This window comes from uncultured Friedmanniella sp., from assembly GCF_964244285.1.
Classification (GTDB): domain Bacteria; phylum Actinomycetota; class Actinomycetes; order Propionibacteriales; family Propionibacteriaceae; genus Microlunatus.
Genome location: NZ_CAXTHT010000014.1, coordinates 1 through 54,150, shown reverse-complemented (window position 1 = coordinate 54,150; position 54,150 = coordinate 1). Strand labels below are relative to the sequence as shown.

The window sequence follows — 54,150 nt, the reverse complement described above, 5'->3', positions numbered from 1 at the left end:
GTAGCGGGGACAGGATTTGAACCTGTGACCTCTGGGTTATGAGCCCAGCGAGCTACCGAGCTGCTCCACCCCGCGCTGTTGAGTTAACTGTAGGTGACGGCCCGGGGCGAGACAAATCCGCGGGCCGTCAGTCGACGTCGGGGACCAGCTCGCGGGCCTCGTCAGGCTCCAGACCCGTCAGCTCGAGCAGGTCGACCACGATGGAGCGGGTCTGCGCCAGAATCGCCACGGCGGAGAGCGAGTGCGACAGCTCCAGGTGCGCGCTGGTGCGGCCGGCGGCGACCAGCTCGTCGCGGGCCTGGACGGGCAGCCGGCCCTCGTCCAGGTCGACGGCCATCGCTCGGGCACCTCCGGCCACCCGGTCGATCAGCTCCAGGTAGCCGGGCGGGACGTGCTGACCGCGCCAGACCAGCGTCACGGTCCGCCGGGCCAGCACCCGCAGGTTGCGGCTGGCCCGGTCCAGCGGGACGAGCAGGTCCGCGTACTGCTGGACCTCCGAGAGCTGGCCACGTCGGAAGGGGGAGTGGCGGACGACGGCCAGGCCCTCGCTGTTCGCCTCCGCGAGCCGCCCCAGCTGGCCCTCGGTGGCCCGGGCCCGCTCGAGTACGCGGTCGGCCGCGGACTCGTCGTCCAGCCGTAGGGCCTCCACCGTCGCGTCCAGGGTGCCGGCCAGCTCGCGGAGCATCTGGGCCGCGAGCTTCGCCGGCTTCCGCAGCGGTGAGCTGGGCGCGATCGTGGCCACGACGAGGGCGATCGCGCAGCCGACGACGGCGTCCAGCCATCGTGCGACCCCCTGGTGAGGGTTCGGCAACACGATGGTGACCACGATCGACTGGACCGCCGCCTGGGTGATCATGAGCTGGCCCGCCCCGAGCAGGCTCGCCAGGGTCATCGCCACGGCCACCACCACCACGACCTGCCAGACGCCGGTGCCGAAGAAGGAGACGAAGAGGTCTCCGACCCCGATCCCCACCGCGACTCCGACCGCCATCTCGACGCCGCGCCGCATCCGGTGCCCGAACGTCCCGCCCAGGCAGACGATGGCCGCGATCGGAGCGAAGAACGGCTGCTGGTGGGCGAAGACGACGCTGGCCAGGAACCAGGCCAGCCCGGCGGTGACCGCGGTCTGCACGATCAGGAAGGCACGGCTGCGCAGCCGGGTGACCCGCTGCTCCAGCGAGCGCCGGCCGAGCCGCGTGGTCCGCTCGCTGACGTCGAACGCGCGCAGCTTCATCCGCTGCACCGGGGAGCTGATCTCGGCCATGAGGACATGATGGTGCCCGCCGCAGCGGAGGTCGGGCCGGGAGGGCAGACTAGGTGACCGTGAACTCACCGATCCGCGTCACCGTATGGGGCGAGAACTTCCACGAGACCAGCGAGCGGGACGGGGCCGAGATGGCCGTCCGCTATCCCGACGGCATGCACGGCGCCATCGCCACCGGCCTGCGCGAGCTGCTGGGCGAGCAGGTCGAGGTGCGCACCGCCACCCTCGACCAGCCCGAGCACGGGCTGAGCGACGAGGTGCTCGCCAGCACCGACGTCCTCACCTGGTGGGGACACATCAAGCACGGCGACGTCGACGACGCCGTGGTGGCCAAGGTCCACCAGCGGGTGCTGGGGGGAATGGGCCTGCTGGCCCTGCACTCGGCCCACTTCTCCAAGATCTTCAAGACGTTGATGGGCACCTCGTGCTCGCTGGCCTGGCGCGACTCCAACGACACCGAGCTGGTCTGGAACGTCTCGCCGTCGCACCCGATCAGCCAGGGGGTGCCCCAGCCGATCGTGATCGAGGGCCAGGAGATGTACGGGGAGTACTTCGACATCCCGGCCCCCGACGAGCAGGTCTTCCTCTCGACGTTCTCCGGCGGCGAGGTCTTCCGCTCCGGCTGCACCTGGCGTCGCGGCAAGGGCAAGGTCTTCTACTTCTCCCCGGGCGACCAGGACTACCCCGTCTACCACCACCCCGACATCAGACGGGTGCTGGCCAACGCCGTGGTGTGGGCCCGGCCCGAGGAGGTCGCCGACTTCGTGCCGCCGCCCGTGGTCAACATGGCACCACCGCAGTTCACCGGGGCTCAGTTCTCCGGACCCCAGTCCGCGGCGGCCTCGTGAGCGGGTCCACCCTGCGCGCCGGCGTGATCGGGCTCGGCTGGGCCGGCCAGCAGCACATGGCTGCGTACGCCGAGGCCCCGGACGTCGAGCTGGTCGCCCTGGCCGGTCTGGAGACCGAGGCGATGGCCCGGCTGGGTGACGGCTACGGCATCGCCGCCGACCACCGGTTCCCCGCCTGGCAGGACCTGGTCAGCTCCGGTGCCCTGGACGTGGTCAGCATCGCCACCCCGACCACGCTGCACGCCCCGATCGCGGTCACGGCACTCGACGCCGGCCTGCACGTGCTCAGCGAGAAGCCGATGGCCGAGAACGGCACCGCGGCACGCACCATGGTGGACGCGGCCAAGCGCAACGACCGGGTGCTGGACGTCTCGTTCAACCACCGCCGCCGCGGCGACGTCGCCGCGCTGAAGAAGATCATCGACGCCGGACTGCTCGGCCAGATCTACTACGCCAAGGCCGGCTGGCTGCGTCGCGAAGGCATCCCCGGGCTGGGCAGCTGGTTCACCCGCCGGGCCACCGCCGGCGGCGGGCCGATGATGGACATCGGCGTGCACATGCTGGACATGGCCCTGCACCTGCTGGGCGAGCCTGGCGTCCGCTCGGCCTCCGCCGCGACGTACGCCGAGTTCGGGCCGCGGGGCCGGGGCAACTCCTCGGGCATGGCGGGGGCCAAGACCGGCGTCGAGGCGGGGGCCTTCGACGTCGAGGACCTCTCGACCGCGTTCCTCCGGCTGGACGGCGGCGGCACGCTGCTGCTCGAGTCCAGCTGGGCCCAGTACATCCCGCGCGACCAGGCCTACGTGACGCTGTACGGCTCTGAGGGCGGGGCCAACGTCGAGTTCGGCGGCACCCCCACCGAGCCCTACCGCAGCCTGAGCATCTGGACCGAGAAGGACGGCGTGCCGGCGATCCTGCAGCCCGACATCCCGCCGGACGGTGGGCATCGCGCGGCGGTCCTGGACTTCCTGGAGATGGTCACCTCCGGCGACTTCACCTCCTACCGCGGCGAGCAGGCGCTCGCCCGGGCTGTCGTGGTGGACGCCTGCTACGCCTCGGCCGACCAGGGAAGTGAGGTCATCCTCGCCGTTCCCTGAGCCTGTCGCGAGGGTGGGACTTTGGTCCCAACCTTCCCAGCAGACACAGCAAATACTTCGCGCACCACTGGCGTGTCGTGCTTGACGTGAGGCAGTCTGTCGCTTCCGACCGACGACGAACGGAACCCGATGCCTGCCCGCACGAACCCCACCCCGCATTCCCGAAGCCGTCAGGGGCGGCTGGTCGGGGGCCTGCTGGCCCTGGGGCTGCTCACGGCCCCCGTGCTGGCTGCGCCGACTGCCTCGGCTGACTCGGCGGTCAAGCCGGACGGCGGCAGCTTCAGCGTCTCCGGCGCGGGCTTCGGCCACGGTCACGGGATGTCCCAGTACGGCGCCTACGGAGCGGCCAAGAAGGGCCTGTCCTGGAAGAAGATCCTGGCCTTCTACTACCCCGGGACCCAGCGCGCCACGCTGCCAGCCGGCCAGCGCATCCACGTCTGGCTCACTGCCGACGACGACGACAGCCTGCGGGTGCGCCCGGCCGCCGGCCTGAAGGTGAGCGACCGGGACGGCCACAGCCTGACGCTGCCCGCGGGCGGGAGCTACACCTCCTGGCGGATCAGCCGCTCCGGCTCGGGCTACCGGCTGGCCTATCGGAACGCGTCCGGCACCTGGAAGACCAGGACGACCGATCTCACCGCCAGCACCTGGACCTTCTCGACTCCGGCCAAAGCCGTCCAGGTGGTCCTTCCCGGCGGCACGAAGTCCTACCGGGGCTCGGTCAAGCTGGTGAAGCGTGGCAGCGGCGGGCGGACCGTCAACACCGTCACCCTCGAGGACTACGCCCGCTCCGTCGTCCCGTCGGAGATGCCCACCTCCTGGCTCGCGAACGCCGTGAACGCCCAGGCCGTGGCGGCGCGTTCGTACGCCGTGTACCTGCGCGACGTCTACCACTACACCGGCTACGACATCTGCGACACCACCGCCTGCCAGGTCTACGGCGGAATGGCTCGGGAGAACTCGGGTGGCGACGCGGCGGTCAAGGCCACCGCAGGGGTGGTCCTCACCTACCAGGACCAGCCGGCCCTGACCCAGTTCGCCGCCTCCGACGGCGGGGCCACCGCGAAGAGCAACCTGCCCTACCTGACCGCGCATCCCGACCCGTACGACGGCGTGATCACCTCGCAGGCGTGGCACAAGACGATCACCGCCAAGTCCGTCGCCCACGCCTGGCCCTCGGTCGGCACCGTGAAGAAGCTGCAGGTGACCAAGCGTGACGGCTCGGGCCGCTACGGTGGCCGGGTGACGAGCATCAAGATCATCGGCAGCAAGAAGTCGGTCACCGTCTCGGGCGGTACTTTCCAGTCCCGCTTCGGAATGCGCTCCTCGCTGTTCAAGATCAGCTGAGCCCTATCCTGGCCAGATGATCACCGGCTTCCGGATCGGGCACGCCACCGCCGACGGCGACGGCTGGCTGACCGGCACGACGGTGGTGCTGGCCGGATCGGGCGCCGTCGGCGGTGTCGACGTCCGCGGCGGTGGGCCGGGCACGCGTGAGACGGACCTGCTCGACCCTAGCGCTCTCGTCGAGCGGGTGCACGCCGTCGTCCTGACCGGGGGCAGCGCCTACGGCCTGGCCGCCGCGGACGGGGTGATGCAGGCCCTGGAGCAGCGGCAGGTCGGCTTCCCGGTCGGGCTGCAGCCGCACCAGGTGGTGCCGATCGTGCCGGCTGCGGTGATCTTCGACCTGGGCCGCGGTGGCCACTTCGGGCACCGGCCGACCGCGGACTTCGGGCGTCGTGCGCTGGAGGCGGCGACCGAGGATCCGGCCCGCGGCTGCGTCGGAGCGGGCACGGGCGCGACGTGCGGCGGACTCAAGGGGGGCTTCGGGTACGCCGAGCAGCGACTCCCCTCCCGTACCGCGGTCGCGGCGGCGGTGGTCGTCAACGCGGTCGGCTCGGCGGTCGACCCCGCCTCCGGGCGGCTCTGGGCCGACTCCGGCCAGATGCTGCCGCCCCCGACCGAGGCGGAGCGGGCCGAGCTGGCCGCCGCCGTGGCGAACCCTGCCCCCTCGCTGGCCACCACCATCGGCGTCGTGCTGACCGACGCGTCCCTGACCAAGGCCCAGAGCCGCAAGGTCGCCGCTGTGGCCCACGACGGCCTGGCTCGCGCCGTCCGGCCGGTGCACGGGATGTTCGACGGCGACACCATCTTCTGCCTGGCTTCGGGCGAGCGGCCAGCGCCTCCCGACCCGTACGCGGCGGTCGTCGAGCTGGACGCCCTGCTGGGCGCGGCGGCGGAGGTCTTCACCGCGGCCTGTCTCGACGCGATGCTGTCCGCCACCGGGCGGGAGTCCTGGCCGGCGTACGCCGACCTCGTGCCCGCTACCCGGTCCTGAGCCCGGTTGAGACCGGGGAGCATCGCCGGCCGGCCCTTCCTAGACTGGGCCGGTCACCCCACCCGCCCGTCTGACGAGGGACCCATGAAGGCACTGCTGCTCGAGAACATCCACCCCGAGGCCGTCCGGGTCCTCACCGAGCACGGGATCGAGATCGAGACCGCGCACGGGGCGTTGGACGAGGCCGAGCTGATCGGGGCCGTCCAGGACATCGACCTGCTGGGCATCCGCTCGAAGACCACCGTGACCCGGGCCGTGCTGGACGCCGCCCCCCGGCTGCTCGGCGTCGGCGCCTTCTGCATCGGCACCAACCAGATCGACCTGGCCGCCGCGGCGGAGCGGGGGACCGTGGTCTTCAACGCGCCGTTCTCCAACACCCGCAGCGTGGTCGAGCTCGTGGTGGCCGAGATCATCTCGATGGCCCGCCACCTCACCGACAAGAACGCCAAGATGCACGCGGGCGTCTGGGACAAGTCGGCCAAGGGCGCGCACGAGGTCCGTGGCCGCACCCTGGGCATCGTCGGCTACGGCAACATCGGCAGCCAGCTCTCGGTGGTCGCCGAGGCTCTCGGCATGCGGGTGATCTTCTACGACGTCGCCGACAAGCTGGCGCTGGGCAACGCCCGACGCTGCTCCAGCCTGGAAGAGCTGCTGCGCGAGGCCGAGACGGTCAGCCTGCACGTGGACGGTCGGGCCGGCAACGCCGGGCTGTTCGGCTCCGAGCAGTTCGCGATGATGCGCCCCCGCAGCTTGTTCCTCAACCTGTGCCGCGGCATCGTCGTCGACCACGAGGCGCTGCGCGAGCACCTGGAGTCCGGGCACATCGCCGGCGCTGCGCTCGACGTGTTCGCCGAGGAGCCGAAGGCGGCCGGTGACCCCTTCGTCAGTTCACTGCAGGGGATCCCGAACGTGATCCTCACCCCGCACGTCGGCGGCTCCACCGAGGAGGCGCAGCAAGACATCGGCCGGTTCGTCGCCGGCAAGCTGAGCGACTTCGCCCGGGCCGGCACCACGACCATGTCGGTCAACCTGCCCAGCGTCCAGGCCGACGAGACGCCGGGCCGCAGCCGCGTCCTGCACGTGCACCACAACGTCCCGGGGGTCCTCGCCACCGTGAACGGGGTGCTGGCCGACGCCCGGGTCAACATCGAGAGCCAGAGCCTCGCCACCCGCGGCCAGCTGGGCTACGTGGTCACCGACATCGGCGGCCGGTTCGACGACGCGCTGCTGGACAAGCTCCGCAGCCTGCCGGAGACCGTCCGGCTGCGCGTCATCGGCTGAGCCCCACTCGCCGGACCGACGTGTCAGCATTGAGGTGCCCTGGGGGACACCTCAGTTCTGACAGGTCGGGTGGTCGTGGTGGATGCGGCCGTCGAGCTCGCTCAGCGGCTGGCCGCCACCGCCCCAGTGCCGGCGGACGATCTCGGCGGCGATGGAGACGGCCGTCTCTTCCGGCGTCCGGGCCCCGAGGTCCAGACCGATCGGACTGGCGAGCCGAGTCAGCTCGGCGTCGGTCAGGCCGACCTCCCGCAGCCGCTGCAGCCGGTCCTCGTGGTTGCGACGCGAGCCCATGGCCCCGACGTAGCCGACCGGGAGCCGCAGCGCCACCTCCAGCAGCGGCACGTCGAACTTCGGGTCGTGGGTCAGCACGCAGACCACCGTCCGCCCGTCGAGGCGCCCGGCCGCGGCCTCGGTCGCGAGGTAGCGGTGGGGCCAGGCGACCAGCAGCTCGTCGGCGTCGGGAAAGCGGGACGGCGTGACGAAGAGCCCGCGGGCGTCGCACACCGTCACCCGGTAGCCCAGGAAGCCGCCCACCCGGGCCAACGCCGCAGCGAAGTCGCTGGCCCCGAAGACCAGCATCCGCGGGCGGGCCGCGAGGACGGCGGCGAAGACCCGCATGCCCGTCTCGAGCCGCTCGCCGTCGGGTCCGTAGGTCAGGCAGCCGCTGTGGCCGCTGGCCAGCAGCCCGCGGACGTCGTCGGTCACCGCGGCGTCGGTCCGGTCGCTGCCCAGGCTCCCGCCGGGCGGGGGCGGTCCGTCCCCTTCGACCAGCAGCCGCCGGCCGACCCGCGCGGCGTCGGGGTGCTCGACGACCGTGGCCACCGCGACCGGCCGCCCGTCCGCCACGGCGGCGGCCAGGACCTCCAGGTGAGGGTGCGTGCTGGGCGAGACCGCTTCCACGAAGACCTCGAGCTCGCCGCCGCAGGGGAGCCCGACGGCACCCGCGTCGGCGTCGCTGACCCCGTAGCGGCGCAGCTGGGGCACGCCGTCGGCCAGCACCGTCTCGGCCACGGCGTAGACGTCGGCCTCGACGCAACCCCCAGAGACCGAGCCGACCACGGTGCCGTCCGGGCCCACCAGCATCGCCGCGCCGGGCGGCCGGGGCGCGGACCGCCACGTGTCGACGACGGTGGCCACGGCGACCGTCTCCCCGGCCCGCCACCAGGCCAGCAGCCGCTCGAGCACCTCGCGCACCGGGTCAGCCTGCCAGTCCGGGCGCGTGGTCGTCGTCGTGTCCCGTGGCCAGGTCAGCGCACTCGACCTCGCGCGCGCCGGAGATCCGCAGGTAGGCCTGCCCGCCCCGGTCGCCTCCCAGCGACGCCACGAGAGGAGCCAGGTGCGCTGCGCCCACGAGGACGGGATGGCCGGGCCGACCGTCGTAGGTCGCCCGGGCCAAGGTGTCCGGCGTGAGCGGCCGGTCCAGCACCCGGGCCACGACGGCGGCGCTCACGTCCGGCAGGTCGACCAGGTGCACCAGAGCGGCTCGACCCGGTCCGGCGCCCACGCTCTGCAGTCCGACGGCGAGCGAGCTGCCCATCCCCTCGGCCCAGGACGGGTTCTCGGCGATCCCGACGGCCACCCGGACGGCCACCCGGACGGCCGGCTCGGCGAGCAGCCGGCGGGCCGCCTCGGCCTCGCAGCCCAGGACGACGAGCACGTCGTCGCAACCACCGTCGACGAGCACGGCGATGCTGCGGGCCAGCCACGACGTCCCGTCGGTGTCCCGGCGGAGCGACTTGGGACCGCCGGCGCGCCGGCCGGCCCCGGCGGCGAGCAGCACCCCCGTCACCGCAGCCACGGCGGTCGGGACCTCAGTCGGCGTCGGGGCGCAGAGCAGCGAGGACCGCCTCGTGCAGCCGACCGTTGCTGGCGTACGCGCCGGCGCCGAGCGGGCCCGGGGTCCCGTCCAGGTCGGTGAACGCGCCGCCGGCCTCGGTGACGATGATCGAGCAGGCCGCCATGTCGTGCAGGGCCAGCTCGGGCTCGCAGGCGATGTCGACGCCGCCCTCGGCGAGCAGCATGTAGGACCAGAAGTCCCCGTACGCGCGCGTCCGCCAGCAGGTCCGCAGCAGGTCGACGAACTCCTGGCCCTGGCCCGCTTCGACCCACTCCGACACCTCGGCGTAGCTGAGCGAGGCATCCTCGAGCTCGGTCACGGCCGAGACCCGGCACGGGCTCGGCGACATCAGCGACTTGCCGGCGTACGCGCCGCCACCCAGCGAGGCCCACCAGCGACGCCCGAGCGCCGGCGCACTGACCACGCCCAGCACCACCTCGTCGTTCACCATCAGCGAGATCAGGGTGGCCCAGACGGGCACGCCACGCACGAAGTTCTTGGTGCCGTCGATCGGGTCCACCACCCAGCGGCGCGGACCCCAGCCGGTGTCGGCCAGCTCCTCGCCGTGCACGGCGTCGCGGGGCCGGGCGCGCCCCAGGGTGCGCCGGATCGCCTCCTCGACCGCGGTGTCCGCGTCGGTGACCGGGGTCAGATCGGGCTTGGCGCTGACGTGCAGGTCGAGCGCCTTGAAGCGGCTCATGGTGAGTGAGTCGGCGTCGTCGGCCAGCAGGTGGGCCAGGCGGAGGTCGTCGGTGAGGTTGCGCAGCAGGACGTCGTCAGGAGCCAGCACGGTCGCCAACCTACTGGCCCGAGCCGAGCATCCGCCGGAACGACTCCAGCCGTTCCGCGCCCAGCTCGCCGCGCCCGACCGCCGCGTCCAGGGCGCACTCCGGCGCGTCCGCCTCGTGGCTGCAGCCCCGCGGGCAGGTCAGCGCGAGCGCCGCCAGGTCGGTGAACACCGCGACCAGGCTCTCGCGGGTGACGTGGCTCAGGCCGAACGAACGGACGCCCGGGGTGTCGATCACCCAGCCGGGGTCGCCCGGCAGGTCGCGCAGGGCCGGCAGCCGGAGGGCGATCGCCGAGCTCGAGGTGTGCCGGCCTCGGCCGGTGACCTCGTTGACGGCTCCGGTGCCGCGGTGGGCGTCGGGGATCAGGGCGTTGACCAGGGTGGACTTGCCCACGCCAGAGTGGCCGACGAAGACGCTGCTCCGGCCGTGCAGGGCGCTGCGGATCGCGGTCAGGTCGGCGCCGGGGGAGACCGTCTGCACCGGCACGCCGAGCGGCTCGTACTGGGCGAGCAGCTCCTCGGGGCCGGCGAGGTCGGCCTTGGTCAGGCAGAGCAGGGGCGCGATCCCGGCGTCGAAGCCGGCCACCAGGATCCGGTCGATCATCCCGGTCCGGGGCGGCGGGTCGGCCAGGGCCGTGACAATCACCAGCTGGTCGGCGTTCGCCACGATCGGGCGCTCGTACGGGTCGTCGTCGTCCGCGGTCCGCCGCAGGACGGTGCTGCGCTCCTCGACGGCGACGATCCGGGCCAGTGAGCCCTCCTCGCCGCTGGTGTCGCCGACCACCCGCACCCGGTCGCCGACGATGACGCCGGTCCGGCCGAGCTGGCGGGCCTTGGTGGCCGTCAGGTCACGGTCGCCGTCAGGCCCGGGAACCAGGACGCGGAACCGTCCCCGGTCGACGGTGATGACCAGCCCGATCTCCGCCTCGGAGTAGTCCGGCCGGTCCTTGGTCCGCGGACGGGTGTGCCGGCGCGGCCGCTCGAAGGCGTCGTTCTCGTCGGTGCGGAAGCTGCGGGAGGTCACAGCAGCGGGTCGTGCTCGGGCTCGCGGACGCTCTCGCTGCGGGCTTCGGAGTCGGCGATCATGCCGGTCCAGAGCCGGACGAACTCCGGCATCGTCTTCGCCGTGCAGCTCACGTCGTCCAGCTCGACGTTCGGCACCACCAGCCCGAGCAGCGCGCCGGCCTGGGCCATCCGGTGGTCGGCGTAGGTCCGCCACCACGACCCGCCGAGGAGCTTGGGATTGATGGTCAGCCCGTCGTCCTCCTCGACCACGCCGCTGCCGAGCGCCGAGAGCTCGGCGTTCAGCGCAGCGAGCCGGTCGGTCTCGTGGCCGCGGATGTGGCCGACGCCGTGCAGCTGGGTGGTGCTGTCGGCGAGCGCGGCCACCGCGGCGACGACCGGGGTGAGCTCGCTGGCCCGACGCAGGTCGAGCTCGACGCCGTGCAGGTGGTCGGTGCCGCGGACGGTCAGGGCGCCCTGGAACCACGTCACCTCCGCGCCGAAGGCCTGGAGGATCTCGCGGATCTCGTCCCCGGGCTGGTGGGTCTGCTCGGGCCAGCGCGGGACGGTGACCATCCCGCCCGTCACGGCCGCGGCCGCGAGGAACGGGGCCGCGTTGGACAGGTCCGGCTCCACCACCACGTCGTGCGCGGTCAGCACGCCCGGGGCGACCCGCCAGCGGTCCGGGGCGGTGTCGTCGATCACGATCCCGTGATCGCGCAGCATGGCCACCGTCATCGCGATGTGGGGCTGCGAGGGGACAGGGGGGCCGACGTGCTGCAGGTCGAGCCCCGCCGCGAGCCGAGCGCCGACCAGCAGCAGCCCCGAGACGTACTGGCTCGAGGTGGAGGCGTCGATGGTCACCGGACCGCCGCGGAGCGAGGGCGAGCCGGTGACGGTGAACGGCAGGCCCGGCCCACCCTCGGTCCGCACCTCGGCGCCGAGGTCGGTCAGCGCCTGGAGCAGCGGAGCCATCGGTCGGGACTCGGCCTGGGGGTCGCCGACGAACCTGACCGGCCCGTCGGCCAGGGCCGCGAGCGCGGGTACGAAGCGCATCACCGTCCCGGCCAGGCCGCAGTCGATGGTGACGCCGCCGGAGAACGTCGCCGGCGGAGTGACCAGCCACTGGTCCCCGGACTCGACGATGACGACCCCCAGCGCGCGCAGGGCGTCACGCATCAGCGAGGTGTCGCGCGCCTGGAGGCCGCCGGTGACCACCGAGGGCCGGTCCGCGAGGGCCGCGAGCACCAGGGCCCGGTTGGTCTCGGACTTCGAGCCGGGCACGCTCACCGTGGCGTGGATGGGTGCCGGAGCCAACGGCGCGACCCAGGGCTGGGGCTCGGACGTGGCGCTGGCGGGTGGGGTGGTCGGCACGCCGGAAGTCTACGGGCGCGCGGCAGGCTCAGTTCTCGCCGAGCTTGATGTTCTTCTTGACCTTGCCGGCCCGCTTGGCGAGGATCTTCGCCTGCTTGTCCCGCTGCTTCTTCGCGATCTCGGCCTGCTCGGCCGCCCGCTTTTTGGCGATCCCGGCCTGCTTGACGGCTTCCTTGCGGGCGACCGCCGCTTGCTTGACCGCCGCCTCCTGCGCGATCTTGAGCTGCTTGGCCGCCTCCTTCTTGGCCTTGCGCCCGCTGGCCACCGCGGCACCGACCAGCGCCACCCCGCTGGCCAGCGCGGTGTCGGTCAGCTGGCTGGTGCTCTTGCTGACGCTCTCGGCCAGGTCGCCCGCGTTCTTGCTGACGGTGTCGGCGAAGTCACCGGCGGTCTTGCTGAGCGTGCTCGACGAGCGTCCGGTCTTCTTTCCCAGCTTCTTGGTCGCCTTGCGGGTGTCCTTGGCGATGCTCGCGCCGCCCTTCTGCGCGCGCCAGACCAGGCTTGGCTTGCCCTCGGTGTCACCGGCGGCGAGCAGCACGCCGCCGAGCAGGCTGACGTTCTTGGAGAAGTGGGTCCGGTCGGCCGCCTTCTCGAGCGGGTCGGTGCGGGTCCAGAACGGGTACTTGGCCAGCGTGCTGGGCACCAGGGAGGCAGCGAGGACGAGCGCGCCGAGCCGGCGGCCCTTGCCCGTGGCCAGCGCCAGGCCGCCGAAGACCTGAGCGGCCCCGTTCACCCGGACCAGCGTCTTGGTGTCCTCGGGGACGACGCCCGCGACCTGGGCCGGCGCGTACTGCTTGATCAGGGGCAGCAGGCGGTCGGCGACCGGCTGGGCCGCCTCGACGAGGGCGTCGGGGTTCCGGACCGCCTTCACGCCGCTGGCGACGAAGTAGGAGGCGAGCATGGTCCGGGAGGCGGCGCGCAGCAACGTCATGGGTCATTCCTATCGCGCCGCCGCGCCCGAGCCAAGCCCGACCCCCGCGGTAGCGTGGCGGCATGTGCGGTCGCTACGCCTCCACCGCCTCGCCGGCGCAGCTCGCGCAGGAGTTCGAGGTGGACGACCTCTTCGACGACCTGCCGGGACCCGACTACAACGTCGCCCCGACCGTCGCCGTCCCGGCGGTCTTCGAACGGCGGCTCAAGGAGTCCGGTGAGGTCCGGCGCCGGCTGGCTCCGCTGGTCTGGGGTCTGGTGCCTTCCTGGGCCAAGGACGCCAAGGTCGGCTCCCGGATGATCAACGCGCGGGTGGAGACGGTGGCGGAGAAGTCCGCCTACGCCAAGGCTTTCCGCGCCCGCCGCTGCCTGCTGCCGGCCGCCGGTTTCTACGAGTGGTACAGCCCGCCGGCAGGCCCGAGCCCGCTCGCTGCGCCGGCTCCGGGGAAGAAGGCCGCCAAGCCGGTGAAGCAGCCGTTCTACCTGCACCGTACCGACGGCGGCCCGCTGGTGATGGCCGGGATCTACGAGATCTGGCGGGACCCCAGCAAGGAGCGCGACGACGAGTCGGCCTGGCTCCGGACCTGCTCGGTGATCACCACCACCGCGACCGACGCCGCGGGGCACATCCACGACCGGATGCCCATGGTCGTCCCGCGCGAGTCGATCGACCGCTGGCTCGACCCGGCGCTGACCGACCCCGCGCAGGTGCTGGAGCTGCTCGCGGTGACCGAGGCCGACGCTTTGGAGGCGTACGCGGTCTCGACCGCCGTGAACAGCGTGCAGAACAACGACCCGTCCCTGCTCGAGCCGCTGGCCGAGAGCGACGAGCCCGAGCCCGGCGACCAGGGCCGGCTGCTCTGAGGGACGACCCGGAGGTCTGGGAGAAGCCGACTGCGCAGGGACCCGGTCGGCTGCACGTCGACCACGCGGACGACCCACGGGCCGTGCTGCTGCTGGGCCATGGGGCGGGTGGCGGACCGCAGGCGGCCGACCTCGCCCTGCTGGCGCGTCGGCTGCCCCCGCTCGGGGTCACGGTGGTCCGGGTCGAGCAGCCCTGGCGGTTGGCCGGCCGCAAGGTCGCCGTCCGACCGCCCCTGCTGGACGAGGCGTGGTTGGAGCTGACCGCGGGGCTCGACGCGCTGACGTCGGAGACCGGACTGCGGGTGTTCGGCGGCGGGCGCAGCTCGGGTGCGCGGGTCGCCTGCCGGACGGCCGCAGTCACTGGCGTGGCCGGCGTGGTCTGCCTCGCCTTCCCGCTGCACCTGCCAGGGCAACCCGAACGCTCGCGAGTGGCCGAGCTGACCGCCCCGACGGTCCCGCGGCTGGTGCTGCAAGGCAGCCGGGACACGTTCGGCACGGTCGAGGAGGTCCGGACCGCCGTGCTCGGCGCGTCCGGCATCCGGGTGGTCGAGCTGCCCGGAGCCGACCACGGGTTCCGGCTGCTCAAGGGGTCCGCCTTCACCCCGGCCGACCTGCGCGAGCGTCTCGTGGCCGAGGTGGCGGCGTTCCTGACGACCGGCGACCCCGGGGAATAGCACCGCGGTCGGCGTGTTGTACCGCACATGGCGAACACCGCGACCCTGGCCGACCGGCCCGTCTCCTCCTCGCCGGTACTCTCGTACGTGATGAGCATCCCGACGAGTTCCCCCGCAGCCGTGGCCTTGGACCCCCGTGAGTCCGAGACGCCGGCCGAGCGCGACCTGCGGTTCGAGTCCGACGCCCTGCAGTACCTGGACCAGCTGTACGCGGCCGCGATGCGGATGACCCGCAACCCGGCCGACGCCCAGGACGTGGTCCAGGAGACGTTCGCGAAGGCGTACGCCTCGTTCCACCAGTTCACCCCGGGGACGAACCTCAAGGCGTGGTTGTACCGGATCCTCACGAACACCTACATCAACTCCTATCGCAAGAAGCAGCGCGAGCCGCAGCTCTCCGACGGGGAGAACGTGGAGGACTGGCAGCTGGCCCGCGCCGAGTCGCACACCTCGAGCGGCCTCAAGTCCGCTGAGACCGTCGCGCTGGAGAACCTGCCGGACTCCGACGTCAAGGAGGCCCTGCAGCAGCTGGCGCCGGACTTCCGGCTCGCGGTCTTCCTGGCCGACGTCGAGGGCTTCTCCTACAAGGAGATCGCCAGCATCATGGGCACCCCGATCGGCACCGTGATGTCGAGGCTGAACCGGGGCCGCAACCAGCTGCGGGTACTGCTGGCCGACTACGCGCGCGAGCGCGGACTCGTACGCCAAGGGGGGCGGAAGTGAACGACGACACTGCGCGGGGGGCCACGTCGGCGGAGTGCGAGCACATGCTCGAGCGGGTGTATGAGTTCCTCGACCATGAGCTCGACACCGCCAGCAGCGACGAGATCCGCGAGCACCTGGTGGCCTGCGAGCCCTGCCTGGACCGCTTTGACGTCGAGCAGGCTGTGAAGACGCTGGTCAACCGCTGCTGCGGCGGGGACAAGGCCCCCACCGAGCTCCGGGCCAAGGTGCTCACCCGGCTGTCCGCGGCTCGCCAGGCCGCACACGACGCGCCCTGACGACTGCTCTTCGGCAAGCTCAGGGACAGAGATGACGAAACCCCCCGCGGAGATCCGCGAGGGGTTTCGTCGTTGCTGAGTCGGTCGTCGCCTCAGGCGTTGGGGCGCTTGCCGTGGTTCGCGCCCTTCTTCCTACGGGCGCGACGCTTGCGGCCGGTCTTACCCATCTGCGTCCCTCCTTCTGGTCGAGTCGGTCGCCCATTCTGCCACACCCCCGCCTGCCCACCGACGTGTCAAACCCTCAGCGGGCCAGAGCCCTCTCCCGATCTGACCGCTCGGCCCTCAGTGGACCGGGGTGTGCGCGTTCAGCACGGGCTCGACCCGCGGGTCGTCCACGTCGGCGAAGTAGTCCGACTGGGCGGTGATGTCGGTGCCGTTGCCCACCTTGAGCGCCCGCAGGATCGCCGTGCCGACCACGAGCACCACGAGGTTCAGGGCCAGGGCGGTGAGCCCGATGTAGCCGGCCTTGCCCAGGCCGGGCACGATCGCCAGCGAGTTGCCGAACGAGCGGGTGGTGCAGGCGGTGCAGCCGCTGTAGGCGGTCAGCGTGCCGTAGAGCATCCCGACGGCCCAGCCGGCGAGCAGCGCCCAACGGTGGAACCAGCGGGTGAACAGCCCGAAGACCAGCGAGGGCAGCGTCTGCAGGATCCAGATGCCGCCGAGCAGCTGGAAGTTGAGCGCGTTCTGCTTGTCCAGCAGCAGCACGAAGAGCAGCGCCCCGACCTTGGTGACCAGGGAGACGATCTTGGAGACCTTGGCCTGCTGCTTGTCGTCGGCTCCGGGCCGCAGGTAGGCCCGGTAGATGTTGCGGGTGAACAGGTTGGCGGCCGCGATCGACATGATCGCCGCCGGCACCAGCGCGCCGACCGCGATGGCGCCGAAGGCGACCCCGGTGAACCAGCTGGGGAAGTGGTCCTCGAACAGCTGAGGGATGACGAGCTGCGGGTTCGGCTTGCCGTCCAGCCCGATCGGCTTCGTGCCCGCCTTGATCGCGATGTAGCCCAGGAGGGCCAACAACCCCAGCAGCAGCGAGTACGCGGGCAGGATCGCCGCGTTGCGGCGGCCGGTGCTGCGGTCCTTCGAGCTGAGGGCGGCGGTGACCGAGTGCGGGTACATGAACAGGGCCATCGCCGAACCGAGAGCCAGCGACGCGTACGCCCAGTGCGTCGCGGCGCCGGGGATGAAGACCCCCGTCGCCACCTTCGGGTTGGCCGCCGACGGCGCGGCCATCTTGGTCTGCGCGGCGTCGAAGATGCTGCCCCAGCCGCCGAACAGGCCCGGCAGGTGGATGATCGCGACCGCGATCACGATGTAGATGAGGAGGTCCTTGACCACCGCGATCATCGCCGGCGCCCGCAGCCCGGAGGAGTAGGTGTACGCGGCGAGCACGGCGAAGGCGATCAGCAGCGGCAGGTCCCGGGCCAGCGCGCTCGAACCGCCCAGCCCGATGACCTCCAGGATCGCCTGGATGCCCACCAGCTGGAGGGCGATGTAGGGCATCGTGGCCAGGATGCCGGTGATGGCGACGGCCAGGCTGAGGCTGCGGGTGCCGTAGCGGCCCTGCACGATGTCCGCGGTGGTGATGTAGCCGTGCCGGTGCGCGACCGACCACATCCGACCGAGGAAGAAGAAGATCACCGGGTAGAGCACGATCGTGTAGGGCACCGCGAAGAAGCCCGACACGGCACCCGTGGCCCACATCGCCGCGGGGACGGCGATGAAGGTGTACGCGGTGTAGAGGTCCCCGCCCAGCAGGAACCAGGTCGTGATGGTGCCGAAGCTCTTGCCGCCCAGGCCCCACTCGTGGAGGGACTCCAGGTTGGTCGGGCGCCGCCAGCGGGCCGCCAGGAAGCCCATCACGGTGACGGCCACGAACAAGACGATCACCACGACCAGGGTGACCCAGTTGATGTTCATCGGGACCGCCTCGGGTGGATGCCGGCCTCGCCCTGCTCCGGCTCGTCCCGGTCCGCGTCGAGACGGCGCTGGTAGTCGGCGGCCTCACGCTTGAGGAGCAGGAAGCTCAGGCCGCACAGCGCAGCAGCGATGAACACCCAGAGCAGCTGGTACCAGTAGAAGAACGGGAAGCCGAAGAGTCGGGGATCCACCTGGTCGTAGGTGGAGACCAGCAGCGGGAGGACGATCGCGACCAGCAGGATGACCGCCACGACCGCTTTGGTCGGGGTCACCCGCCAGCGCGGGTCGGGCCCGCCGGGCCCGTTGGTGCTCGGCCTGGTCGGCGACGCGTGTGCCATGCGGGGGGCCTCCTTCGAGCGGCCACCACTGCGGGGCCGGACAGCACGTTAGCGTGCGACACCGCCGGTGATCACGGGGCTGGCCGGCGCGGCGTGGCGCCGGCCGGGCCGACATAGGGTGTCTGCATGCCGTCGATGTCTGAGATCATCGCCGAGCACACCGAGCTCTCCGACGCCGACCACCGCTGGCTGAAGCTGCTCGTCTCGGAGTGGCAGCTCCTTGCAGACCTGTCCTTCTCCGACCTCGTGCTCTGGGTTCCCGACCGGGACGAGAACGTCTTCTGGGCGGTCGCCCAGATCCGGCCCAACACCGGCCCGACGGCGCTGGTGGACGACGTGGTCGGTGACCTGATCGCCTACTCACCCGAGCACCTGGTCTCCGAGGCCTTCGGCAGCGGTCTGATGACCCAGACCAGCGCGGCCAAGCTGCAGGCGGGGATGCCGGTCGACACGCACGCCATCCCGGTCAAGCTGGCCGAACGGGTGATCGCGGTCGTCGAGCAGCACACCAGCCAGCTCGGGACCCAGGCCCCCAGCTCGCTGGAGACGGCCTACTCCAGCACCGGGGCCGTGCTGGCGCGGATGGTGACCGTCGGCGCCTTCCCGCTGCCCGCCGACACCTCGAACCTCGCCTTCTCACCGCGCGTCGGCGACGGCTTCATCCGGGTCGACGTGAACGGCGACGTCGAGTACGCCAGCCCGAACGCCGTCAGCGCGTACCGCCGGCTCGGGCTGATCGGCGACCTGGTCGACGAGCACCTGCCGAGCCTGACCGCGGCGCTGGCGCCGACCGGCCCTGGACCGGTGGACGAGTCGGTGACGTCGGTGCTCGGTGGGCGGATCGCCCGCCGGACCGAGGTGGTCTCCGGCCACGCCCACCTGACCGTCCGGGTGCTGCCGCTGCTGGACGGCCGCGAGCGCGTCGGTGCGATCGTGCTCTGCCGCGACGTCAGCGACCTGCGCAGCAAGGAACGTCAGCTGGTCACCAAGGACGCGACCATCCGCGAGATCCACCATCGGGTGAAGAACAACCTGCAGACCGTCGCGGCCCTGCTGCGGATGCAGGCCCGGCGGATGGAGTCACCGGAGGCGAAGGTAGCGCTGACCGACGCGATGTCACGGGTCGCCTCGATCGCGATCGTGCACGAGACGCTGTCGCAGGCCTTCGACGAGACCGTCGAGTTCGACCGCGTGGTCGACGGACTGCTCAAGATGGTGGGCGACGTGTCCTCCACCGCGGCCGGGGTGTCGGCCGTTCGACGGGGCACCTTTGGAGTTGTCTCGGCCGACATGGCCACCGGACTGTCGATGGTGGTCACCGAGCTGTGTCAGAACGCCGTCGAGCACGGCATGGCCGGCACGTCCGGGGAGGTGCTGGTGCGCCCGAGCCGGCGTGACGGTCAGCTCCGCGTGGAGATCACCGACGACGGCCGCGGTCTGCCCGAGGGCTTCGACTGGCGGCAGTCGCGCAGCCTCGGGCTCTCCATCGTGAACACCCTGATCGAGGAGATGGAGGGCTGCTTCATCATCGGCCCGCGGACCGACGTCCCGGGCACGAGAGCAGTCTTCGAGATACCCGTCTGATGGGCCCGCTCCGCGCTGTCTGCCCTCGCTCCGCTCGGGCGCGGATCGCGCTCCGGCCCTCCGTCGACGTGCCTTCTGCCCTCGCTCCGCTCGGGCGCGGATCGCGCTCCAGCCCTCCGTCGACGTCGTCGCCGGTGAAACGAAGAACATGTTTCACCGGCTCCTCCTTTCGACGGAGGCGCGCGATCCGGCTTGGGTCCGGACGCAGAAGACGCCGGAAGCGGAGCTCCCGGCGTCTTCTGGTGGTGCTACTGCTCAGGCGGTGCGGATCCTCGCGCGAGCCGCGCGACGCTTCAGCGCCCGCCGCTCGTCCTCGCTGAGCCCGCCCCAGACCCCGTGGTCCTGACCTGCCTCGAGCGCCCACTGCAGGCACGCGTCGCGGACGTCGCAGCGCCGGCAGACTTGCTTGGCTTCTTCAATCTGGAGCAGGGCCGGACCGGTGTTCCCGATGGGGAAGAACAACTCGGGGTCCTCGTCCAGACAGGCTGCCTTGTGGCGCCAATCCATACGGTAACTCGCTCCTCTTATCGTGTGCTGGAGGTGTGATGTCCCCAGCGGCGTGGGTGCCGCAGGTCCTCTACACTGAGCGGCTCGGCACCAGGGATAACCTTTTCAACAATTCCGGATGCGCACAAGAGCCACTTCGCGTCAGGTCCCTCACATTCCGATCCTGTTACAGGACCCGCTCGGGGCCGGACCGTACGCTGGCCAGGTGCCCGACCCGACGCCGAGGACCCCGACGTCCCGCCCGCCGTCCCTGTCCGTCGCCGCGACGCTGCTGGCCCTGCAGGCCGCCGCCGCCCTGGTCTACGCCGTGCTCGAGGTCGGCCAGATCCGCGGCTCCCGGCCCGTGGTGGGCACCGGGGTCGCCCTGATCATGCTCGGCTACGCGGTGGTGCTGGCTGCGGTCGCCCGGGGCGTCCTACGGTGGCGTCGGTGGAGCCGGGGTCTCGCGGTGGTCACCCAGCTCATCCTGCTGCTGCTCGGCTGGAGCTTCCGCGAGCCGCCCACCACCGCGGTGGGGGTGGTCTTCGGCCTGGTCTCGGCCACCGCCCTGGTCTGCCTGCTGCTGCCGTCCTCGACGCGCGCCTTCCTCGGCCCCGACGCTGCGGACTGAGCGGACTCCGCACCTGACTGGGCGGGCAGCGCTACCGGATCCGGCCGGCCCCGGCCGAGGGCCGGCCCAGGAAGTGGCTCGGGGCGCCGTAGCCGGCCGCGTCGAAGGTGGTGGCGACGGCGGCGGCGACCTGGTCGGCCGTCCCGGCCGCCACCAGGGCGATGATGCAGCCGCCGAAGCCGCCGCCAGTCATCCGGGCGCCCAGGGCTCCGGCCGCCTTGGCCGTCTCGACCGCGAGGTCGACGGTCGGCACGGTGATCTCGAAGTCGTCGCGCATCGAGACGTGCGAGGCGTCGAGCAGCGGGGCGAGGTCGGTGATCCGGTCCTGCCGCAGCATCTCCGCCGCCTCGAGGACGCGGACGTCCTCGGTGACCACGTGGCGCACCCGGCGCTGCATCTCGGGGTCGGGGAGCGCGGCGAGCGCGGCGTCCAGATCGGTGACGTCCCGCAGCGCCCGCACGCCCAGCAGCCGCGCCGCCTCCTCGCAGCTGCGGCGGCGTGCGGCGTACTCGCTGTCGACCAGCGCGTGCGGGGTCCGGGTGTCCAGCACCAGCAGTTCCAGCCCTGCCTCGTCCAGCGCCAGGTGGACCTGCTCGGTCTCGAACGAGCGGCAGTCGAAGAACAGGGCGTGGCCCACCGTGCACAGGGTGGAGGCGGCCTGGTCCATCAGGCCGGTCGGAGCTCCCACGAACTCGTTCTCGCAGCGCCGCGCCAGCTTGGCCCGCTCCAGCGGCTCGATCTCGAGCTCGGACAGGTCGGCCAGCACGGCCAGGGTCGCGCACTCCAGGGCTGCGGAGGAGGACAGCCCCGCGCCGACGGGGACGTCCGAGCTCAGCACCAGGTCCGCGCCGCGCACCTTGCGGCCGGCCTCGCGCAGCGCCCAGACGACCCCGGCGACGTAGGCGTGCCAGCCGTCCATCCCCGGCACCAGGTCGTCGGGACCGAACTGGTGCGTCTCGTCCTGGTTGAGCGAGGTGACGCTCCAGCGGCCATCGGCACGCGCCTCGGCGGCGACCGTCACGGCCTGCGCGAGGGCGAACGGCATCACGAAGCCGTCGTTGTAGTCGGTGTGCTCGCCGATCAGGTTGACCCGGCCCGGGGCCGCCCATACTCCCTCGGGGTCCCGCCCGAAGCGGGAGGTGAAGGCGGAGAGGACGGCGTCGACGTCGGCGGAACTCACCTGGACGACCTTATCGGGCGGGCACCGGGTGCATCCTGGTGCGGTGGAGGGCGACACCGACCTGTGGACGACGCCGGCGCCCGCCGAGCTGCCCGCACCGCTGCGGCCGTTCGTCGGATCCGTGGCCGGCTACGGGGGAGCGGGCCTCATGCCGGGGGTCCACCGGGGTCTGCCCGGCCGCTCGCTCACCCTGGTGCTGGCTCCCGACGAGCCGCTCGGCGTGGCCGTCACCTCCGCCGACTGGGCCGCCGGCCGGGTCCAGCACCAGCACGTGACTCTCAGCGGGCTGCACACCGAGCCCGCGTTCGTGGCCCAGCCGGGGCGCTGGAGCGGCGTCCAGGTCGACGTCAGCCCGCTGGGCGCGCACCGGCTGTTCGACGTGCCGGCGGGCGCGCTGCCCACCGACGGCTTCGACGGCCGGGCCATCCTGGGGGCCGATGCCGACCGGGTCTGCGAGGAGCTGGCCGGGGCAGCGACCTGGCCCGACCGGTACGCGGTCGTGCTGGGCTGGCTGCTGGCCCGGCTGCGCGCGGGCGCTCCCGGTCGGGTGCGGACCGAGGTGGTGCGGGCCTGGCGGCTGCTGGAGGTCCGCGGCGGGTCGGCGAGCGTGGCCGAGGTCGCCGAGGCGGTCGGGGTGGGTCCGCGGCGGCTCGCCCAGCTCTTCCGGGCCGAGCTGGGCGTCACGCCCAAGGTGGCCGCGCGGCTGATGCGCTTCGAGGCGGCGCGGCGGGAGGTGGCCCTGGCGGCCCGCGCACCGGGTCCGCTCGGTCTCAGCGCCGTCGCGGTCCGTCACGGCTACTACGACCACGCCCACCTGGTGCGCGAGTTCACCGCGTTCACCGGGTTGAGCCCGACCGGCTGGGTGGCGGCCGAGGTCGCGAACGTCCAAGCGCCGTAGCCGCACCTGTGCCAACCTCGGGCCATGAGCGACGACACCCCAGCAACCCAGGCCACCCCGCACCCGCCGACCGTCTGGCCCGCCTTCCAGGCGCACGACCCGCGCGGCGTGATCGACTTCCTGGTCGCCCTCGGGTTCGTCGAGACCGTCAGCTACGCCGACGACGCGGGCGTCATCCAGCACGCCCAGCTCGACTGGCCCGAGGGCGGCGGTGTCATGCTCGGCTGCCACAAGCCGGACGGGCCCTTCACCCAACAGCCCGGCAGCTCGGCCGTGTACGTGGTCACCACCGACGTCGACGCGGTGCTGGTCCGGGCCCGTTCGGTCGGAGTCGACCTGCCCGATGCGCCCACCGAGCAGGACTACGGCAGCCGCGAGGTCGCCCTGCGCGACCCCGAAGGCAACCAGTGGACCTTCGGCACCTACCCGGGGGAGCCCTACCGTCCCTGAGCACCTCCTTCCGGCCCACGGGGGAGCTCTAGGCTGCGGTCATGCTCGCTGCCTACGCCGCCGCCGCCGACGCCGACCAGCCGCTGCGGGCGCTCCGCGTGGCCGAGATCGATCCGCCGCCCGTGCCCGAGGGCTGGGTCGAGGTCCAGGTCGCCGCCTCAGCCCTCAACCACCACGACGTCTGGTCCCTGCGGGGGGTCGGTCTGCCCGCTGACCGGCTGCCGATGATCCTGGGCTGCGACGCGGCCGGGACGACCTCCGACGGTCGACGGGTCCTGGTGTACCCCGTGCTCACCGACCCGTCCTTCGCCGGGACGGACCCCACCCACGACCCGCGCCGGTCGCTGCTGTCGGAGCGCCATCCCGGGACGATCGCGACGGCGGTCCGGGTGCCCCCGACCAACCTGGTGGAGCTGCCCGACGAGCTGTCCTTCGTGGACGCGGCCTGCCTGCCGACCGCCTGGCTCACCGCGTACCGGATGCTGTTCACCTCCTCTGGCCTCAAGCCGGGCGACACCGTGCTGGTCCAGGGGGCCGGGGGAGGAGTGGCGACGGCGCTGGTCGTGCTGGCTGCTCACGCCGGGATCCGGGTCTGGGTGACCTCGCGGAGCGAGTCCAAGCAGGCGCGCGCCCTCGACCTGGGCGCCCACGCCGCCTTCGCCAGCGGCGCGCGGCTGCCGGAGCGGGTGGACGCCGTGATGGAGACGGTGGGCGCCGCCACCTGGTCGCACTCGATCAACTCGCTGCGGCCCGGCGGGACGGTGGTGATCTCCGGCGCCACCTCCGGCGACGCGCCCGCCAAGGCGGAGCTGACCAAGATCTTCTTCAAGCCGCTCCGCGTCGTCGGGTCGACCATGGGCACCCGGGACGAGCTGGTCGCGCTGACGCGGATGCTCACCACCACAGGGATCCGGCCGGTGGTGGACCGCGTGCTGCCGCTGGCCGACGCCGCGGCTGGCTTCGAGGCCATGATCAACGGGGACGTCTTCGGCAAGATCATCTTCGAGCCGTGAACGGTGCGGTGATCATCCGCGAGGCCCTGCCCGACGACGCCGAGGGGCTCGGCCGGTGCCACCTGGCGTGCTGGCGTGAGGCCTACACCGGCCTCGTCCCGCAGGACCGGCTGGACGTCGTGCTGGCCGCGATCGATGAGCGGGTGGAGCGGTGGCGGCGGATCCTGGCGGGGTTCCCCGGCCGGCTGCTGGCGGAGGACGCCGGTGACGTGGTCGGGTTCGCCGCGGCCGGGGCGAGCCGGGACGACGACCTCGCCCTCGATCAGGAGCTGTACGCGCTCTACGTCCGGCAGGCGTACTGGGGAACCGGGCTCGGGCACCTGCTGATCACGGCCGCGATCGGCGAGGCGGCCGCGTCCCTCTGGGTGTTCCGCGACAACGCCCGCGCCCGGCGGTTCTACGCCGCCCACGGCTTCGTGCCCGACGGAAGCGAGAAGCTCGAGCCCTACTTCGAGCGGCTCGAGATCCGGATGGTCCGGTCCGCCCTCCCCTGAGGCCGCGCAAACCTCCTCGAGGCCTTCGACTAGCTCAGGGCGCGACGGTTCCCTCAGCCCGATCGGCTAGTCCTCGTCATCGTCGAGCCGGGCGAGCCAGGTGGCCAGCCGCTCGACCGGGGTCTCGAACTCCGGGTTGAGGTCGACGAAAGTCCGCAGCTGCTCGGCCAGCCAGGCGAGGGAGACCTCGTCCTCGCCCCTGCGACCGGCCAGCTCCTCGATGCCCCTGTCGGTGAAGTACACGCTCAGGCGAAGGCGGACTCGACGAGGCCGCGCTGCTGGCTCTCGTGCACCTTGCTGGAGCCGACGGCCGGGGCCGACGAGGCGTCCCGGGTGACCGGGACCAGCTCCCAGCGCTGTCCGGGCGCGGCCTCGAGCAGCGCCTGCGGCAGGTTGAGGGCCATGAAGGGCCAGGCACCCTGGTTGGCCGGCTCGTCCTGCACCCACCGCACCTCATCGACGTTCGGGAACCGGCTGAGCTCTGCGGCGATCTCGGCCGCGGGCAGCGGGTAGAGCCGTTCCACACCGATGATCGCGACCTTGCCCTCGCGGCCGGCCTTCTGCCGACCGCTCACCAGGTCCCAGCGGACCTTGCCCGAGCAGAGCAGCACCGACTCGACCTGCGCCGGGTCGGCCCCCGTCGATTCGGCCAGCGTCGGGTCGGCCAGCACCGGGCGCCAGCTGCCCGAGGTGAAGTCCTCGGGGTAGGAGACGGCCTGCTTGTTGCGCAGCATGGACTTCGGGGTGGCCACGATGAGCGGACGGTGCCGCTCACCGAGGGCCTGGGCCCGCAGCAGGTGGAAGTAGCTCGCCGGGGTGGAGGGCTGCGCCACCGCGAACGCGTCCTCAGCCGCGAGGGTGAGGAAGCGCTCGATCCGGGCCGACGAGTGGTCCGGGCCCTGGCCCTCGTAGCCGTGAGGCAGCAGCAGCACGACGCCCGACTTCTGCGTCCACTTGGCCTGGCCGGAGGCGATGTACTCGTCGATGATGATCTGCGCGCCGTTGGCGAAGTCCCCGAACTGGGCCTCCCACAGCACCAGCGCCTCGGGCCGGGCCACCGAGTAGCCGTACTCGAAGCCCATCGCCGCGTACTCACTCAGCAGCGAGTCGAAGACGTGGAACTTGCCCTGCTCGTGGTCCAGATGCTTCAGCGGCACCCAGGACTCACCACTGACCCGGTCGACGATGGCGGCGAAGCGCTGGACGAAGGTCCCGCGACGGGTGTCCTGGCCGGTCAGCCGGACCGTCCGGCCCTCCAGCAGCAGTGAGCCGAGGGCCAGGATCTCTCCTGTCGCCCAGTCGATCGGGCCCTGGGTGATGGCGGCGGCCCGGCGCTGCAGCTGCGGCATCACCTTCGGATGCACGTGGAAGGCGTCCGGGAAGGTGGTGTGAGCGTCGGAGACCTTCTTCAGGGTCTCCAGCGTCACCGCGGTGCCGTGCTTGGCCGCGGCCTTGCTCGGGTACGCCGGCACCCGACTGTAGCCGGACTCGCGCGGTGGCAGCTCGGGGTCGCGGACCTCCTTGAACACGCTCTCCAGGCGCTGCTGGAAGCGGCTCATCACCGCCTCGGCGTCCTCGACGGTGATGTCACCCCGACCGATCAGGGCCTCGGTGTAGAGCTTGCGCGTCGAACGCTTCTTCTCGATCAGGTCATACATCTTGGGCTGGGTGAAACTCGGGTCGTCGCCCTCGTTGTGACCGCGCCGGCGGTAGCAGATGATGTCGATGACGACGTCCTTGTGGAACTGCTGGCGGAACTCGAACGCCAGCCGGGCCACCCGGATGCACGCCTCGGGGTCGTCGCCGTTCACGTGGAAGATCGGGGCCGCGACCATCCGGGCCACGTCGGTGCAGTAGACCGACGAGCGCGACTCGGTGGGGGAGGTGGTGAACCCGACCTGGTTGTTCACGATGATGTGGATCGTGCCGCCGGTGCGGTAGCCGCGCAGCTGGCTGAGGTTGAGCGTCTCGGCGACCACGCCCTGGCCGGCGAACGCGGCGTCGCCGTGCATCAGCACCGGCAGGACGGGGAACTCCGTACCCCGGTCGAGGATGTCCTGCTTGGCCCGGGCGATCCCCTCGAGAACGGGGTTGACCGCCTCGAGGTGGCTCGGGTTCGCTGCGACCGAGGTCTTGATCTTCGCCCCGCTCAGCGCGGTGAACCGGCCCTCCGAGCCCAGGTGGTACTTGACGTCACCAGAGCCCTGGACGGTCCGGGGGTCGATGTTGCCCTCGAACTCGCGGAAGATCTGGGCGTAGGACTTGCCGACGATGTTGGCCAGCACGTTCAGCCGGCCGCGGTGCGGCATGCCGATGCAGACCTCCTCCAGACCGGTGTCGGCGGCCTGCTCGCACACCTCGTCGAGCAGTGCTATCGCGGCCTCCCCGCCCTCGAGGCTGAACCGCTTCTGACCGACGAACTTGGTCTGCAGGAAGGTCTCGAAGATCTCGGCCTCGTTGAGCTTGTCCAGGATCCGCAGGTGCTCCTCGCGGGGCAGTGACTCGTGCGGACGCTCGACCCGGTCCTGGATCCACCTGCGCTGGGCCGGCTCGGAGATGTGCATGTACTCGATGCCCGTGGTGCGGCAGTAGGAGTCACGCAGGATGCCCAGGATCTTGCGCATCTTCATCACGCCCTGCCCGCCCGCGAACGAGCCGGTGGCGAACGAGCGGTCGAGGTCCCACAGGGTGAGGCCGTGGGTCTGCACGTCCAGGTCGTGGTGCTCGCGCTGGCGGTACTCCAGCGGGTCGGTGTCGGCCATCAGGTGACCGCGGACGCGGTAGGCGTTGATCATCTCCATGATCCGCGCCTGCTTGGGGATCTGGTCCTCGTGGTCGGTGCTGACGTCCTGCGCCCAGCGAATGGGGGCGTAGGGGATCCGCAGGTCGGCGAAGATGTCGTCGTAGAAGCCGTCCTCGCCCAGCAGCAGCGCGTGCAGCCGCTGCAGGTACTGGCCGGACTGGGCGCCCTGGATCACGCGGTGGTCGTAGGTCGAGGTCAGCGTCATCACCTTGGAGACGCTCATGTCGCTGAGCCGGTCCGGGTCGGACCCCTGGAACTCCGGTGGGTAGTCCATCGAGCCGACGCCGATGATCGTGCCCTGGCCGGCGACCAGCCGTGGCACCGAGTGGTTGGTGCCGATGGTGCCGGGGTTGGTCAGCGTGATCGTGGTGTCGGCGAAGTCGGTGACCGCCAGCTGGCCGGCGCGGGCCTTCTTCACCATCTGCTCGTACGCCGCCCAGAACTGGGCGAAGTCGAGCTTCTCGCAGTTCTTGATGCTGGGCACGAGCAGCTGGCGCGTCCCGTCGGGCTTGGGCAGGTCGATGGCCAGACCGAGGTTGATATGGGCCGGCACCACCATGGTGGGCTTGCCGTCGACGAGCTCGTAGCCGTTGTTCATGGCGGGCACGCTCTTCAGCGCCTGCACCATGGCGTAGCCGATCAGGTGGGTGAAGGAGACCTTGCCGCCGCGGGAGCGCCGCAGGTGGTTGTTGACCACCACGCGCTGGTCGATCAACAGCTTGACCGGCAGGGACCGCACGCTGGTGGCGGTCGGCACGGTCAGCGAGATGTCCATGTTCTTCGCCGTGCGGGCCGGGGCGCCGCGCAGGGTGGTGCGCACCGGCTCCTCCGACGCCACGTCGGGACGGTCCGACGGGTTGGGCGGGTCGGCCGGCACGCCGCCGCGGGTGCCGGGGGTGGTGGGCCGACCCTCCTTGTTGGTCGAGGGCCGTTCGACCGTGGGGTTGGGCCTGGAGGTGGTGGCCGACCGCGTCGGGGGGGTCACCGCGGCCGGAGCCGGAGCGCCGGCGTGACCGTTGGACGGTGCCGTGGGGCCCGTGGCGGGCACAGGCGCGGGCGCGGGCCGGGCCGGGTCGGCAGCCTTCGCGGGTACCGACCGGGAGGGACTCGGCGTCGGGGAGGCCTTCCCGTTCGAGGTGCTCGTCGACGCGGTCGGGGTCGGGTCCGGGGTGCTGCCCGGGGCGCCGTGGCTGCGGAAGTAGGCGGCCCAGGTCTGGTCGACCGAGCCCGGATCGGCCGTGTACTGCTCGTACATCTCCTCCAGCAGCCAGTCGTTGGCTCCGAAGTCGATCTCCTCGGAGCCGGAGGTGGTCGTGGAGCTCGAGAGGTCGGGCATGGTGACCGAGTCGCCTTCTTCCGTGCGTCTTGCCGTCGTGGTCGTCTGACGGGCATCCGCCCGTGGGCCCGCCCGGACAATCGACGTCGACGTCACGCGGGCAAGCCCGGGTCCCAGGTTACCCACAACAGCAGACCAGCGAGCGACTGGTGCGGTGCATTCGCCGGCGGGTCGCGCGTGGCCTGCCTCGCCCCGCGGGCCGGCCGCCGTCGTCCTCAGCCAGCCGTCGGCGGCACCGTCAGCCTCGTCGCGCGGAGGCCACCGTGCTGCTGAGCCGGCCGTGCAGGTCGTCGCCGGTCGGCCCGTGCCGACGGGCGGCGATCCAGGTGGCTCCGACGAGTCCGGACCCGCCCTGCAGCAGGGTCAGGTCCTCCGGCAGCCGGGCGACCAGCCGACGGCCGACGGGTCCCGGGTCTGCTCCGGCGGCCCCGTCCAGCACGGATCCCGCGAGCACCACCGGTTCCCGGACGCGTGGCACCAGCCCGGACAAGGTGACGGCGAGCAGCCGGGCCGCCTCGTCGGCCAGGGCGCCGGCCCGCGGCTCCTGGTCGGCCCAGCGGCTCACCAGCGGGGCTAACCGGGCCAGCCACGTCGGGGGGTGGGCGTAGCAGGCCTGCAACAGGGAGAGGTAGTCGGTGGACTCGGCCTCGCTCAGCACCTCGCGGTGCAGCCCGTCCAGCGGACCGTCCTCGTCCAGGGCCTGCAGCGTCGAGCGGACCGCGGCCCGGCCGAGCCAGTAGCCGGAGCCGCCGTCACCGAGCAGCCAGCCCCACCCGTCGCGACGGTCCTGCAGCTCCAGACCGACCAGCCGGGCGGCCACGGCTCCGGTGCCCGCGATCAGCGTGCAGCCGGTCCAGGCCGGCGTGGCGGAGGAGAAGGCCACGGCCAGGTCGGACACCGCCATCCGAGGACCGCTCGCCCGCTCCGGCAGCGCCGCCGCCAGGAACGCGGGGTCGTTGGCGACCCGGGAGCCGCCGGCCAGGCCGAGCACGGCGGCCACCACGGTGCCGGGCACGCCGGCCAGCGCGCGCTCGGCGGTGGCGCGGATGACCTGCGTCGAGCCATCGGGACCGACGACGTTCGGGTTGCCCGGCCCGCCGAAGGCGACCTGGACGATCCCGTCGGCGAGGCTCGCGACCGCCACCCGCGTCGAGCTGCCCCCGACGTCGGCCCCGAGGAACAGCTCGGTCACGTCCCAGCCTCCGTCCGGTCGAGCATCGGGGGTCGATGTGTCGGCGATGTTGCAAGTTCGTGCAATATCTACGGGCAATAGTGCAACACGTGAGCAGTTGTGTTTGAGTGGCCGAAGGTACGACGGCGAAGTCATCGTCTCCACCACCAGTCCTGGCGGGACCGGTCTGTCGTACCGGCAGACGGCGTGGCGCGGACCTAGGATCCCACCAGCGGGTGGAGTCCGTCATCTTTGGGAGTCCGTCCTACGTCGCAGCACCGAGTGCCGAGAACCGCACCAACGACGAGAGGCTCACGATGGACAGCAAGCCAGGCACCCTCCAGCGCCGACACTTCCTCCGGCTGGCCCTGACGGCCGCCGCCCTGACCCCGGTCGCGGGTGGCCTCGCCTCCTGCGCGGCGAGCGGCGGCGACTCCGGGGCCAGCGCGGGCCCCGCGGGCGCGGTGTCCAGCACCAACCCCTTCGGCCTCGCCGACAGCTCGACGATCGACGCGGTGATCTTCAAGGGCGGCTACGGGATCGACTACGTCAAGTACGCCGCAGACAAGCTCAAGGCCGTCCACCCCACGGTCACCCCCACCGTTGCGCCCTCGACCAACATCGCCCAGGAGCTGCAGCCCCGCTTCGTCGGCGGCAACCCGCCGGACCTGATCGACAACTCCGGCGCCAACGCCATCGGCATCTCGACGATCATCGACCAGCTCGAGGACCTCAACTCCGTCATCGACGCGCCGAACCTCGAGGGCACCAAGATCCGCGACACCCTCTACCAGAGCGTGCTCACCCCGGGCACCTTCGGCGGCAAGTTCGCCGCGCTGAACTACAGCCTCACGGTGTACGCGCTCTGGTACTCCAAGTCGCTGTTCGACGAGAACGGCTGGGAGCCGCCGAAGACCTGGGACGACGCGCTCGCGCTGGGCGCGAAAGCCAAGGCGAAGGGGAAGTACCTGTTCACCTGGGGCAAGGAGGCGGCCACCTACTACCAGACGATGGCCATCGCCTCGGCGATCAAGGAGGGCGGCGACGACGTGCGCCTCTCCCTGGAGAACCTGAAGCCGGACTGCTGGTCCCAGCCCGCGGTCCAGGCCGTCTTCACCGCCATGAAGAAGGTCGTCGACGCGGGCTACTTCAAACCGGGCGGCTCGGGCACCCAGTTCACCGCCGCCCAGGCCCAGTGGAGCAACGACCAGGACGCGATCCTCTACCCCTCCGGGTCGTGGATCGAGAACGAGATGAAGGACCAGACCAAGTCCGGGTTCAAGATGACCGGCGCGGCGGAGCCGACGGTCACCTCGGGCAGCAAGCTGCCGTACGAGGCGCTGCACAGCACGGCGGGTGAGCCGTTCGTGGTGCCGTCGAAGGCCAAGAACGTGGCCGGCGGCAAGGAGCTGCTGCGGGTGATGCTCTCCAAGGACGCGGCGACCAACTTCGCCAAGACGCTGCTCGCTCCGACCATCGTCAAGGGCACGGTGCCGGCCGACGGGTTCGGCTCCACCGCCCTGGTCTCCCAGACCACGCTGCTGGAGGCGGCCGGGACGAACATCTTCTCCTGGCAGTTCGTCGACTACTACGGCCTGAACACCGACCAGCTGGTGGTCTGGAACAGCTTCCTCGACGGCAAGTCCGACGTTGCGACCCTGACCAAGTCGCTGCAGCAGATCACGGACAAGGTGGCCAAGGACGACTCGGTCAAGAAGATCGAGGTGAAGTGACCGCAGCGGTCACTCCGCTGCCGACGGACGGGGGCGCCGCCACCCCCGTCCGGCGGCGCCGCCGTCCGCTGACCGTCGACCGGGTCAGCTTCCTGCTGGTGTTCCTCGGGCTGCCGCTGGCGATCTACGTGATCTTCGTGGTCTCCCCGTTCGCCCAGGCCGTCTACTACTCCCTCACCGACTGGAGCGGCTTCACCCCGACGCAGAACTTCGTCGGGCTGCGCAACTACACCCGGGTGCTGACCGACTCGATCTTCCTGCGCGCCATCCGGAACAACGTGATCCTGGTGTTGATCCTGCCGCTGGTCACGATCGTGCTGGCGCTGGCGCTGGCCTCGTTGCTCACCGTCGGCGGCAGCAGCCACGGACAGACCCGCGGGCTGCGCGGTTCGAACTTCTACCGCATCGTCTCCTTCTTCCCCTACGTCATCCCGGCCATCGTCATCGGCATCATGTGGAGCCGGATCTACGACCCGAGCAGCGGGGTGCTGAACGGGATGCTGACGGCACTCGGCGTCGACCGTGCGGCCTCGTTCCCCTGGCTGGGCGACTCGCGGACCGCGCTGGGGGCGACGATCTTCGTCATCGTGTGGGGCTTCGTGGGCTTCTACATGGTGCTGTTCGTCGCCGCCATCAAGGGCATCCCGGCCGAGATCTTCGAGGCTGCGCGACTGGACGGCAGCGGCCGGTTCCGGACCGCGGTCAGCATCACGGTCCCGCTGATCCGTGACAGCGTGCAGACCGCCTACGTGTACATGGGCATCCTCGCCCTGGACGCGTTCGTCTACATGGCCGCGCTGAACCCGGGCGGCGGACCGGACAACTCCACGCTGGTGATGTCGCAACAGCTGCTGACCACGGCCTTCACCAAGGGCCAGTTCGGCGTGGCGTGCGCGATGGGCGTCGTCCTGGCCGCCATCACTCTCGTCTTCTCGGCGCTCGTCTTCGGGGTCAACCGGCTGAGCGGCGGCCGGGAGGAGCGACGGTGACCGCGACCGGGGTGGTGCCGGACCGGACGGTCCGCGAGTCCGAACCAGAAGCCCACCGGTCCACGGTGCCGGCCAAGGAGCGGGCGTTCGGGACCGTGTCCCACGCCGTCCTGGTGCTGTGGTCGCTGATCGTGGTGCTGCCGCTGCTCTGGACGCTGATGACCTCGTTCAAGACGACGAGCCAGATCTTCTCCTCACCGTTCTCGCTGCCGACCGGTCTCAACCTGGCCAACTACGTCAACGCGTGGACCACCGCGGGCATCGGCAGCTACTTCCTGAACACGATCATCGTGGTCGGGTCGGCCCTCGTGCTGGTGATGATCTTGGGCTCGATGTGCTCCTACGTGCTCGCCAGGTTCCACTTTCCCGGCACCCGACTCATCTACTACGCCATGCTGGCCGGGCTGACCTTCCCGATCTTCCTGGCGATCGTGCCGCTGTTCTTCACCCTGAAGAACTTCGGGCTGCTGAACACCCTGCCGGGGCTGATCGTCACCTACGTCGCGTTCGCGCTGCCCTTCACCGTCTTCTTCCTGTTCTCCTTCTTTCGCGCCCTGCCCGACGAGATCGCCGAGGCGGCCGCCCTGGACGGCGCAGGGGAGTGGCGGACCTTCTTCCTGGTCATGCTGCCGATGGCCAAGAACGGCATCACCTCGGTGTTGATCTTCAACTTCCTGGGCCTGTGGAACCAGTTCCTGATCCCGGTGGCGTTGAACACCAACACGAAGAACTACGTCCTCTCCCAGGGCATGGCGGCCTTCGCCTCCCAGGCCGGGTACGCCGTCGACTTCGGGGCGCTCTTCGCCGCGGTGGTGATCACGGTGACGCCGGTGCTGGTGGTCTACATCCTCTTCCAACGTCAGCTGCAGGGCTCGGTCACCCAGGGCACCTCCCGGTAGCCGAACCGCGCCCTGAGCAGGTCGGAGGCCTCGAAGAGGTTGCGCCGGCCTGGCGCCCTCAGTCCAGCAGGGCGGCGGGGCGGGCCAGGCGCAGCCACGCGTGCCGCCAGGCGGCCACGGTGAAGACCACCAGGAAGATGTTGCGGACCGAGGTCACCAGCGTCGAGACGACGATCCCGGCGTGGCCCTGGCGTCCCAGGAACCCGTCGTAGAGCAGCGGGTAGACGAGCTGGGTCAGCAGCGCCAGGACCAGGAGCTGACCGGCCAGCCGGCCGACCGTGCGCTGCACGGTGGCGTCATCCTCAGAGCGCAGCAGCAGCAGCGCGGCCGTAGGCCCGCCGAGCCAGAGCAGGTACTGCGGGCTCAGGGTCTTGTTGGTGATCGTCATGATCGCCACGGTGGCCAGGACGGCCAGGCCGAGCGCCACCGGTGAGGGTTGCGGGTGCCGGAAGGCCCGCACCGACAGGGCCACGATGGCCACCAGGCCGACCACGGTGGCCACGGTGCTCAGCGTCAGCAGCGGGTTGACGCCCGGCCCGAAGATCTCGTAGGCCTGGTACTTGGAGATGTCCACGAGCCAGCCCGAGGGGCGGACCGCCCGGGCCAGCATCAGCGGGGTGGCCCAGATCGACTCGATCTGCAGGCCGCGGTCGGACTGCCAGGTCAGGGGGGAGACCAGCCGGGCCCAGCCGCCCAGGAGGAGGCTGACCAGGGCGAGGCCGACGCCGACGCCGACGAAGCCCCAGGCGACCGGACGGCGGGTGGCGCGCGGGGCGAGCAGCGGTCCGATCAGTAGCGCCGGCCAGAGCTTGACGGCCGCGCCGAGGCCGGTGAGAGCGCCGGCGAGCGCCGGCCGCCGACGGACCGCGAGCAGCGCGCCGCCGACCAGCACCGCCGGCAGGATGTCGAAGCGCAGGTAGGACAGGGGACCGATCAGGAAGACGAACAGCAGCCAGAAGTCGCAGGCCGCGGTGTGCCGCCGGCCGCTGCTGCGCCACAGCGCCCAGGTGAAGAGCGCGTCCAGGAGGAGCATGAAGACGATGAAGGCGGCCAGGTAGCCGGCCCGGTTGCCTCCGGTCATCCCGTACGGCAGCCAGAGGATCCAGGTGACGGGGGTGGGGTACTCGTTGAGGGTGGCAGCCAGCCCGACGTCGAAAAGCGCGTGGATCTTGCGCTGGTAGTAGAAGACGTCGCCGACGACGAAGGCCTCGAACAACGCCAGGACCAGCAAAGTGAGCAGCCGGCTGACCAGCCACACCAGGACCAGCGTCCGACCGCTGCGGCGTCGGCCGTACCCGGCCGCGAGCCGGCGAAAGGGACCCGAACCCGGTCGGGTGGGGGAGAGGGCGTGAGCAGACACTGAGCCTTCCCGTCCGGCGGCAGAACCCGGCGAATGTACCACCGCGGCCCGGCCCGGCCCGGGCTGTCGGGCCCGATCTGAACCCTGGTCCTGCTGGCGCCCCCGGCAGGATTCGAACCTGCGCCACCGCCTCCGGAGGGCGGTGCTCTATCCCCTGAGCTACGGGGGCCGGGCCGGTCGAACCGGCCGTCAGCCCGTCTGGGCCGAAGAGAAATGTACCAGTCCGACAGCCCCGCGCCGCACGTTGCGTGTCCAGGGTGAGCTTGCCTCCGCTCGAGCGGACGCAACGTCACCCTCACAAGGCGCAGGACGGTCGATGCGTGGGACGGGTGTCCAGCCGATGGCGCCGACGGGGATCGCTTCGGCCGTCTGGGATCCTCGACGCGTGACCCACACCCACGTCGCGGGCTCCATCCACGCCGACGCGACCTCGCGCGCCCCCGGCTGGCTCGCCGTGCCCGAGGACGTGAACGCCCTGCTGCCCCGGCTGTGGAGCCAGACCGTGAGCAAGGACGCCGACGGGGTGCTGCAGGTGGGCGGCATGAGCGTCCTCGACCTCGCCGAGCAGGTCGGCACCCCCGTGTACGTGGTGGACGAGGTCGATCTGCGGGCGCGGGCACGGGCCTTCGCCGAGGCGTTCGCGGGCTGGGAGGTCTACTACGCCGCGAAGTCGTTCCTCTGCACCGCCGTCGCCCGCTGGGTGAGCGAGGAAGGGCTCGGGATCGACGTCTGCACCGGCGGCGAGCTCGCGGTCGCCCAGCGCGCCGGCGTCGACCTCCGGCGGGTGGGCCTGCACGGCAACAACAAGAGCGTCGCCGAGCTGCGCCAGGGGCTGAGTGCCGGCGTCGGCCGGATCATCGTCGACTCCTTCGACGAGATCGCCCGGCTCGAGGCGCTGGCGGGCGAGCTCGGCATCCGGGCCCGGGTGATGGTCCGGGTCACCACCGGGGTCGAGGCCCACACCCACGAGTACATCGCCACCGCCCACGAGGACCAGAAGTTCGGCTTCTCCATCGCCGGCGGTCAGGCAGCGGCCGCGCTCGCGGCCTGCGCCGGGGCCGAGTGGCTCGACCTGGTGGGCATCCACTCCCACATCGGTTCCCAGATCTTCGAGCCGGACGGCTTCGAGGTCGCGGCCCGTCGCACCCTGCGGCTGCACGCCGACTTCGCCCGGTCGACCGGCACCGAGCTGCCCGAGCTCGACCTCGGCGGCGGCTTCGGCATCGCCTACACCAGCGCGGACACCCCGTCGACGCCGCAGGCCCTGGCCACGGCGTTACGGGGCATCATCGAGGCCGAGTGCGCGGCGCTCGGGGTCGCCGTGCCGCACCTCTCCATCGAGCCCGGCCGGGCGATCAGCGGGCCCAGCGCCTTCGCGCTCTACCGCGTGGGCACGGTCAAGCAGGTGCTGCTGGACGGTGGCACCAGCCGGCTCTACGTCGCCGTCGACGGCGGGATGAGCGACAACATCCGGACGGCCCTGTACGCCGCCGAGTACTCCGCCACGGTGGCCAACCGGCGCTCCGACGCCCCGCCGGCCATCGCCCGGGTGGTCGGCCGGCACTGCGAGGGCGGCGACATCCTGGTCCGCGACGAGTTCCTGCCCGCCGACGTCGCGCCCGGCGACCTGGTCGCGGTGCCGGCTTCGGGCGCCTACAGCCGCTCGATGGCCAGCAACTACAACCACGTGCCGCGGCCACCGGTGGTGGCGGTCCGCGACGGTGAGGTCTGCACCCTGGTACGACGGGAGACCATCGAGGACCTGCTGGCCCTCGACGTGGGCTGACCCTGGCTGCTCCCGCGGGTGTGCCACAGAACGGACAGATTGGTCGTCCCCTCGGGTGCGATGGGAGAGAATGAGTCGCCGCCAGCCCCTGCCGGCGCAACACAGCCGGAAGGAACTCGTGAGCATGACGACCGTGGCCAGCGCCCCGCCGGCCGCGCCGGTGCCCGACGCGGCCCCGGTGGCCGGTCCGGCGAACCTGTCCGCGGTGCCGCTGCGGGTGGCTCTGCTGGGTTGTGGGGTCGTCGGCTCCGAGGTGGCCAGGTTGCTCACCGAGCAGGCCGTGGACCTCCGCGCCCGCGTCGGCCGTCCGCTGGAGCTCGTCGGGATCGCCGTCCGCCGCCCGCACCGCAGCCGCCCCGGCATCGACCCGGCCCTGTTCACCACCGACGCCGCGGCGCTCGTGGCCCGGTCCGACGTGGACCTGGTGATCGAGGTGATCGGCGGCATCGAGCCGGCCCGCTCGCTCATCCTCACCGCCCTCGCGCACGGCGCCTCGGTCGTGACCGCCAACAAGGCGTTGCTGGCCGAGGACGGGGCCACCCTGTACGCCGCGGCCGAGCGGGCTCAGGCGGATCTGTACTTCGAGGCGGCGGTCGCCGGTGCCATCCCGATCATCCGACCCCTGCGCGAGTCGCTGGTCGGGGACGAGATCACGGCCGTTACCGGCATCGTGAACGGCACCACCAACTTCATCCTCGACAAGATGGACACCGACGGCGCCGGCTTCGGCGAGACGCTGGCCGAGGCGCAGGAGCTGGGCTACGCCGAGGCGGACCCGACCGCCGACGTCGAAGGTTTCGACGCCGCCGCGAAGGCCGCGATCCTGGCCAGCCTCGCCTTCCACACCCGGGTGACGGCAGCCGACGTCTACCGCGAGGGGATCACCGAGGTCACCTCCTCCGACATCGCCTCGGCGCGGGCCATCGGCTGCGTGGTCAAGCTGCTCGCCATCTGCGAGCTCTCCGACCCCGACCCCACCGACGCTGCCGACCCCAGCCCCAGCCGCGACCGCAGCGTCTCGGTCCGGGTGCACCCGGCGATGATCCCGCGCAGCCACCCCCTCGCCTCGGTCGGCGGCGCCTACAACGCCGTGTTCGTGGAGTCACGATCGGCCGGTCGGCTGATGTTCTACGGCCCGGGGGCCGGCGGCTCGCCGACCGCGAGCGCGGTTCTCGGCGACCTCGTGACGGTGGCCCGCAACCGCGTCCGGGGCGCCGTCGGACCGGGGGAGTCCAGCTACGCCGCCCGGCCCGTGGCCGACATCGGCGCGGTGACGACCCGTTACCACCTGTCGCTCGAGGTGGCCGACGTGGCCGGGGTGCTCGCCCGGATCGCTCAGGTCTTCGCCGAGCACGACGTCTCGATCCAGACGGTCCGGCAGAACGGCCGGGGCGCCGAGGCCTCGCTGGTCATCGTCACGCACCGGGCCAGCGACGCCGCGCTCAGCGCCACCGTGGCCTCGTTACGGGAGCTCGACGTCGTGCGCGACGTGACCAGCGTGATGCGAGTGGAAGGTGAATGACATGGCCGAGGCCGCCGTGAAGCTGAGACCCGCCCGCGGACTGATCGCCCGCTACCGCGACTGGCTGCCGGTGGGCACCGACGACCCGGTGGTCTCCCTCGGCGAGGGCAGCACGCCCCTGGTCGAGGCCGGTGCCCTGTCCGAACGGCTGGGCTGCTCGGTCTGGGTCAAGGTCGAGGGGGCCAACCCGACCGGCTCGTTCAAGGACCGCGGGATGACCGTGGCCGTCACCGCCGCGGCCGCCGAGGGCGCGAAGGCCGTGGTCTGCGCCTCGACGGGCAACACCTCCGCCAGCGCTGCCGCCTACGCCTCCCGGGCCGGGATGCTGCCGATCGTGCTGCTGCCGGCCGGCCGGATCGCCGCCGGCAAGCTGGCTCAGGCCATCGTGCACGGCGGCCAGGTCGTGCAGGTGGACGGCAACTTCGACGACTGTCTGGACCTGGCCCGCCAGCTGGCCGACAGCTACCCCGTCGCCCTGGTCAACTCGGTCAACGACTTCCGCCTCGAGGGCCAGAAGACGGCCGCGTTCGAGGTCGTCGACGACCTCGGTGACGCGCCTGACCTGCACGTGATGCCGGTCGGCAACGCCGGCAACATCTCCGCGTACTGGCGCGGCTACCGCCAGTACGCCGCCGCCGGTCACGCCACCCGCACGCCGCGGATGTGGGGCTTCCAGGCCGCCGGCGCGGCTCCGCTGGTCCTGGGCCGGCGGGTGCTCGCCCCCGAGACGGTGGCCAGCGCGATCAGGATCGGCAACCCGGCCTCGGCGCATCTCGCCCTTGCCGCCCGGGACGAGTCGGGCGGCCTGATCGAGGCCGTCACCGACGAGCAGATCCTCGACGCGCAGGCCTACCTGGCCAGTCGCGAGGGCATCTTCGTCGAGCCGGCGTCCGCGGCCGGGGTCGCGGGCCTGCTGCTGATGCACGAGCGCGGCGGGCTCGACCCCGGTCAGCAGATCGCCGTGACGGTCACCGGCCACGGCCTCAAGGACGTCGACACCGCGCTGGCGCGCCGCACCCCGCTGCAGACCGACGTCGTGTCGGCCGACCTGACGGCGGTGGCCGAGGTCTGTGGCCTCCGCTGACCCCGCCGCCCCGACCGCCGCTGACCTGGCCCCGGCCGGGATGCACCGGCTGGAGCCCGGGCGCAGCGTCACCGTCGAGGTGCCGGCCACCAGCGCCAACCTGGGTCCGGGCTTCGACTGCTTCGGCCTGGCCCTGTCCTGGCGTGAGCAGGTCGAGATCGGGGTCACCGGCGGCGGTTACCTCGTCGACGTGACGGGTGAGGGCGCCGACCAGGTGCCGCGCGACGACAGCCACCTGATCCTGCGCTCGGCCGTCCGGGGACTGGCCGACCTCGGAGCGACGGTGCCCGGGCTCAGGCTGCGCTGCCACAACACCATCCCGCACGGCCGTGGGCTGGGCTCCTCCTCAGCCGCCATCGTCGCCGGGCTGCTGGCTGCCGTGGCCCTGGTCCGCCCCGGGGAAGAAACGGGGGTCCGCCGGCGTTGGCTCCTGCAGCACGCCAACGAGGTCGAGGGTCACCCCGACAACGTGGCGGCCGCGATCTACGGCGGCTTCACCCTCGCCTACGCCGGTACGGCGGGCCTGGACGTGGCGGTCGTCCCGGTCCACCCCGACGTGACGGCGTCGGTCTACATCCCCGACACGGCCGTGGCCACCACAGCGGCGCGCGGTCTGCTGCCACCGACCGTTCCGCACCGCGACGCGGCCCAGAACAGCGGGCGGTCCGGGTTGCTCGTGCACGCGCTGTCGGCCGCCCCAGACCGGCTGCTGGACGCCACCGCCGACTGGCTGCACCAGGACTACCGGGAGCCGGCGATGCCGGGCTCGTGGGCCCTGATGACCAGCCTGCGGGCGCAGGGACGGGCCGCCGTGATCAGCGGCGCCGGCCCGACCGTGCTGGTGCTCGAGCGCCGTGACCGGGTGGCCGGCCTGGTCGACGTGCCCGGCTTCCGCCGGGTCGAGGTCGGCATCGGGACGGGGGCCGCTGAGGCCCGCGTCGACGGCTGACCCTCACCCTCGGAGGACACCAGCGGCCGAGGTGGACGAAAACCTCAGCAGCAGTGCTAGCCTTTCTTTGCCGCATTGGCCAGAGAACCACAAGGACGTCACGACGAGTCAGAGGTAACGGTTCCCGGCCAGGCATTCGCCGCAGAGGCAGGCGCGGCGCGGATCAGCTCTTCCCGACAGGTCCCCGCCATCTCCTTCCACGACACGTCGCCATGACGTGACGCGAAACTCAGAACTACCGCCCCGGATCGACGCATCTCGGGACCTGGATGGGCACACGCCCGATCCGAAAGGAAACATCTTGACTGACATCGCCGAAATGACGAGCGCGCCGCCGACCGATGGCGCCGCTGCTCGCAGGCGCAAGGGCTCGGGGCTGGACGCCATGGTGCTGCCCGAGCTCAAGCAGCTCGCCGGCTCCCTGGGACTCAAGGGCACCGGCGCGATGCGCAAGGGCCAGCTGATCGAGGCCATCCAGTCGGCCCAGGGCGGCTCCACCGGCCAGGCCGGTGCCGGTAACGGGGAGCGGCGCACGTCCCGTCGGACCGGAGCCCCCGCCGAGCAGTCGAACCGCGGCAACGGCGCCCCGGCCGATGTAGCCGCAGCCCTGGACGACCTGCAGCGTGCCCCGCGCGAGGAGATCGCCCGGGTCGAGGAGACCGCCCGTACCGAGCCGGCCCGTACTGGGACCGCCCCCGAGGCGCGGCAGCACGGGGAGCAGAACGGTGCCGACGCCCCGGCCGAGTCCGGTGACGCCGGCGAGGGTGGCGACCAGGGTGAGCGTCGTTCTCGACGCCGCGAGCAGGGCCGCGACTCCCAGCAGCGCGAGCAGAACGGCCGCCAGAACGGCGAGCAGGCTCAGCGCAGCGGCGACCAGAACGGTCGCGGTGGTGACCAGGGCGCCCGCCAGAACGGCGAGCAGCGCAACGGTGGCGACCAGAACCGCAACGACCAGCGCAACGGTGGCGACCAGAACCGCAACGGCAACGGCAACGACCAGAACCGCAACGACCAGCGCAACGGCGGCGACCAGAACCGCAACGACCGCAACGGCAACGACCAGCGCAACGGGAACGACCAGCGCAACGGGAACGACCAGCGCAACGGGAACGACTGGGACGACGACCAGGGCGGCCGTCGTGGGCGCCGCCGTCGCAGCCGGGACCGGCAGAACCGGCGCACCGGCCGCAACGGCACCGGCGGGGGGATGGAGCGCTACGAGTCCGACCCGGTGGTCTCCGACGACGACGTCCTCGTCCCGGCCCGCGGGATCCTGGACGTGCTCGACAGCTACGGCTTCGTCCGCACGTCCGGCTACCTGCCCGCCCCGGAGGACGCCTACGTCACCCTGGCCATGATCCGGAAGTACGGCCTGCGCAAGGGCGACGTCGTCACCGGTTCCGTCCGGGCGCAGAAGGAGGGCGAGCAGAACACCACCGGCAAGCCGTCCAAGTCCAACCCGTTGATCAAGCTCGAGACCGTCAACGGTGCCGACCCGGAGCTGGCCAAGAACCGGGTCGAGTTCGCCAAGCTGACGCCGCTGTACCCGCAGGACCGGCTGAAGATGGAGACGACGCCTACCAACCTGACCGGCCGGATCATCGATCTCGTCTGTCCGGTGGGCAAGGGCCAGCGCGGGCTGATCGTCTCCCCGTCCAAGGCCGGCAAGACGATGATCATGCAGTCCATCGCCAACGCGATCCACCAGAACAACCCCGAGGTGCACCTCATGGTCGTGCTGGTCGACGAGCGTCCCGAGGAGGTCACCGACTTCCAGCGGGCCGTCCAGGGGGAGGTCATCGCCTCGACCTTCGACCGGCCGGCCAGCGACCACACCACGGTCGCCGAGCTGGCCATCGAGCGGGCCAAGCGCCTGGTCGAGGCCGGCCGCGACGTGGTGGTGCTGCTCGACGGCATCACCCGGCTGGGCCGGGCGTACAACATCGCGGCCCCGGCCAGCGGCCGGATCCTCTCCGGTGGTGTCGACTCCGCCGCGCTCTACCCGCCGAAGAAGTTCTTCGGTGCCGCGCGCAACATCGAGGGCGGCGGCTCGCTGACCATCCTCGCCACCGCGCTGATCGAGACCGGCTCCAAGATGGACGAGGTGATCTTCGAGGAGTTCAAGGGCACGGGCAACATGGAGCTGCGGCTGCGCCGGGAGTTCTCCGAGAAGCGCATCTTCCCGGCCATCGACGTGGACGCCTCGAGTACCCGCCGCGAGGAGCTGCTGATGAGCCGCGAGGAGCTGTCGATCGTCTGGAAGCTGCGCCGGGTGATCGGCGGTCTGGACAACCTGCAGGGCCTGGAGATGCTGCTCGACCGGCTGCGCAAGACCCAGTCCAACGGGGAGTTCCTGATGGCCATCACGAAGAACATCCCGGCCTGATCGCCGGGACTAAACGCGGGGGATCCCCGGTTGGAGCATTTGTGACCGTGGGACCTCCTGCGGCACACTGAACCCTTGCTGCCGGTTCCCGTCGAGGACGCGACTCGCGTGACGACCCGGCACACGAAAAGGAGAACCGATGAAGGCCAACGCCCACCCCACCTACGTGGAGACCCAGGTCACCTGTACCTGCGGCAACACGTTCACCACGCGCAGCACGAACGCCAACGGCATCATCCGGGCGGACGTCTGCTCGGCCTGCCACCCGTTCTACACGGGCAAGCAGAAGATCCTGGACACCGGTGGCCGCGTGGCCCGCTTCCAGAAGCGGTACGCCAAGGTCGCCAAGTAGCACCACAGGCGCCGGGAACCGAGGTCACCTCGGCTCCCGGCGCTTTGCACGTCCCCACACCCAGGCCGACTTGTCAGAACTGAGTTGCCCCAGGGGACACCTCAGTTCTGACAAGTCGGGAGAGCATGGTGTTTGAGGCTGCTGGTCCGCTGCTGGGTGAGTTCGCGGCACTCGAGGCCGAGCTCGGGGACCCGAGCATCCACGCCGACGTGGCCCGCTCCCGCCGGGTCGGTCGTCGCTACGCCGAGCTGACCCCCATCGTCAAGGCGATGGCGGAGTACACCCGGCTGAGCGACGACTTGGCCGCCGCGCGCGAGCTGGCCGACGACGACCCGGGCTTCGCCGCCGAGGCCGAGGTCCTGGAGACCCAGCTCGTCCCGGTCGTGGAGCGGCTGACCCGGCTGCTGGCGCCCCGGGACCCGAACGACTCCGCCGACGCGCTGGTGGAGATCAAGTCCGGTGAGGGTGGCGAGGAGTCCGCGCTGTTCGCCGGCGACCTGCTCAAGATGTACACCCGCTACGCCGAGAGCCGCGGCTGGAAGGTCGAGGTGCTGGACGCCCAGGAGACCGACCTCGGCGGCTACCGCTCGGTGACCGCGGCGGTCAAGGCGCCCTCGATGGGCGAGCCGGACGCCATGCCGTACGGCGTGCTCAAGTTCGAGGGCGGTGTGCACCGGGTGCAGCGGGTGCCGGTGACGGAGTCCCAGGGCCGCGTCCACACGTCCGCCGCGGGTGTCCTGGTGATGCCCGAGGTCGACCAGACCGAGGTCGAGATCGACGAGAACGACCTGCGTATCGACGTCTTCCGCTCCTCCGGTCCGGGCGGCCAGGGCGTCAACACCACCGACTCTGCCGTCCGGATCACCCACCTGCCCACCAACATCGTCGTCTCGTGCCAGAACGAGCGCTCGCAGCTGCAGAACCGTGAGCAGGCCATGCGGATGCTGCGCTCGCGGCTGATCGCGGCGGCCGAGGAGCAGGCGGCCCAGGACGCGTCGGCCGCGCGCCGCAGCCAGGTCCGGACCGTCGACCGCTCGGAGCGGATCCGCACCTACAACTACGCCGAGAACCGGATCTCCGACCACCGGATCGGCTTCAAGGCCTACAACCTGGACTCGGTCCTGAACGGCGACCTCGGTGCGGTGCTGACCGCCCTGCAGGAGGCGGACACCGCTGAGCGGCTGTCCCAGGTCGGCGAGCCGGTCGGGTGACCTCGCCCGTACGACCCCTGCTCGCCCGCGCCGTCGCCGAGCTGCGCGACGCCGGCGTGGAAAGCCCGGAGCAGGACGCGCGGGTGCTGCTCAGCCTGGTCTGTGACATCGAGGTGGCCAGGCTGCCGCTGCTGGACGAGGTGAGCGACGCCCAGGTCGAGCTGTTCGAGTCGATGGTGATCCTCCGGGCCGTCCGGACCCCACTGCAGCACCTGACCGGGCGCGCCTACTTCCGCCACGTCGAGCTGGCCGTCGGTCACGGCGTCTTCGTGCCCCGGCCGGAGACCGAGGTGATGACCGGTTGGGCCATCGAGCAGCTGCGGCCGATGGCGTTGCGGATGCAGCGGCCGTTGGTCGTCGAGCTGTGCACCGGCTCGGGCGCCATCGCGAAGGCCCTGTACGACGAGCTGCCCCGTCGCGTGCAGCTGCACGCGGTCGAGCTGAGCGAGGACGCCGCCACCTGGGCCCTGCGCAACCTGCGCGACACCGCGGTCGAGGTGCACGTCGGCGACATGGCCGACGCGCTGCCCGAGCTCGACGGCCTGGTCGACCTGGTGATCGCCAACCCGCCCTACATCCCGCTCGACGCGTACGAGTCGGTCGCGCCGGAGGTGCGCGACCACGACCCGGCGCTGGCCCTGTTCTCCGGCGAGGACGGCCTGGACGCGATCCGGGTCCTGGTCCGGACGGCGGCCCGGCTGCTCAAGCCCGGCGGCCTGCTCTGCTTCGAGCACGCCGACGTCCAGGGCGAGTCGGCGCCCGCCGTGGTCGCCGCGAGCGGCGGCTTCAGCGCCGTCCGGGACCACACCGACCTGACGGGTCGTCCCCGCTTCGTCACGGCGGTCCGGCGTCCGGCGGCGCGGAGCTGAACGGCCGGGCGGCGCGAACTCCTCTGGCAGGATGGACCGCGTGAGCGAGGCCTTCGAGAACGACCGCGCGGACGACTCGGACGACGCGTTCGACGAGCCCGAGCCGGTCGACGGGTTCGAGGACCTCGGCACCGACGTGGCCGACCAGATCTACGAGCGGTTCGACTGCACGTCCGGAAGCGAGGACCGCGCCGCCGGTGTGGAAGCGGCCCGGGCCGCCGTCGACGCCGGCGCGTGCGTGGTGCTGCCCACCGACACCGTCTACGGCATCGGAGCCGACGCCTTCAACGGCGACGCGGTCCAGCGGCTGCTGGACGCCAAGCAGCGGGGTCGCGACATGCCGCCACCGGTACTGATCGGTGACGCCAGCCTGATCCGCGCTCTCGCCAGTGACGTGCCCGAGCAGGCGAAGGACCTCGTGGCGCGGCACTGGCCCGGTCCGCTGACGGTGATCTGCACCATCCAGCCCAGCCTGCGGATGGACCTGGGTGAGACCGGCGGCACCATCGCGCTCCGCGTCCCCGACCACGAGCTCACCCGCGAGGTGCTACGCCGGACGGGCCCGATGGCGGTGAGCAGCGCCAACCTGAGCGGTCGGCCGGCGGCCCTGACCTGCGACGACGCGGTCGAGCAGCTCGGCGACGGGGTCAGCGTCTACCTGGACGGTGGCCCGCTGTCGGCCTCCGGCGGACTGCCCTCGACCATCGTCGACTTCAGCCGGCACGAGGAGGGCGAGGTGCTGCGCCATGGTGCGCTGGACGTGGCCCTGCTCCGCGAGACCCTGCCCGACCTGATCGACCTGGTGGAGCCGGAACCCGAGCCGGAGCCCGAACCGGAGTCCGAGCCCGAGCCGAAGCCCGCGCCGGAGGCCACCGACACCCCCGAGCGCCCGGGGGACTGAGTGCGCGAGTACCTCCTGGTGCTGCTGGTGGCGGCGTCGGTCACCTACCTCAGCAGCGGGCTCTGCCGACGGCTGGCGCTGCGGATGGGCGCCCTGGCCAAGGTGCGCGACCGGGACGTGCACACGATCGAGATGCCCTACTTCGGCGGAGTGGCCATGCTGGCCGGGGTGGCGGCGGCGGTCCTGCTGGCCTGGCACCTGCCCTTCCTCGGCCGCGACCCGCTGATGCAGGCCGACTCGCGCGGCGTCCTGGTGGCGGCCCTGGTGATCAGCGCGGTCGGGGTGCTCGACGACCTCTACGACCTGTCGGCGCTGACCAAGTTCGCCGGGCAGGTGCTCGCGGCCGGTCTGGCGGTGGCGTTCGGGGTCAAGATGTTCTGGATCGCGCTGCCGGGGGAGACCATCGTGCTCGACAACTCTGCCTCGGTGGCGATCACCGTCTTCTTCATCGTGCTCTGCTCCAACGCGGTCAACTTCGTCGACGGCCTGGACGGGCTGGCGACCGGCGTCGTCGGGATCGGGGCGTGCGCGTTCTTCGCCTACTCCTACTTCCTGACCGTCAACGAGGGTCTCACCCGTGCGACCACGTCCAGCCTGGTCACGGTGGCGATCGCCGGGGCCTGCCTCGGCTTCCTGCCGCACAACTTCTTCCCGGCCCGGATGTTCATGGGCGACTCGGGGGCGATGCTGCTCGGGCTGCTGCTCGCGACCTCCACCATCAGCCTCACCGGCCAGATCGACACCTCACAATTGCAGGACTCCAACGGCGGGCTGATCCCGGCCCTCCTGCCTCTGGTGCTGCCCGTGGCGATCCTGGCCCTGCCCTTCCTCGACCTCGTGCTGGCCTTCGTCCGGCGGACCTACGCGGGCCGCTGGTGGTTCGTGGCGGACAAGCAGCACCTGCACCACCGGCTGCTCGAGCGGGGGCACAGCCAGCGCCGGGCCGTGCTGCTGATGTACATCTGGTCGGCGCTGGTCTCGTTCGGGGTGATCGCGCTAGGTCTGGTCCGGGGCGACGCCCAGTGGACCGTGGTCGCGGTGGTCGGCCTCCTGGCCGTCGTGCTGCTGCTGGCCACGCTCGGCCGGCCGTTGGGGGCACGCTCGCCGGTGGGCCGCGGCGAGCTTCCCTGACCCACGGTCCCCGAGCGCTCCCCGCGGGTCCGGGCAGGCGTGGCGGCGGCGCCCCGCCCCTGTCCGCGATGCTAGGGTTCACAGACCTTCACGTCCCGCCCCGGCCTTCCGGAGCAGGTGACCTGGCCAACTGACCGATCACGAACAGGACGCGCACCCCGATGACCGTGGACAGCCGCCCCGAGCACGCAGCGATGCCTGCCGAGGGTCCCAGCGTTCACGTCCGACGAGCCCGCAAGCTGCTGCTCGGCGGGGCGGTCGGCGGCGTGGTGGCCGCGATCCTCGCCCTGGTCGGCTTCGGCCTCGGCTACGGGTCGGCCGGGCTCGCGTCGGCCGCAGTCGCCGCGGCGATGGTGCTCTTCTTCTACGGGCTCGGCCAGTACGTGATGGTCCTGTTCGCCGACGCCGGGGCGAGGCTGCTGCTGAGCGTCGCCCTGTGCAGCTACACCACGCGTGTCCTGGTCCTGGGCCTGGTGCTGCTGGTCTACTCCCGGCACGCCACCGCCTTCGCGGCCCTGGTCCCGACCGTGGTCTTCCTGACCACGGTGGCGGTCGTGGTCGGCTGGCTGGTGGCCGAGGTATGGGTCTTCGCCCGGCTGCGGATCGGGGTCTACGACGCCGAGTACGCCGCCCCGGCCGGAGCGGACGACGCCGCGTGAGCGCCCCGCCCCGGACTGCTAGCGTGAGCAGGACCATGAGCCAGAGTCGCGAAGCGGAGCCATCGACGCCTGCCGCCGACGTGGCCTCGGCCGAGATGAACCAGGGCATGAGGGTGCTGTCGTACCTGATCGCCGGGGTCGCTCTGTACGGCGGGATCGGCTGGGCCGCGGACCACTGGCTCGGTACCCACGTCCTGCTACCGGTCGGGCTCGTTCTCGGCGCAGGGCTGGCCATCTACATGATCATCAAGCAGTTCGGGGCCGAGGCGCTGACGGACGACGCCGCCCGGCCGACCACCGAGCAGCAGACGACCGAGAAGGGGAGCTCGTGAGCGGCTTGACCGGCCTGATCCCGATGGAGGGCTACACCCCGCCGAGCACGGAGAGCTTTGCCTTTCCGCCGCTGTTCGACGGCCTGCCCTGGTTCGACCGGTACCTGTTGCAGGCGCTCGTGGGCTTCGGTCTGGTGCTGGCCTTCTGGCTCGTGATGGCGCGCAAGCGGGCGCTGGTGCCGAGCAAGGGCCAGTTCGTCGGCGAGTCCGCGTACATGTTCCTGCGCAACTCCGTCGGCCGGGACATGATCGGCCACGACTACCGCAAGTACCTCCCCTTCCTGATCGCCCTGTTCTCCTTCATCCTGGTCAACAACCTCTGGGGCATCTTCCCGCTGACCTTGCTGCCGACCGCGTCCCATGTGGGCTGGGCCTACGGCCTGACGGCGATGGTGTGGGTGCTCTACAACGCGATCGGGATCCGCAAGTTCGGGTTCGGCGGCTACCTCAAGCACGCCACGATCCCCTCGGGGGTCCCTGGGCCGATGCTGATCCTGGTCATCCCGCTGGAGTTCCTCTCCAACATCCTGGTCCGCCCGCTCACCCTGTCGCTCCGGCTCTTCGCCAACATGTTCGCCGGTCACCTGTTGGTGCTGGTGTTCGTGCTGGGCGGGGAGTACCTGGTGCTGCACAGCGCTCCCCTGATCAACAAGGTCGCCGGCGTCGCGTCTTGGATCTTCAGCATGGCGATCTTCGGGCTCGAGCTCTTCGTGCAGATCCTGCAGGCCTACATCTTCACCGTTCTCACCGCCCAGTACATCTCGTCGGCGACCGCCGACGAGCACTGACCGCACCCCAGATCCGCAGCCCTGCGGGACACGAAAGGAACCAACAGATGACTCCCATGGAGCTCGTCGGCTCGCTCGGTATCGTCGGCTACGGCCTTGGCGCCATCGGCCCGGGTATCGGCGTCGGCCTGATCTTCGCCGCCGTCATCAACGGCACCGCCCGCCAGCCCGAAGCCCGCGGTGCGATGCTGAGCACCGCCTTCATCGGCTTCGCCCTGACCGAGGCGCTGGCCATCATCGGCATCGCGCTGGCCTTCGTCTTTGGGTTCGTCGGCCAGCCGTGACCCCGATGGCGGAGAACCCGCTGCTGCCGGAGCTGCCCGAGGTGATCGCGGCGGTGGTGTTCGTGGGCATCCTCACGTTCATCATCACCAAGTACGTGGTGCCGCTCTTCGAGGCGACCTACGCCGCCCGCACCGAGGCGATCCAGGGCGGCATCGAGAAAGCCGAGCGCGCCCAGGAGGCAGCGGCTGCTGCGTTGCAGCAGTACACCGACCAGCTGGCCGACGCCCGGTCCGAGGCGGCTCGCATCCGCGAGGATGCCAAGACCCAGGGCTCGCAGATCCTCGCCGAGATGCGGGAGCAGGCCCAGACCGAGGCTGCCCGGATCCGCGAGTCCGCCCAGGCCCAGCTCGAGGCTGAGCGGGCGCAGGTGCTGGTCTCGCTGCGCAGCGAGGTCGGCGGCCTGGCCACCACCCTGGCCGGTCGCATCGTCGGGGAGTCCCTCGACGACGACGAGCGGGCCCGGCGCACGGTCGACCGCTTTCTGGCCGACCTGGAGCGCTCCGACCTCGAGGGGTCGGCCGACAGCCAGCCAGCAGGGCGGCCATGAGCGCAGGCAGCGAAGCCCGGTTGGAGGCGCTGGACGAGGTCCTGGACAGGGGCGTCGCCAGTGCGCGCAGCACGGAGGACGGCGTTCTGGCCACCGTGGCCTCCGTCGTCACCCGGGCACCCAGCGCGGGCGACGTCAGCGCACTGCCGGGCGACCTGTTCGCCGTGGTCGACGCGCTCGACTCCTCGGTCACCCTGCGGCGCGCCCTGACCGATCCCGGCGTGTCCGAGACCGGACGTCAGCAGCTGATCCACCGGCTGCTCGACGGCCGGGTGTCCAAGCTGGCGGTGCAGGTGGTGGTCGAGGCCGTCACCATGCGCTGGGGCGGTGGCCGGACGCTGGCCGCAGCCCTGGAGCGGCAGGCGGTCCGGGCCCAGCTGCTCGTGGCCGACCGCGACGGCAACCTCGAGGAGACCGAGGACGAGCTCTTCCGCTTCGCCCGGGTGGTCGAGTCCACGCCCGAGGTGCGGGACGCGTTGAGCGACCGCGGCGTCGACCTGGCCGGTCGTCGGCAGCTGGTCGCCGATCTGCTCACCGACCGGGCGAACCCGTCCACGGTGGTCCTGGCCGCACGCGCCGTGGCCGCACGGGAGCGGACCTTCGCCCACACGATCGAGGGTTTCGTCGCGCTTGCCGCGGCCCAGAAGAACCGCGTGGTGGCCACCGTCCGGGTCGCCCGGCCGCTCACCACCGACCAGCGTTCGCGGCTGCAGGCGGCCCTCCGGCGCCAGGTCGGCCGTGACGTCGCCCTGCAGGAAGTCCTCGACAGCGACGTCCTCGGTGGCGTCCGGGTGGAGCTGGGCGACGAGGTCATCGAGGGTACCGTCGCCGGCCGGCTCGAGTCGGCCCGACGGCTCTTCGGCTGACGCCGGCCAGACCAGACACGACCAACAGCACACGCAACCAACGCATTCAGATACGAGAGCAGGCACTCCGATGGCAGAACTGACCATCCGCCCCGAAGAGATCCGGGACGCGCTGGACCGCTTCGTCCAGAACTACACCCCGGACACCTCGAGCCGCGAAGAGGTGGGCACGGTCGTCACCTCGGGCGACGGCATCGCCCGGGTCGAGGGGCTGCCCTCAGCGATGGCCAACGAGCTGCTGGAGTTCGAGAACGGCACCCAGGGGATCGCCCTGAACCTCGACGTCCGCGAGATCGGCGTCGTCGTGCTCGGTGACTCCGAGGGCATCGAGGAGGGTCAGACGGTCCGCCGGACCGGCGACATCCTCGGCGTCCCCGTCGGGGACGGCTACCTCGGTCGCACCGTCAACGCCATGGGCATCCCGATCGACGGCCTCGGCGACATCGAGGGAGCGACCGAGCGTCGGGCGCTGGAGCTGCAGGCGGCCGGCGTGATGGACCGCCAGGAGGTGCGGCAGCCGCTGCAGACCGGCATCAAGGCCATCGACGCGATGATCCCGATCGGCCGGGGCCAGCGCCAGCTGATCATCGGTGACCGCAAGACCGGCAAGTCCGCGATCGCCCTGGACACGATCATCAACCAGAAGGCGAACTGGGACTCCGGCGACCCGGAGCAGCAGGTCCGCTGCATCTACGTCGCCATCGGCCAGAAGGGCTCCACCGTCGCGGGCATCCGCGGTGCGCTCGAGGAGGCCGGCGCCCTGCCGTACACGACGATCGTGCACGCCCCGGCGTCGGACCCGGCCGGCTTCAAGTATGTCGCCCCCTACACCGGCTCGGCCATCGGCCAGCACTGGATGTACCAGGGCAAGCACGTCCTGATCGTGTTCGACGACCTGACCAAGCAGGCCGAGGCCTACCGGGCGATGTCGCTGCTGCTGCGTCGTCCGCCGGGCCGCGAGGCCTACCCCGGAGACGTCTTCTACCTGCACTCGCGGCTGCTGGAGCGTTGCGCCAAGCTCTCCAAAGAGCTGGGCGGCGGCTCGATGACCGGCCTGCCGATCATCGAGACCAAGGCCAACGACGTGTCGGCCTACATCCCGACCAACGTCATCTCGATCACCGACGGCCAGATCTTCCTGCAGTCGGACCTGTTCAACGCCAACCAGCGGCCGGCCATCGACGTCGGCGTCTCGGTCTCCCGGGTCGGTGGCGCCGCGCAGATCAAGGCGATGAAGAACGTCTCCGGCTCGCTCAAGATCAACCTGGCGCAGTACCGCGACATGCAGGCGTTCGCGATGTTCGCCTCCGACCTGGACGCGACGTCGCGGCGTCAGCTGGACCGGGGCGCGAAGCTCGTCGAGCTGCTCAAGCAGCCGCAGTACAGCCCCTACCCCGTGGAGGAGCAGGTGGTCAGCGTCTGGTCCGGCATCAACGGCCAGTTCGACGACGTGCCCACCGACGACGTGCTGCGCTTCGAGCAGGAGCTGCTGGAGCACCTGCGCCGCAACGGCTCGGTGCTGGCGAACATCCGCGAGACGAAAGTCTTCGACGATGACACCGAGGCTGCGCTGACGAGCGAGATCGCGACGTTCAAGCAGAGCTTCCAGACCTCCGACGGCAAGCTGCTGGCGGGTCGGGAGGAGCACCAGTCGATGGACTCCGACGAGGTCGACCAGGAGCAGATCGTCAAGCAGAAGCGGAGCTGACGTGCCTGCCTCCCTCCGCGAGCTGAGGTCGAGAAAGAACTCCGTCGCGACGACCAAGAAGATCACCCGGGCGATGGAGCTGATCGCCGCGTCGCGGATCATCAAGGCCCAGCAACGGGCCCGCGACGCCGCTCCCTTCTCCCGCGAGCTGACCCGGGCGGTCTCGGCCGTGGCGACGTTCTCCAACGTGGACCACCCGCTGACCACCGAGCACGAGAACCCCACCCGGGCCGCGGTGCTGCTGATCACCTCCGACCGCGGTCTGGCCGGGGCCTACTCGTCCTCGGTGATCAAGGCGGGGGAGCAGCTGACCACCCTGCTGAGCGGCGAGGGCAAGACGGTGCTGCCGTTCCTCGCCGGCCGCAAGGCGATCGCGTTCTACCAGTTCCGTCGCCGTGAGGTCAGCGCCAGGTGGGAAGGCTTCTCCGACGCGCCGAGCTACGCCGACGCCCGGGAGATCGCCGACGCCCTGATCACCGCCTTCCGGACGCCGACCGAGGAGGGCGGGGTGGACGAGATCCACGTCGTCTACACCCGGTTCGTCTCGATGCTCACCCAGTCGCCGGAGGTCATCCGGCTGCTGCCGCTGGAGGTCGTCGAGGGCGAGGACACACCTGAACCCGACGAGCTGCTGCCGCTGTACGAGTTCGAGCCAGACGCCGCGACCGTGCTGGACGAGCTGTTGCCGCTCTACGTCGCCAGCCGGATCCAGTACTGCCTGCTGCAGGCGGCCGCCTCCGAGCTGGCCGCTCGGCAGAAGGCCATGAAGTCCGCCACGGACAACGCCCAGTCGTTGATCGAGACCCTGACCAGGCAGGCCAACCAGGCCCGGCAGGCCGAGATCACCCAGGAAATCAGCGAGATCGTCAGCGGCGCGAGCGCGCTCGCCGACGCAGGAGCCTCTAGTGAGTGAGGGAACCATGTCCACAACCATCTCCGACCGCCCCGCCAGCACGCAGTCCTCAGGCGGTGTCGGTCGCGTCGCCCGCGTGATCGGTCCGGTCGTCGACGTGGAGTTCCCGGTCGACACCATGCCCGACCTGCAGAACGCCGTGAAGGTCGACACCACCATCCAGGGCGTCACGACCACCATGACCATGGAGGTCGCCCTGCACATCGGCGACAACATGGTCCGCTGCATCGCGCTCAAACCGACCGACGGCATGCAGCGCGGGGCCGAGGTGCGCGACACGGGCGCCCCGATCTCGGTGCCGGTGGGTGACGTCACCAAGGGCCACGTCTGGAACGTGACCGGCGACGTGCTCGACGCCGACCCGTCGACGATCGAGATCACCGAACGCTGGCCGATCCACCGCTCCGCGCCCAAGTTCGACGCACTCGAGTCCAAGACCGAGATGCTGGAGACCGGCATCAAGGTGCTGGACCTGCTCACCCCGTACGTGCAGGGCGGCAAGATCGGCCTGTTCGGCGGCGCCGGCGTGGGCAAGACCGTGATGATCCAGGAGATGATCTACCGGATCGCCCACAACTTCGGTGGCACCTCGGTGTTCGCCGGCGTGGGGGAGCGGACCCGTGAGGGCAACGACCTGATCAACGAGATGGAGGAGGCCGGCGTCTTCAAGGACACCGCCCTCGTCTTCGGCCAGATGGACGAGCCGCCGGGGACCCGGCTGCGGGTGGCGCTGTCGGCGCTGACCATGGCGGAGTACTTCCGTGACGTGCAGAACCAGGACGTGCTGCTCTTCATCGACAACATCTTCCGGTTCACCCAGGCGGGCTCGGAGGTCTCGACCCTGCTCGGCCGGATGCCGTCCGCGGTGGGCTACCAGCCCAACCTGGCTGATGAGATGGGCCAGCTGCAGGAGCGGATCACCTCCACCCGCGGCCACTCCATCACCTCGATGCAGGCCATCTACGTGCCGGCCGACGACTACACCGACCCGGCCCCGGCCACGACGTTCGCGCACCTGGACGCCACCACCGAGCTCTCCCGCGACATCGCCTCCCGAGGTCTCTACCCGGCCGTGGACCCGCTCAGCTCGACCTCGCGCATCCTCGACCCGCAGTACATCGGGCAGACGCACTACGACACCGCGACCGAGGTCAAGGGGATCCTGCAGCGCAACAAGGAGCTGCAGGACATCATCGCCATCCTCGGCGTCGACGAGCTCTCCGAGACGGACAAGATCGTCGTCAACCGGGCCCGCCGGATCCAGCAGTTCCTCAGCCAGAAC

At 71.3% G+C, this 54,150-nt stretch carries 53 protein-coding genes and 2 tRNA genes; 37 read left to right on the top strand and 18 right to left on the bottom strand.

What is annotated here, in order from left to right; translation table 11 throughout:
• Position 1: 1 nt before the first annotated feature.
• Together ACFE7W_RS19505 and ACFE7W_RS19500 are read right to left on the bottom strand one after the other, a co-directional pair.
• Positions 2-75, bottom strand: a tRNA-Met gene (locus ACFE7W_RS19505).
• 52 nt (positions 76-127) lie between these two features.
• Positions 128-1,264, bottom strand: a complete 1,137-nt coding sequence (locus ACFE7W_RS19500; RefSeq protein WP_375426491.1) for an aromatic acid exporter family protein — start codon at positions 1,262-1,264, stop codon at positions 128-130.
• Positions 1,265-1,323: 59 nt separating this feature from the next.
• Here ACFE7W_RS19500 and ACFE7W_RS19495 point away from each other — a divergent pair, with 59 nt between their 5' ends.
• The 5 genes from ACFE7W_RS19495 to serA all read left to right on the top strand — a co-directional run bounded on the left by ACFE7W_RS19495 (position 1,324) and on the right by serA (position 6,828).
• Positions 1,324-2,112: a ThuA domain-containing protein gene (locus tag ACFE7W_RS19495; protein ID WP_375426490.1), complete on the top strand. Its 789-nt coding sequence runs from the start codon at positions 1,324-1,326 to the stop codon at positions 2,110-2,112.
• A complete protein-coding gene (locus ACFE7W_RS19490; RefSeq protein ID WP_375426489.1) occupies positions 2,109-3,209 on the top strand; it encodes a Gfo/Idh/MocA family protein in 1,101 nt (366 codons plus the stop codon). The genes ACFE7W_RS19495 and ACFE7W_RS19490 overlap by 4 nt, the downstream gene beginning before the upstream one ends.
• A 129-nt stretch (positions 3,210-3,338) precedes the next feature.
• Positions 3,339-4,556: a SpoIID/LytB domain-containing protein gene (locus ACFE7W_RS19485; RefSeq protein WP_375426488.1), complete on the top strand. Its 1,218-nt coding sequence runs from the start codon at positions 3,339-3,341 to the stop codon at positions 4,554-4,556.
• 16 nt (positions 4,557-4,572) lie between these two features.
• Positions 4,573-5,547, top strand: coding sequence for a P1 family peptidase (locus ACFE7W_RS19480; RefSeq protein ID WP_375426487.1), 975 nt, complete (start codon positions 4,573-4,575; stop codon positions 5,545-5,547).
• Between the two features lie 84 nt (positions 5,548-5,631).
• Positions 5,632-6,828, top strand: coding sequence for a phosphoglycerate dehydrogenase (gene serA / locus ACFE7W_RS19475; RefSeq protein ID WP_375426486.1), 1,197 nt, complete (start codon positions 5,632-5,634; stop codon positions 6,826-6,828).
• Between the two features lie 51 nt (positions 6,829-6,879).
• Here the strand turns inward: serA and ACFE7W_RS19470 are convergent, their stop codons facing one another.
• Genes ACFE7W_RS19470 through ACFE7W_RS19445 form a run of 6 tightly spaced genes read right to left on the bottom strand, consistent with a single transcriptional unit; the run spans position 6,880 to position 12,759 of the window.
• Positions 6,880-8,022 (bottom strand): XdhC family protein, encoded by a 1,143-nt coding sequence (locus ACFE7W_RS19470; RefSeq protein WP_375426485.1) that lies wholly within the window; start codon positions 8,020-8,022, stop codon positions 6,880-6,882.
• Positions 8,023-8,026: 4 nt separating this feature from the next.
• On the bottom strand, positions 8,027-8,626 hold the full coding sequence (locus ACFE7W_RS19465) for an NTP transferase domain-containing protein (RefSeq protein WP_375426484.1): 600 nt from the start codon (positions 8,624-8,626) through the stop codon (positions 8,027-8,029).
• 13 nt (positions 8,627-8,639) lie between these two features.
• Positions 8,640-9,455, bottom strand: coding sequence for an inositol monophosphatase family protein (locus ACFE7W_RS19460; protein ID WP_375426483.1), 816 nt, complete (start codon positions 9,453-9,455; stop codon positions 8,640-8,642).
• Positions 9,456-9,465: 10 nt separating this feature from the next.
• Positions 9,466-10,476: a ribosome small subunit-dependent GTPase A gene (gene rsgA / locus ACFE7W_RS19455; protein WP_375426482.1), complete on the bottom strand. Its 1,011-nt coding sequence runs from the start codon at positions 10,474-10,476 to the stop codon at positions 9,466-9,468.
• Positions 10,473-11,828, bottom strand: coding sequence for a 3-phosphoshikimate 1-carboxyvinyltransferase (aroA, locus tag ACFE7W_RS19450; RefSeq protein ID WP_375426481.1), 1,356 nt, complete (start codon positions 11,826-11,828; stop codon positions 10,473-10,475). Before aroA ends, rsgA begins: the two co-directional genes overlap by 4 nt.
• Before the next feature lie 28 nt (positions 11,829-11,856).
• Positions 11,857-12,759, bottom strand: coding sequence for a DoxX family membrane protein (locus ACFE7W_RS19445; protein ID WP_375426480.1), 903 nt, complete (start codon positions 12,757-12,759; stop codon positions 11,857-11,859).
• A gap of 62 nt (positions 12,760-12,821) precedes the next feature.
• Between ACFE7W_RS19445 and ACFE7W_RS19440 the strand changes: the two genes are divergently transcribed.
• The 4 genes from ACFE7W_RS19440 to rsrA all read left to right on the top strand — a co-directional run bounded on the left by ACFE7W_RS19440 (position 12,822) and on the right by rsrA (position 15,297).
• Positions 12,822-13,622, top strand: a complete 801-nt coding sequence (locus ACFE7W_RS19440) for an SOS response-associated peptidase (RefSeq protein WP_375426479.1) — start codon at positions 12,822-12,824, stop codon at positions 13,620-13,622.
• Between the two features lie 83 nt (positions 13,623-13,705).
• Positions 13,706-14,296 (top strand): alpha/beta family hydrolase, encoded by a 591-nt coding sequence (locus tag ACFE7W_RS19435; protein WP_375426478.1) that lies wholly within the window; start codon positions 13,706-13,708, stop codon positions 14,294-14,296.
• Between the two features lie 90 nt (positions 14,297-14,386).
• Positions 14,387-15,019, top strand: coding sequence for a sigma-70 family RNA polymerase sigma factor (locus ACFE7W_RS19430; protein WP_375426495.1), 633 nt, complete (start codon positions 14,387-14,389; stop codon positions 15,017-15,019).
• Positions 15,016-15,297 carry a mycothiol system anti-sigma-R factor gene (gene rsrA, locus ACFE7W_RS19425; RefSeq protein ID WP_375426477.1) on the top strand — a complete coding sequence of 94 codons (282 nt, stop codon included), beginning with the start codon at positions 15,016-15,018 and terminating at the stop codon, positions 15,295-15,297. Before ACFE7W_RS19430 ends, rsrA begins: the two co-directional genes overlap by 4 nt.
• 92 nt (positions 15,298-15,389) lie before the next feature.
• Here rsrA and ACFE7W_RS19420 read toward each other — a convergent pair whose 3' ends face one another.
• The 3 genes from ACFE7W_RS19420 to ACFE7W_RS19410 form a co-directional block, all read right to left on the bottom strand.
• Positions 15,390-15,464, bottom strand: coding sequence for a 50S ribosomal protein bL37 (locus tag ACFE7W_RS19420; RefSeq protein ID WP_369797015.1), 75 nt, complete (start codon positions 15,462-15,464; stop codon positions 15,390-15,392).
• 115 nt (positions 15,465-15,579) lie between these two features.
• On the bottom strand, positions 15,580-17,214 hold the full coding sequence (gene mctP / locus ACFE7W_RS19415; protein WP_375426476.1) for a monocarboxylate uptake permease MctP: 1,635 nt from the start codon (positions 17,212-17,214) through the stop codon (positions 15,580-15,582).
• A complete protein-coding gene (locus ACFE7W_RS19410) occupies positions 17,211-17,552 on the bottom strand; it encodes a DUF3311 domain-containing protein (protein ID WP_375426475.1) in 342 nt (113 codons plus the stop codon). Before ACFE7W_RS19410 ends, mctP begins: the two co-directional genes overlap by 4 nt.
• A gap of 126 nt (positions 17,553-17,678) precedes the next feature.
• On the opposite strand from ACFE7W_RS19410, the gene ACFE7W_RS19405 reads away from it, so the two are divergent.
• Positions 17,679-19,136: a sensor histidine kinase gene (locus ACFE7W_RS19405; RefSeq protein WP_375426474.1), complete on the top strand. Its 1,458-nt coding sequence runs from the start codon at positions 17,679-17,681 to the stop codon at positions 19,134-19,136.
• 255 nt (positions 19,137-19,391) lie between these two features.
• Here the strand turns inward: ACFE7W_RS19405 and ACFE7W_RS19400 are convergent, their stop codons facing one another.
• The gene (locus tag ACFE7W_RS19400; RefSeq protein WP_091074038.1) at positions 19,392-19,643 is read right to left on the bottom strand and encodes a WhiB family transcriptional regulator; all 252 of its coding nucleotides are present in this window, start codon (positions 19,641-19,643) and stop codon (positions 19,392-19,394) included.
• Positions 19,644-19,848: 205 nt separating this feature from the next.
• On the opposite strand from ACFE7W_RS19400, the gene ACFE7W_RS19395 reads away from it, so the two are divergent.
• Positions 19,849-20,253 carry a hypothetical protein gene (locus ACFE7W_RS19395; RefSeq protein WP_375426473.1) on the top strand — a complete coding sequence of 135 codons (405 nt, stop codon included), beginning with the start codon at positions 19,849-19,851 and terminating at the stop codon, positions 20,251-20,253.
• A gap of 31 nt (positions 20,254-20,284) precedes the next feature.
• Here ACFE7W_RS19395 and galK read toward each other — a convergent pair whose 3' ends face one another.
• Positions 20,285-21,433 (bottom strand): galactokinase, encoded by a 1,149-nt coding sequence (gene galK / locus ACFE7W_RS19390; protein ID WP_375426472.1) that lies wholly within the window; start codon positions 21,431-21,433, stop codon positions 20,285-20,287.
• A gap of 43 nt (positions 21,434-21,476) precedes the next feature.
• Between galK and ACFE7W_RS19385 the strand changes: the two genes are divergently transcribed.
• Genes ACFE7W_RS19385 through ACFE7W_RS19370 form a run of 4 tightly spaced genes read left to right on the top strand, consistent with a single transcriptional unit; the run spans position 21,477 to position 24,288 of the window.
• A complete protein-coding gene (locus tag ACFE7W_RS19385; RefSeq protein WP_375426471.1) occupies positions 21,477-22,331 on the top strand; it encodes a helix-turn-helix domain-containing protein in 855 nt (284 codons plus the stop codon).
• 24 nt (positions 22,332-22,355) lie between these two features.
• The gene (locus ACFE7W_RS19380; protein WP_375426470.1) at positions 22,356-22,781 is read left to right on the top strand and encodes a VOC family protein; all 426 of its coding nucleotides are present in this window, start codon (positions 22,356-22,358) and stop codon (positions 22,779-22,781) included.
• 41 nt (positions 22,782-22,822) lie between these two features.
• Positions 22,823-23,794, top strand: a complete 972-nt coding sequence (locus ACFE7W_RS19375) for a zinc-binding dehydrogenase (protein WP_375426469.1) — start codon at positions 22,823-22,825, stop codon at positions 23,792-23,794.
• On the top strand, positions 23,791-24,288 hold the full coding sequence (locus ACFE7W_RS19370) for a GNAT family N-acetyltransferase (protein WP_375426468.1): 498 nt from the start codon (positions 23,791-23,793) through the stop codon (positions 24,286-24,288). Before ACFE7W_RS19375 ends, ACFE7W_RS19370 begins: the two co-directional genes overlap by 4 nt.
• A 66-nt stretch (positions 24,289-24,354) precedes the next feature.
• Here the strand turns inward: ACFE7W_RS19370 and ACFE7W_RS19365 are convergent, their stop codons facing one another.
• The 3 genes from ACFE7W_RS19365 to ACFE7W_RS19355 form a co-directional block, all read right to left on the bottom strand.
• Positions 24,355-24,531: a DUF6104 family protein gene (locus tag ACFE7W_RS19365; RefSeq protein WP_375426467.1), complete on the bottom strand. Its 177-nt coding sequence runs from the start codon at positions 24,529-24,531 to the stop codon at positions 24,355-24,357.
• Positions 24,532-24,533: 2 nt separating this feature from the next.
• Entirely contained in the window at positions 24,534-28,427 is a 3,894-nt protein-coding gene (locus tag ACFE7W_RS19360; RefSeq protein ID WP_375426466.1) for a multifunctional oxoglutarate decarboxylase/oxoglutarate dehydrogenase thiamine pyrophosphate-binding subunit/dihydrolipoyllysine-residue succinyltransferase subunit, read from the bottom strand.
• A gap of 238 nt (positions 28,428-28,665) precedes the next feature.
• Positions 28,666-29,619 carry an N-acetylglucosamine kinase gene (locus ACFE7W_RS19355; protein WP_375426465.1) on the bottom strand — a complete coding sequence of 318 codons (954 nt, stop codon included), beginning with the start codon at positions 29,617-29,619 and terminating at the stop codon, positions 28,666-28,668.
• A 296-nt stretch (positions 29,620-29,915) separates the two neighbouring features.
• On the opposite strand from ACFE7W_RS19355, the gene ngcE reads away from it, so the two are divergent.
• Genes ngcE through ACFE7W_RS19340 form a run of 3 tightly spaced genes read left to right on the top strand, consistent with a single transcriptional unit; the run spans position 29,916 to position 33,219 of the window.
• Positions 29,916-31,331, top strand: a complete 1,416-nt coding sequence (gene ngcE, locus ACFE7W_RS19350; RefSeq protein ID WP_375426464.1) for an N-acetylglucosamine/diacetylchitobiose ABC transporter substrate-binding protein — start codon at positions 29,916-29,918, stop codon at positions 31,329-31,331.
• Positions 31,328-32,320: a carbohydrate ABC transporter permease gene (locus ACFE7W_RS19345; RefSeq protein ID WP_375426463.1), complete on the top strand. Its 993-nt coding sequence runs from the start codon at positions 31,328-31,330 to the stop codon at positions 32,318-32,320. The genes ngcE and ACFE7W_RS19345 overlap by 4 nt, the downstream gene beginning before the upstream one ends.
• On the top strand, positions 32,317-33,219 hold the full coding sequence (locus ACFE7W_RS19340; protein ID WP_375426462.1) for a carbohydrate ABC transporter permease: 903 nt from the start codon (positions 32,317-32,319) through the stop codon (positions 33,217-33,219). Before ACFE7W_RS19345 ends, ACFE7W_RS19340 begins: the two co-directional genes overlap by 4 nt.
• 58 nt (positions 33,220-33,277) lie before the next feature.
• Here ACFE7W_RS19340 and ACFE7W_RS19335 read toward each other — a convergent pair whose 3' ends face one another.
• Together ACFE7W_RS19335 and ACFE7W_RS19330 are read right to left on the bottom strand one after the other, a co-directional pair.
• Positions 33,278-34,579 (bottom strand): glycosyltransferase 87 family protein, encoded by a 1,302-nt coding sequence (locus ACFE7W_RS19335; RefSeq protein ID WP_375426461.1) that lies wholly within the window; start codon positions 34,577-34,579, stop codon positions 33,278-33,280.
• Positions 34,580-34,673: 94 nt separating this feature from the next.
• A tRNA-Arg gene (locus ACFE7W_RS19330) sits at positions 34,674-34,748 on the bottom strand.
• A 216-nt stretch (positions 34,749-34,964) separates the two neighbouring features.
• Here ACFE7W_RS19330 and lysA point away from each other — a divergent pair.
• The 19 genes from lysA to atpD form a co-directional block, all read left to right on the top strand.
• Positions 34,965-36,365 carry a diaminopimelate decarboxylase gene (gene lysA / locus ACFE7W_RS19325; protein WP_375426460.1) on the top strand — a complete coding sequence of 467 codons (1,401 nt, stop codon included), beginning with the start codon at positions 34,965-34,967 and terminating at the stop codon, positions 36,363-36,365.
• Between the two features lie 124 nt (positions 36,366-36,489).
• Positions 36,490-37,887, top strand: a complete 1,398-nt coding sequence (locus ACFE7W_RS19320) for a homoserine dehydrogenase (RefSeq protein ID WP_375426494.1) — start codon at positions 36,490-36,492, stop codon at positions 37,885-37,887.
• Position 37,888: 1 nt separating this feature from the next.
• Entirely contained in the window at positions 37,889-38,971 is a 1,083-nt protein-coding gene (thrC, locus tag ACFE7W_RS19315) for a threonine synthase (RefSeq protein ID WP_375426459.1), read from the top strand.
• The gene (gene thrB / locus ACFE7W_RS19310; protein ID WP_375426458.1) at positions 38,958-39,920 is read left to right on the top strand and encodes a homoserine kinase; all 963 of its coding nucleotides are present in this window, start codon (positions 38,958-38,960) and stop codon (positions 39,918-39,920) included. Before thrC ends, thrB begins: the two co-directional genes overlap by 14 nt.
• Positions 39,921-40,239: 319 nt before the next feature.
• Positions 40,240-42,306 carry a transcription termination factor Rho gene (gene rho / locus ACFE7W_RS19305; protein WP_375426493.1) on the top strand — a complete coding sequence of 689 codons (2,067 nt, stop codon included), beginning with the start codon at positions 40,240-40,242 and terminating at the stop codon, positions 42,304-42,306.
• Positions 42,307-42,445: 139 nt separating this feature from the next.
• The gene (gene rpmE / locus ACFE7W_RS19300; protein WP_375426457.1) at positions 42,446-42,658 is read left to right on the top strand and encodes a 50S ribosomal protein L31; all 213 of its coding nucleotides are present in this window, start codon (positions 42,446-42,448) and stop codon (positions 42,656-42,658) included.
• A 128-nt stretch (positions 42,659-42,786) separates the two neighbouring features.
• Positions 42,787-43,869, top strand: coding sequence for a peptide chain release factor 1 (gene prfA, locus ACFE7W_RS19295; RefSeq protein ID WP_375426456.1), 1,083 nt, complete (start codon positions 42,787-42,789; stop codon positions 43,867-43,869).
• Positions 43,866-44,738 carry a peptide chain release factor N(5)-glutamine methyltransferase gene (gene prmC / locus ACFE7W_RS19290; protein ID WP_375426455.1) on the top strand — a complete coding sequence of 291 codons (873 nt, stop codon included), beginning with the start codon at positions 43,866-43,868 and terminating at the stop codon, positions 44,736-44,738. Before prfA ends, prmC begins: the two co-directional genes overlap by 4 nt.
• A 40-nt stretch (positions 44,739-44,778) precedes the next feature.
• Positions 44,779-45,639: an L-threonylcarbamoyladenylate synthase gene (locus ACFE7W_RS19285; protein WP_375426454.1), complete on the top strand. Its 861-nt coding sequence runs from the start codon at positions 44,779-44,781 to the stop codon at positions 45,637-45,639.
• Positions 45,640-46,770, top strand: coding sequence for a glycosyltransferase family 4 protein (locus tag ACFE7W_RS19280; RefSeq protein WP_375426453.1), 1,131 nt, complete (start codon positions 45,640-45,642; stop codon positions 46,768-46,770).
• 194 nt (positions 46,771-46,964) lie between these two features.
• Positions 46,965-47,429 (top strand): hypothetical protein, encoded by a 465-nt coding sequence (locus tag ACFE7W_RS19275; RefSeq protein WP_375426452.1) that lies wholly within the window; start codon positions 46,965-46,967, stop codon positions 47,427-47,429.
• A gap of 35 nt (positions 47,430-47,464) precedes the next feature.
• A complete protein-coding gene (locus ACFE7W_RS19270; protein WP_375426451.1) occupies positions 47,465-47,761 on the top strand; it encodes an AtpZ/AtpI family protein in 297 nt (98 codons plus the stop codon).
• Complete coding sequence (atpB, locus tag ACFE7W_RS19265) at positions 47,758-48,549, top strand: F0F1 ATP synthase subunit A (RefSeq protein ID WP_375426450.1); 792 nt, start codon at positions 47,758-47,760, stop codon at positions 48,547-48,549. The genes ACFE7W_RS19270 and atpB overlap by 4 nt, the downstream gene beginning before the upstream one ends.
• A gap of 47 nt (positions 48,550-48,596) precedes the next feature.
• A complete protein-coding gene (gene atpE / locus ACFE7W_RS19260) occupies positions 48,597-48,833 on the top strand; it encodes an ATP synthase F0 subunit C (RefSeq protein ID WP_375426449.1) in 237 nt (78 codons plus the stop codon).
• A 5-nt stretch (positions 48,834-48,838) separates the two neighbouring features.
• On the top strand, positions 48,839-49,381 hold the full coding sequence (locus tag ACFE7W_RS19255; RefSeq protein WP_375426492.1) for a F0F1 ATP synthase subunit B: 543 nt from the start codon (positions 48,839-48,841) through the stop codon (positions 49,379-49,381).
• Positions 49,378-50,247: a F0F1 ATP synthase subunit delta gene (locus ACFE7W_RS19250; protein WP_375426448.1), complete on the top strand. Its 870-nt coding sequence runs from the start codon at positions 49,378-49,380 to the stop codon at positions 50,245-50,247. Before ACFE7W_RS19255 ends, ACFE7W_RS19250 begins: the two co-directional genes overlap by 4 nt.
• 70 nt (positions 50,248-50,317) lie before the next feature.
• The gene (gene atpA / locus ACFE7W_RS19245; RefSeq protein ID WP_375426447.1) at positions 50,318-51,955 is read left to right on the top strand and encodes a F0F1 ATP synthase subunit alpha; all 1,638 of its coding nucleotides are present in this window, start codon (positions 50,318-50,320) and stop codon (positions 51,953-51,955) included.
• Between the two features lies 1 nt (position 51,956).
• Entirely contained in the window at positions 51,957-52,868 is a 912-nt protein-coding gene (locus ACFE7W_RS19240) for a F0F1 ATP synthase subunit gamma (protein ID WP_375426446.1), read from the top strand.
• Between the two features lie 7 nt (positions 52,869-52,875).
• Positions 52,876-54,150, top strand: a 1,275-nt coding sequence (gene atpD / locus ACFE7W_RS19235; RefSeq protein WP_375426445.1) for a F0F1 ATP synthase subunit beta, incomplete at its 3' end; no start/stop codon positions are given.

What these genes read in the sequence shown, in the direction of transcription:
- ACFE7W_RS19500 (WP_375426491.1), bottom strand. Translation starts at nt 1,264, where the DNA reads ATGGCCGAGATCAGCTCCCCGGTGCAGCGGATGAAGCTGCGCGCGTTC.
- ACFE7W_RS19485 (WP_375426488.1), top strand. Translation starts at nt 3,339, where the DNA reads ATGCCTGCCCGCACGAACCCCACCCCGCATTCCCGAAGCCGTCAGGGG.
- ACFE7W_RS19480 (WP_375426487.1), top strand. Translation starts at nt 4,573, where the DNA reads ATGATCACCGGCTTCCGGATCGGGCACGCCACCGCCGACGGCGACGGC.
- serA (WP_375426486.1), top strand. Translation starts at nt 5,632, where the DNA reads ATGAAGGCACTGCTGCTCGAGAACATCCACCCCGAGGCCGTCCGGGTC.
- ACFE7W_RS19445 (WP_375426480.1), bottom strand. Translation starts at nt 12,759, where the DNA reads ATGACGTTGCTGCGCGCCGCCTCCCGGACCATGCTCGCCTCCTACTTC.
- ACFE7W_RS19440 (WP_375426479.1), top strand. Translation starts at nt 12,822, where the DNA reads ATGTGCGGTCGCTACGCCTCCACCGCCTCGCCGGCGCAGCTCGCGCAG.
- ACFE7W_RS19430 (WP_375426495.1), top strand. Translation starts at nt 14,387, where the DNA reads ATGAGCATCCCGACGAGTTCCCCCGCAGCCGTGGCCTTGGACCCCCGT.
- mctP (WP_375426476.1), bottom strand. Translation starts at nt 17,214, where the DNA reads ATGAACATCAACTGGGTCACCCTGGTCGTGGTGATCGTCTTGTTCGTG.
- ACFE7W_RS19410 (WP_375426475.1), bottom strand. Translation starts at nt 17,552, where the DNA reads ATGGCACACGCGTCGCCGACCAGGCCGAGCACCAACGGGCCCGGCGGG.
- ACFE7W_RS19405 (WP_375426474.1), top strand. Translation starts at nt 17,679, where the DNA reads ATGCCGTCGATGTCTGAGATCATCGCCGAGCACACCGAGCTCTCCGAC.
- ACFE7W_RS19400 (WP_091074038.1), bottom strand. Translation starts at nt 19,643, where the DNA reads ATGGATTGGCGCCACAAGGCAGCCTGTCTGGACGAGGACCCCGAGTTG.
- ACFE7W_RS19380 (WP_375426470.1), top strand. Translation starts at nt 22,356, where the DNA reads ATGAGCGACGACACCCCAGCAACCCAGGCCACCCCGCACCCGCCGACC.
- ACFE7W_RS19375 (WP_375426469.1), top strand. Translation starts at nt 22,823, where the DNA reads ATGCTCGCTGCCTACGCCGCCGCCGCCGACGCCGACCAGCCGCTGCGG.
- ACFE7W_RS19360 (WP_375426466.1), bottom strand. Translation starts at nt 28,427, where the DNA reads ATGCCCGACCTCTCGAGCTCCACGACCACCTCCGGCTCCGAGGAGATC.
- ngcE (WP_375426464.1), top strand. Translation starts at nt 29,916, where the DNA reads ATGGACAGCAAGCCAGGCACCCTCCAGCGCCGACACTTCCTCCGGCTG.
- ACFE7W_RS19320 (WP_375426494.1), top strand. Translation starts at nt 36,490, where the DNA reads ATGACGACCGTGGCCAGCGCCCCGCCGGCCGCGCCGGTGCCCGACGCG.
- thrC (WP_375426459.1), top strand. Translation starts at nt 37,889, where the DNA reads ATGGCCGAGGCCGCCGTGAAGCTGAGACCCGCCCGCGGACTGATCGCC.
- rho (WP_375426493.1), top strand. Translation starts at nt 40,240, where the DNA reads ATGACGAGCGCGCCGCCGACCGATGGCGCCGCTGCTCGCAGGCGCAAG.
- rpmE (WP_375426457.1), top strand. Translation starts at nt 42,446, where the DNA reads ATGAAGGCCAACGCCCACCCCACCTACGTGGAGACCCAGGTCACCTGT.
- ACFE7W_RS19275 (WP_375426452.1), top strand. Translation starts at nt 46,965, where the DNA reads ATGCCTGCCGAGGGTCCCAGCGTTCACGTCCGACGAGCCCGCAAGCTG.
- ACFE7W_RS19270 (WP_375426451.1), top strand. Translation starts at nt 47,465, where the DNA reads ATGAGCCAGAGTCGCGAAGCGGAGCCATCGACGCCTGCCGCCGACGTG.
- atpE (WP_375426449.1), top strand. Translation starts at nt 48,597, where the DNA reads ATGACTCCCATGGAGCTCGTCGGCTCGCTCGGTATCGTCGGCTACGGC.
- ACFE7W_RS19255 (WP_375426492.1), top strand. Translation starts at nt 48,839, where the DNA reads ATGGCGGAGAACCCGCTGCTGCCGGAGCTGCCCGAGGTGATCGCGGCG.
- ACFE7W_RS19250 (WP_375426448.1), top strand. Translation starts at nt 49,378, where the DNA reads ATGAGCGCAGGCAGCGAAGCCCGGTTGGAGGCGCTGGACGAGGTCCTG.
- atpA (WP_375426447.1), top strand. Translation starts at nt 50,318, where the DNA reads ATGGCAGAACTGACCATCCGCCCCGAAGAGATCCGGGACGCGCTGGAC.